This is a genomic window from Microbacterium sp. ARD31 (genome assembly GCF_031844425.1).
Window position 1 is genome coordinate 1 of sequence record NZ_JAUZVE010000038.1, and the last position, 55752, is coordinate 55752.

General features: G+C 72.1%; 59 protein-coding genes and 1 pseudogene (1 of these 60 only partly in view). 25 read left to right on the forward strand and 35 right to left on the reverse strand.

Annotation, left to right across the window (positions count from 1 at the left end; all coding sequences use genetic code 11):
• From Q9S36_RS39870 to Q9S36_RS39890, 5 genes and pseudogenes are all read right to left on the reverse strand, one after another.
• A pseudogene (locus Q9S36_RS39870) lies at window positions 1–355 on the reverse strand (urate oxidase); the annotation flags it as partial.
• Window positions 356–359: 4 nt separating this feature from the next.
• Complete coding sequence (locus tag Q9S36_RS39875; RefSeq protein WP_311290286.1) at window positions 360–1625, reverse strand: DUF6986 family protein; 1266 nt, start codon at window positions 1623–1625, stop codon at window positions 360–362.
• A gap of 20 nt (window positions 1626–1645) precedes the next feature.
• Complete coding sequence (locus Q9S36_RS39880) at window positions 1646–1966, reverse strand: hypothetical protein (RefSeq protein WP_311290287.1); 321 nt, start codon at window positions 1964–1966, stop codon at window positions 1646–1648.
• Between the two features lie 22 nt (window positions 1967–1988).
• Window positions 1989–3701 (reverse strand): sodium:solute symporter family protein, encoded by a 1713-nt coding sequence (locus Q9S36_RS39885; protein ID WP_311290288.1) that lies wholly within the window; start codon window positions 3699–3701, stop codon window positions 1989–1991.
• Window positions 3702–3790: 89 nt separating this feature from the next.
• The gene (locus Q9S36_RS39890) at window positions 3791–4174 is read right to left on the reverse strand and encodes a VOC family protein (RefSeq protein WP_311290289.1); all 384 of its coding nucleotides are present in this window, start codon (window positions 4172–4174) and stop codon (window positions 3791–3793) included.
• A gap of 424 nt (window positions 4175–4598) precedes the next feature.
• On the opposite strand from Q9S36_RS39890, the gene Q9S36_RS39895 reads away from it, so the two are divergent.
• The 4 genes from Q9S36_RS39895 to Q9S36_RS39910 all read left to right on the forward strand — a co-directional run bounded on the left by Q9S36_RS39895 (window position 4599) and on the right by Q9S36_RS39910 (window position 7373).
• Window positions 4599–6002, forward strand: coding sequence for a hypothetical protein (locus Q9S36_RS39895; protein ID WP_311290290.1), 1404 nt, complete (start codon window positions 4599–4601; stop codon window positions 6000–6002).
• Window positions 6003–6106: 104 nt separating this feature from the next.
• Window positions 6107–6454 (forward strand): HIT domain-containing protein, encoded by a 348-nt coding sequence (locus Q9S36_RS39900; protein WP_311290291.1) that lies wholly within the window; start codon window positions 6107–6109, stop codon window positions 6452–6454.
• 34 nt (window positions 6455–6488) lie between these two features.
• On the forward strand, window positions 6489–6860 hold the full coding sequence (locus Q9S36_RS39905; RefSeq protein ID WP_311290292.1) for a nuclear transport factor 2 family protein: 372 nt from the start codon (window positions 6489–6491) through the stop codon (window positions 6858–6860).
• Between the two features lie 9 nt (window positions 6861–6869).
• On the forward strand, window positions 6870–7373 hold the full coding sequence (locus Q9S36_RS39910) for a GNAT family N-acetyltransferase (RefSeq protein ID WP_311290293.1): 504 nt from the start codon (window positions 6870–6872) through the stop codon (window positions 7371–7373).
• A 17-nt stretch (window positions 7374–7390) separates the two neighbouring features.
• On the opposite strand, the gene Q9S36_RS39915 is transcribed toward Q9S36_RS39910, so the two are convergent.
• The 3 genes from Q9S36_RS39915 to Q9S36_RS39925 are packed head-to-tail and all read right to left on the reverse strand — an operon-like array spanning window position 7391 to window position 9011.
• Window positions 7391–8422: an SIS domain-containing protein gene (locus tag Q9S36_RS39915; protein ID WP_311290294.1), complete on the reverse strand. Its 1032-nt coding sequence runs from the start codon at window positions 8420–8422 to the stop codon at window positions 7391–7393.
• Window positions 8423–8442: 20 nt separating this feature from the next.
• Window positions 8443–8607, reverse strand: coding sequence for a Trm112 family protein (locus tag Q9S36_RS39920; protein WP_311290295.1), 165 nt, complete (start codon window positions 8605–8607; stop codon window positions 8443–8445).
• 41 nt (window positions 8608–8648) lie between these two features.
• Complete coding sequence (locus Q9S36_RS39925; protein ID WP_311290296.1) at window positions 8649–9011, reverse strand: DUF3499 domain-containing protein; 363 nt, start codon at window positions 9009–9011, stop codon at window positions 8649–8651.
• Between the two features lie 49 nt (window positions 9012–9060).
• Between Q9S36_RS39925 and Q9S36_RS39930 the strand changes: the two genes are divergently transcribed.
• Window positions 9061–9513, forward strand: a complete 453-nt coding sequence (locus Q9S36_RS39930; RefSeq protein WP_311290297.1) for a metallopeptidase family protein — start codon at window positions 9061–9063, stop codon at window positions 9511–9513.
• 13 nt (window positions 9514–9526) lie between these two features.
• On the opposite strand, the gene Q9S36_RS39935 is transcribed toward Q9S36_RS39930, so the two are convergent.
• The 3 genes from Q9S36_RS39935 to Q9S36_RS39945 all read right to left on the reverse strand — a co-directional run bounded on the left by Q9S36_RS39935 (window position 9527) and on the right by Q9S36_RS39945 (window position 14142).
• On the reverse strand, window positions 9527–10930 hold the full coding sequence (locus Q9S36_RS39935) for a DUF5719 family protein (protein ID WP_311290298.1): 1404 nt from the start codon (window positions 10928–10930) through the stop codon (window positions 9527–9529).
• Window positions 10923–13814, reverse strand: a complete 2892-nt coding sequence (locus Q9S36_RS39940; RefSeq protein WP_311290299.1) for a glycosyltransferase family 2 protein — start codon at window positions 13812–13814, stop codon at window positions 10923–10925. Before Q9S36_RS39940 ends, Q9S36_RS39935 begins: the two co-directional genes overlap by 8 nt.
• Before the next feature lie 70 nt (window positions 13815–13884).
• Window positions 13885–14142 carry a WhiB family transcriptional regulator gene (locus tag Q9S36_RS39945; RefSeq protein ID WP_056605988.1) on the reverse strand — a complete coding sequence of 86 codons (258 nt, stop codon included), beginning with the start codon at window positions 14140–14142 and terminating at the stop codon, window positions 13885–13887.
• 176 nt (window positions 14143–14318) lie between these two features.
• Here Q9S36_RS39945 and cofD point away from each other — a divergent pair, with 176 nt between their 5' ends.
• From cofD to Q9S36_RS39965, 4 genes are all read left to right on the forward strand, one after another.
• Window positions 14319–15371: a 2-phospho-L-lactate transferase gene (gene cofD / locus Q9S36_RS39950; protein ID WP_311290300.1), complete on the forward strand. Its 1053-nt coding sequence runs from the start codon at window positions 14319–14321 to the stop codon at window positions 15369–15371.
• A complete protein-coding gene (gene cofE, locus Q9S36_RS39955; RefSeq protein ID WP_311290301.1) occupies window positions 15368–16372 on the forward strand; it encodes a coenzyme F420-0:L-glutamate ligase in 1005 nt (334 codons plus the stop codon). The genes cofD and cofE overlap by 4 nt, the downstream gene beginning before the upstream one ends.
• A 62-nt stretch (window positions 16373–16434) precedes the next feature.
• Window positions 16435–17172, forward strand: coding sequence for a DUF3105 domain-containing protein (locus tag Q9S36_RS39960; RefSeq protein ID WP_311290302.1), 738 nt, complete (start codon window positions 16435–16437; stop codon window positions 17170–17172).
• Between the two features lie 13 nt (window positions 17173–17185).
• Window positions 17186–17899 carry a TIGR03089 family protein gene (locus tag Q9S36_RS39965; protein WP_311290303.1) on the forward strand — a complete coding sequence of 238 codons (714 nt, stop codon included), beginning with the start codon at window positions 17186–17188 and terminating at the stop codon, window positions 17897–17899.
• A 19-nt stretch (window positions 17900–17918) separates the two neighbouring features.
• On the opposite strand, the gene Q9S36_RS39970 is transcribed toward Q9S36_RS39965, so the two are convergent.
• The 10 genes from Q9S36_RS39970 to Q9S36_RS40015 form a co-directional block, all read right to left on the reverse strand.
• Window positions 17919–20672 carry an FG-GAP-like repeat-containing protein gene (locus tag Q9S36_RS39970; protein WP_311290304.1) on the reverse strand — a complete coding sequence of 918 codons (2754 nt, stop codon included), beginning with the start codon at window positions 20670–20672 and terminating at the stop codon, window positions 17919–17921.
• Between the two features lie 492 nt (window positions 20673–21164).
• The gene (locus tag Q9S36_RS39975; protein WP_311290305.1) at window positions 21165–21983 is read right to left on the reverse strand and encodes an ABC transporter ATP-binding protein; all 819 of its coding nucleotides are present in this window, start codon (window positions 21981–21983) and stop codon (window positions 21165–21167) included.
• Window positions 21983–22954 (reverse strand): ABC transporter permease, encoded by a 972-nt coding sequence (locus tag Q9S36_RS39980; RefSeq protein WP_311290306.1) that lies wholly within the window; start codon window positions 22952–22954, stop codon window positions 21983–21985. The genes Q9S36_RS39975 and Q9S36_RS39980 overlap by 1 nt, the downstream gene beginning before the upstream one ends.
• The gene (locus tag Q9S36_RS39985) at window positions 22951–24954 is read right to left on the reverse strand and encodes a glycosyltransferase (RefSeq protein ID WP_311290307.1); all 2004 of its coding nucleotides are present in this window, start codon (window positions 24952–24954) and stop codon (window positions 22951–22953) included. Before Q9S36_RS39985 ends, Q9S36_RS39980 begins: the two co-directional genes overlap by 4 nt.
• Window positions 24951–26159, reverse strand: coding sequence for a UDP-galactopyranose mutase (gene glf / locus Q9S36_RS39990; protein ID WP_311290308.1), 1209 nt, complete (start codon window positions 26157–26159; stop codon window positions 24951–24953). The genes Q9S36_RS39985 and glf overlap by 4 nt, the downstream gene beginning before the upstream one ends.
• A 64-nt stretch (window positions 26160–26223) precedes the next feature.
• Complete coding sequence (locus Q9S36_RS39995; RefSeq protein WP_311290309.1) at window positions 26224–27129, reverse strand: glycosyltransferase family 2 protein; 906 nt, start codon at window positions 27127–27129, stop codon at window positions 26224–26226.
• Entirely contained in the window at window positions 27126–28055 is a 930-nt protein-coding gene (locus tag Q9S36_RS40000; protein ID WP_311290310.1) for a glycosyltransferase family 2 protein, read from the reverse strand. The genes Q9S36_RS39995 and Q9S36_RS40000 overlap by 4 nt, the downstream gene beginning before the upstream one ends.
• 31 nt (window positions 28056–28086) lie before the next feature.
• Entirely contained in the window at window positions 28087–29631 is a 1545-nt protein-coding gene (locus Q9S36_RS40005; RefSeq protein ID WP_311290311.1) for an LCP family protein, read from the reverse strand.
• Between the two features lie 91 nt (window positions 29632–29722).
• On the reverse strand, window positions 29723–30313 hold the full coding sequence (locus Q9S36_RS40010; protein WP_311290312.1) for a GNAT family N-acetyltransferase: 591 nt from the start codon (window positions 30311–30313) through the stop codon (window positions 29723–29725).
• Window positions 30310–30813 carry an acyl-CoA thioesterase gene (locus tag Q9S36_RS40015; RefSeq protein WP_311290313.1) on the reverse strand — a complete coding sequence of 168 codons (504 nt, stop codon included), beginning with the start codon at window positions 30811–30813 and terminating at the stop codon, window positions 30310–30312. Before Q9S36_RS40015 ends, Q9S36_RS40010 begins: the two co-directional genes overlap by 4 nt.
• A gap of 25 nt (window positions 30814–30838) precedes the next feature.
• Here Q9S36_RS40015 and Q9S36_RS40020 point away from each other — a divergent pair, with 25 nt between their 5' ends.
• Both Q9S36_RS40020 and Q9S36_RS40025 read left to right on the forward strand, forming a co-directional pair.
• Entirely contained in the window at window positions 30839–32050 is a 1212-nt protein-coding gene (locus Q9S36_RS40020; protein ID WP_311290315.1) for an LCP family protein, read from the forward strand.
• Between the two features lie 388 nt (window positions 32051–32438).
• Window positions 32439–32780 (forward strand): hypothetical protein, encoded by a 342-nt coding sequence (locus tag Q9S36_RS40025; protein ID WP_311290316.1) that lies wholly within the window; start codon window positions 32439–32441, stop codon window positions 32778–32780.
• A 181-nt stretch (window positions 32781–32961) separates the two neighbouring features.
• Here Q9S36_RS40025 and Q9S36_RS40030 read toward each other — a convergent pair whose 3' ends face one another.
• Complete coding sequence (locus Q9S36_RS40030) at window positions 32962–33276, reverse strand: hypothetical protein (RefSeq protein ID WP_311290317.1); 315 nt, start codon at window positions 33274–33276, stop codon at window positions 32962–32964.
• Between the two features lie 81 nt (window positions 33277–33357).
• On the reverse strand, window positions 33358–33732 hold the full coding sequence (locus Q9S36_RS40035; RefSeq protein ID WP_311290318.1) for a hypothetical protein: 375 nt from the start codon (window positions 33730–33732) through the stop codon (window positions 33358–33360).
• 125 nt (window positions 33733–33857) lie between these two features.
• On the opposite strand from Q9S36_RS40035, the gene Q9S36_RS40040 reads away from it, so the two are divergent.
• The 6 genes from Q9S36_RS40040 (at window position 33858) to Q9S36_RS40065 (ending at window position 38707) form a co-directional block, all read left to right on the forward strand.
• The gene (locus Q9S36_RS40040; protein WP_311290319.1) at window positions 33858–34382 is read left to right on the forward strand and encodes a hypothetical protein; all 525 of its coding nucleotides are present in this window, start codon (window positions 33858–33860) and stop codon (window positions 34380–34382) included.
• Window positions 34383–34517: 135 nt separating this feature from the next.
• The gene (locus Q9S36_RS40045; RefSeq protein WP_311290320.1) at window positions 34518–35216 is read left to right on the forward strand and encodes a PadR family transcriptional regulator; all 699 of its coding nucleotides are present in this window, start codon (window positions 34518–34520) and stop codon (window positions 35214–35216) included.
• The gene (locus Q9S36_RS40050; protein WP_311290321.1) at window positions 35213–35629 is read left to right on the forward strand and encodes a DUF1707 domain-containing protein; all 417 of its coding nucleotides are present in this window, start codon (window positions 35213–35215) and stop codon (window positions 35627–35629) included. Before Q9S36_RS40045 ends, Q9S36_RS40050 begins: the two co-directional genes overlap by 4 nt.
• Before the next feature lie 51 nt (window positions 35630–35680).
• A complete protein-coding gene (locus Q9S36_RS40055; protein ID WP_311290322.1) occupies window positions 35681–36229 on the forward strand; it encodes a hypothetical protein in 549 nt (182 codons plus the stop codon).
• Window positions 36230–36296: 67 nt separating this feature from the next.
• A complete protein-coding gene (locus tag Q9S36_RS40060; protein WP_311290323.1) occupies window positions 36297–37019 on the forward strand; it encodes a YcnI family protein in 723 nt (240 codons plus the stop codon).
• Window positions 37016–38707 carry a copper resistance protein CopC gene (locus Q9S36_RS40065; RefSeq protein ID WP_311290324.1) on the forward strand — a complete coding sequence of 564 codons (1692 nt, stop codon included), beginning with the start codon at window positions 37016–37018 and terminating at the stop codon, window positions 38705–38707. The genes Q9S36_RS40060 and Q9S36_RS40065 overlap by 4 nt, the downstream gene beginning before the upstream one ends.
• Here Q9S36_RS40065 and Q9S36_RS40070 read toward each other — a convergent pair.
• The 3 genes from Q9S36_RS40070 to Q9S36_RS40080 form a co-directional block, all read right to left on the reverse strand.
• Window positions 38699–39544 (reverse strand): hypothetical protein, encoded by an 846-nt coding sequence (locus Q9S36_RS40070; protein WP_311290325.1) that lies wholly within the window; start codon window positions 39542–39544, stop codon window positions 38699–38701. The genes Q9S36_RS40065 and Q9S36_RS40070 overlap by 9 nt on opposite strands.
• Before the next feature lie 9 nt (window positions 39545–39553).
• Window positions 39554–40432, reverse strand: coding sequence for an HAD family hydrolase (locus tag Q9S36_RS40075; RefSeq protein ID WP_311290326.1), 879 nt, complete (start codon window positions 40430–40432; stop codon window positions 39554–39556).
• A gap of 86 nt (window positions 40433–40518) precedes the next feature.
• Window positions 40519–41691 carry an acyl-CoA dehydrogenase family protein gene (locus Q9S36_RS40080; RefSeq protein ID WP_311290327.1) on the reverse strand — a complete coding sequence of 391 codons (1173 nt, stop codon included), beginning with the start codon at window positions 41689–41691 and terminating at the stop codon, window positions 40519–40521.
• 54 nt (window positions 41692–41745) lie between these two features.
• Between Q9S36_RS40080 and Q9S36_RS40085 the strand changes: the two genes are divergently transcribed.
• Window positions 41746–42186, forward strand: a complete 441-nt coding sequence (locus Q9S36_RS40085) for a CoA-binding protein (RefSeq protein ID WP_311290328.1) — start codon at window positions 41746–41748, stop codon at window positions 42184–42186.
• A gap of 7 nt (window positions 42187–42193) precedes the next feature.
• Here Q9S36_RS40085 and Q9S36_RS40090 read toward each other — a convergent pair whose 3' ends face one another.
• Both Q9S36_RS40090 and lhgO read right to left on the reverse strand, forming a co-directional pair.
• Window positions 42194–43177, reverse strand: a complete 984-nt coding sequence (locus tag Q9S36_RS40090) for a Gfo/Idh/MocA family oxidoreductase (RefSeq protein WP_311290329.1) — start codon at window positions 43175–43177, stop codon at window positions 42194–42196.
• A gap of 32 nt (window positions 43178–43209) precedes the next feature.
• A complete protein-coding gene (gene lhgO / locus Q9S36_RS40095) occupies window positions 43210–44403 on the reverse strand; it encodes an L-2-hydroxyglutarate oxidase (RefSeq protein WP_311290330.1) in 1194 nt (397 codons plus the stop codon).
• 53 nt (window positions 44404–44456) lie between these two features.
• On the opposite strand from lhgO, the gene arfB reads away from it, so the two are divergent.
• Window positions 44457–44885 carry an alternative ribosome rescue aminoacyl-tRNA hydrolase ArfB gene (gene arfB / locus Q9S36_RS40100; RefSeq protein WP_311290331.1) on the forward strand — a complete coding sequence of 143 codons (429 nt, stop codon included), beginning with the start codon at window positions 44457–44459 and terminating at the stop codon, window positions 44883–44885.
• Here the strand turns inward: arfB and purE are convergent.
• The 6 genes from purE to Q9S36_RS40130 form a co-directional block, all read right to left on the reverse strand.
• Entirely contained in the window at window positions 44882–45418 is a 537-nt protein-coding gene (gene purE / locus Q9S36_RS40105; RefSeq protein ID WP_311290332.1) for a 5-(carboxyamino)imidazole ribonucleotide mutase, read from the reverse strand. The two genes, arfB and purE, sit on opposite strands and share 4 nt — an antisense overlap.
• Window positions 45419–45422: 4 nt before the next feature.
• Entirely contained in the window at window positions 45423–46592 is a 1170-nt protein-coding gene (locus Q9S36_RS40110) for a 5-(carboxyamino)imidazole ribonucleotide synthase (protein WP_311290333.1), read from the reverse strand.
• Between the two features lie 42 nt (window positions 46593–46634).
• Window positions 46635–46949: a winged helix-turn-helix domain-containing protein gene (locus Q9S36_RS40115; RefSeq protein ID WP_311290334.1), complete on the reverse strand. Its 315-nt coding sequence runs from the start codon at window positions 46947–46949 to the stop codon at window positions 46635–46637.
• Window positions 46950–47044: 95 nt separating this feature from the next.
• On the reverse strand, window positions 47045–48064 hold the full coding sequence (locus Q9S36_RS40120) for an adenylate/guanylate cyclase domain-containing protein (RefSeq protein WP_311290335.1): 1020 nt from the start codon (window positions 48062–48064) through the stop codon (window positions 47045–47047).
• Window positions 48064–48567 (reverse strand): PH domain-containing protein, encoded by a 504-nt coding sequence (locus Q9S36_RS40125; protein WP_311290336.1) that lies wholly within the window; start codon window positions 48565–48567, stop codon window positions 48064–48066. The genes Q9S36_RS40120 and Q9S36_RS40125 overlap by 1 nt, the downstream gene beginning before the upstream one ends.
• A 15-nt stretch (window positions 48568–48582) precedes the next feature.
• A complete protein-coding gene (locus tag Q9S36_RS40130; protein ID WP_311290337.1) occupies window positions 48583–49383 on the reverse strand; it encodes a biotin--[acetyl-CoA-carboxylase] ligase in 801 nt (266 codons plus the stop codon).
• Window positions 49384–49444: 61 nt separating this feature from the next.
• On the opposite strand from Q9S36_RS40130, the gene Q9S36_RS40135 reads away from it, so the two are divergent.
• The 6 genes from Q9S36_RS40135 to Q9S36_RS40160 all read left to right on the forward strand — a co-directional run bounded on the left by Q9S36_RS40135 (window position 49445) and on the right by Q9S36_RS40160 (window position 54861).
• Entirely contained in the window at window positions 49445–51064 is a 1620-nt protein-coding gene (locus Q9S36_RS40135; protein ID WP_311290338.1) for an acyl-CoA carboxylase subunit beta, read from the forward strand.
• A gap of 117 nt (window positions 51065–51181) precedes the next feature.
• Entirely contained in the window at window positions 51182–51409 is a 228-nt protein-coding gene (locus Q9S36_RS40140; protein ID WP_311290339.1) for an acyl-CoA carboxylase subunit epsilon, read from the forward strand.
• A 33-nt stretch (window positions 51410–51442) separates the two neighbouring features.
• Entirely contained in the window at window positions 51443–53146 is a 1704-nt protein-coding gene (locus Q9S36_RS40145; RefSeq protein WP_311290340.1) for a DUF885 domain-containing protein, read from the forward strand.
• Window positions 53143–53742, forward strand: a complete 600-nt coding sequence (locus Q9S36_RS40150; RefSeq protein ID WP_311290341.1) for a nucleoside triphosphate pyrophosphatase — start codon at window positions 53143–53145, stop codon at window positions 53740–53742. The genes Q9S36_RS40145 and Q9S36_RS40150 overlap by 4 nt, the downstream gene beginning before the upstream one ends.
• A gap of 43 nt (window positions 53743–53785) precedes the next feature.
• Window positions 53786–54400: a CDP-alcohol phosphatidyltransferase family protein gene (locus Q9S36_RS40155; protein WP_311290342.1), complete on the forward strand. Its 615-nt coding sequence runs from the start codon at window positions 53786–53788 to the stop codon at window positions 54398–54400.
• Window positions 54397–54861 (forward strand): VTT domain-containing protein, encoded by a 465-nt coding sequence (locus Q9S36_RS40160; protein ID WP_311290343.1) that lies wholly within the window; start codon window positions 54397–54399, stop codon window positions 54859–54861. Before Q9S36_RS40155 ends, Q9S36_RS40160 begins: the two co-directional genes overlap by 4 nt.
• Before the next feature lie 15 nt (window positions 54862–54876).
• On the opposite strand, the gene Q9S36_RS40165 is transcribed toward Q9S36_RS40160, so the two are convergent.
• A protein-coding gene (locus Q9S36_RS40165; RefSeq protein WP_311290344.1) for an ABC transporter permease crosses the window boundary here: on the reverse strand, window positions 54877–55752 show its 3' portion. 381 nt of this gene lie beyond the right edge of the window; only the last 876 of its 1257 coding nucleotides appear in the window; its start codon lies off the right edge, out of view; its stop codon occupies window positions 54877–54879.

Consider the following 55752-nt stretch of genomic DNA (forward strand, 5'->3'; position numbering starts at 1 on the left):
CGTGGTCGTGGCCCGAGCCGTCGACCTGGATGCGGTCCCAGGCGTGCTCCTCGACCCGGACGTGCGCCCCCTCGGCGGCCGGCGTGGCCTCGAGCAGGCGGCGCCCGAGGGCCATCGCGTAGTCCTCCGGGGAGCTGACGCCGTGCTGCTTGGCGTAGGCGAAGGCGGTGTTCTTCTGGGTGTCGGTCGGCAGCACCTGCGACTGGTCGCCGTCGGTGTGCGCCGCGGCGAAGTCACCGCGGAGCGCGGTCGTGACGTTGAGGTCGCGGATCTCGTGGCGCGGGGTGTCGCGCACGATCCGGACCACGCGCGTCTCCGCCTTGCCGTACTGGTTCGGCCCCAGGACGATCCCCATCGGCTCAGCCTGCCTCTCCCCCGGCGCGGTGCGCCAGTGCCGCCAGGGCCCGCGTGTCGAGCCCGGTCGCCTCGTGGACCTCCGCCACCGCCAGCGCACCGCAGTCGAGGCCGCGCAGCAGGACGTCGGCGAGCGCCCGCGCGGTGGCGGGCTCGTCGAGGACGCCGGAGTCCCGGCGCTCGACGTAGGTGCGCAGCCGCGCGGCGGCGGCCGCCCAGCCCTCGCGGTAGAACGCGAACGTGGCCGCGAAGCGCGTCGGCAGCTGGGCCGGGTGCAGGTCCCAGCCCTGGTAGTAGCCCCGCTCCAGCGAGCGGCGCACGAGCCGGAGGTGGGTGGCCCACGCGGACCTCACCTCGTCGGCGCTGCCGACCGGCAGCACGTTGGTGGAGCCGTCGGAGAGGCGTACGCCGGTGCCCGCTGCGGCCGCCTGCATGACCGCCTTGGCGTGGTCGGCGACCGGGTGCTCGAGGCTCTGCTGCGCAGCGGCGATCCCGCAGTAGGCGCTGTAGTCGTAGGTGCCGTAGTGCAGGCCGGTGCAGCGGCCGTCCGAGGCGTGCACCATCCGCGCGACGAGCGCGGTGCCGTCGGGGCCGAGGATCGACTGCGGGGTCTCCACCTGGATCTCGAACCGCAGCGACCGTTCCGGCAGGCCCAGCGCCGGCTCCAGGCGGCCGGCGGCGTGGACGAGGGCCTCCACCTGCTCGACCGCGGTCACCTTCGGCAGGGTGACCACGAAGCCCCTCGGGAGCGGCCCGTCCTCGGCGAGGCGCTCGAGGACGAGCGCGAGGGTGCGCACCCCGCGGTGCCGGGTCGGCGCCTCGAGGCTTTTGAACCGGATGCCGGTGCCCGCCGGCGCGGTGCCGCTCGCGACCGCGGCCCGCAGCTCGTCGGCGGCCCGGAGGGCGTCGCGGTCCTCCTCGTCGTCGGGGCGGTTGCCGTAGCCGTCCTCGAGGTCGATGCGCAGGTCCTCGACCGGCTCGGTCTCGAGCTTGGCGCGGACCCGGGCGAGGAGGTCGTCCCCCTGCGACGGGCCGAGCAGGTCGAGCAGCGTGCCCTCGTGCTCCTCCGTGGCACGGAGCGCGGTGGCGCCGTGGTCCTCCACGAGGCGGGCGTGGAAGCGGTCCGCCGGGACGTAGACGGTGTGCACCGGCTGGCGGCCCGGGCGGGCGCCCGGGTAGTGGCGGGCGAGGGCGGCGTCGGTCGCGCCGAGCCGCTCGTCGAGCTCGGCGGTGAGCGCGTCGAGGTCGAGGCCGGGCACCGGGCTCTCCATGCGGAGACCCTAGACCCGCGTCAGTGTGCCGGGGGGCGCTTGCGTGTCGGTGCCGGACGCGTCGGGTCGTCGTCGGGCCGGTCCACGTCGGTGGGGACGACGATCGGCCGGAGCCGGGCCCAGCCGATGAAGAGGACCGCGACGACGACGAGGGCGAGGCCGGTCCAGAGGTTGGCGTTCACGTCGCCGGTCTTCTCCAGCTCCGGGTCGCCGAAGACGCCGGCGAGCGCCAGGATCACGCCGTACACGCCCATCAGCGCGCCGATGATGTTGCGGATGTCGAAGGCGCCTGCCTTGTGGGGGGCTGTCGTGCCGGTGCCGGTGTCGGTGTTCTCGGACATGGTTGCTCCTCTCGGGTCAGGCTCAGAAGGCGAAGTTGAGGGCGACGACCAGCGCCAGCGCGATGCCGGCCAGCGGGATCGTGCGCCGGTACCAGGGATAGGACGCCTCGTCCGGGTCGACGAGGTCCTCCTTCGGCGTCTCGGAGTAGACCAGGCCCTTCAGCTCGGACGCCGGCTTGGGCTTCGTCACCAGCGAGACGATGACGCTCAGCACGATGTCGACCACGAACGCCGTCGAGGCGGCCAGGAAGGCAGCCCCCTGACCGGGCAGGTCGATCACGCCCGCCGCCGCGAGCCGGTCGACGGCGATGGCGGACAGCGTGCCGAACACGAGACCCACCCATCCCGCCGTCGGGGTCATCCGCTTCCAGAACATGCCGAGGATGAACGTCGCGAAGAGTGGCGCGTTGAAGAACCCGAACAGCGTCTGGAGGTAGTTCATGACGTTGTCGTAGCCCATGGCGATCTGCGCGGTGAAGATCGCGATCACGGTGGCGGCCACGGTCGCCAGGCGACCGATGCGCAGGTAGTAGTCGTCGGTGTGGTCCTTGCGGATGTAGCGCTGCCAGAGGTCGTAGGAGAAGACGGTGTTGAAGGCCGAGATGTTGGCCGCCATGCCGGCCATGAAGGCGGCCAGCAGGCCGGCGATCGCCAGGCCGAGCAGTCCGTTGGGCAGGACGTCGCGCATCAGCAGGAGCAGGGCGTCGTTGTAGGTGACGTCGCCGGAGGCCCCGCCCGACGGTGTGCCGCCTCCCTTGAGGTCGATCATCTCCTTCACCAGGACGGCCGAGATCATGCCGGGCACGATCACGATGAACGGGATGAACATCTTCGGGAAGGCGCCGATGATCGGCGTCTTGCGCGCCGACGAGATCGAGTTCGACGCCATCGCGCGCTGGACCTCGACGAAGTTGGTCGTCCAGTAGCCGAAAGACAGCACGAAGCCCAGGCCGAACACGATGCCGATCACGGACAGCAGGCCGGAGTCGAAGCCGGCCAGCGCCTGCCCCGGCCAGGAGTTCAGCTGCTGCTCGGCGGACGCGACCTCGGCGCTGGCGGGCGTGCTGCTGGCGGCCTCGGTGATCTTGTCGGTGAGCCCGCCCCAGCCGCCGACCCGGTTGAGCCCGATGAGGGTCAGCGGCGTCAGTGCAGCCACGATGACGAAGAACTGGAGCACCTCGTTGTAGATCGCCGCGCTCAGGCCGCCGAGGGTGATGTAGGACAGCACGATCACGGCGGCGACGATCAGGGCGATCCAGGTCGGCCAGCCGAGGAGTGCGCTCACGATGCCCGCCAGCAGGGCCAGGTTGACCCCCGCGATGAGGAGCTGCGCGACCGCGAAGCTGACCGCGTTGACCAGGTGGGCCCCGGTGCCGAAGCGCCGGAACATGAACTCCGGGACCGAGCGGACCTTGGAGCCGTAGTAGAACGGCATCATCACGACACCGAGGAACAGCATCGCCGGGACCGCGCCCACCCAGAAGTAGTGGACCGTCGGCAGGCCGATCTCCGCACCGTTGGCGGACATGCCCATGATCTCGACCGCGCCGAGGTTGGCGGAGATGAACGCCAGGCCGGTCACCCACGCCGGCAGCGAGCGCCCGGAGAGGAAGAAGTCGATGGAGTCCGAGACCGATCGTCGCGCCATCACACCGATGCCGAGGACGAAGGCGAAGTAGATCGCCACGAGCAGGTAGTCGAGCCAGGATGCGTCGATCAGGGTGTCGGACGACACGCGTACCTCCCGAGAGTCGGGGCGAGATTCAGTTGGGCCACAGTCAACCTAGACCTGCCGGCCGCTCGGCGCGACCACCCCTCCGGGCATCAGTCCCCGACGACGACCTCCACCTCGACGCCCTCGGAGCTCTCCAGGTAGAGCGCGACGTGCTCGTCACCACCGGCGTGCGGGTAGCGGTCGGCGTACATCTCGTGCCAGCCGTGCTCGGTCGACTCGGCACGCATCCGGTCCAGCTCTTCGCGCGTCTCGACGATGATCGCGAGGTGGTTGATGCCCGGCAGCAGCCGGTCGTGCGCGCCGTGCTGGTCGGGCGAGTGCTCCATGAAGAGGTACGTCCCGTCCGGGTGCACCCACGACCGCATCCCCTCCTCGCGCTGCCACCCGCACCGCGCCAGCAACCATCCCCACTCCCCCTCGGCGGTCTCGACGTCGTCGACCCACATGTCGAGGTGGTGCAGCGCTCGGGGCATGGAGTCAACCTAGCCGCGCCGTCGCCGGCCGAGGACTCCTCACCGGTCGCCGAGGAGGGACGGAGTCCCGTCACGAGACCCGTTCGCTCCGCCCCTCTCGGCGGTTGAGGTGCGAGCGAGCCTTCCCTCGGTGGTTGAGGTGCGAGCGCAGCGAGCCTCGAAACCACGCCGTGGCCGGTGGTTGAGGTGCGAGCGCAGCGAGCCTCGAAACCACGCCGTGGCCGGTGGTTGAGGTGCGAGCGCAGCGAGCCTCGGTGGTTGAGGTGCGAGCGACCCGCTCTCGGTGGTTGAGGTGCGAGCGCAGCGAGCCTCGAAACCGCACCCTGGCCGGTGGACGACGAGGGGCGGAGTCGCGTTACCAAGCCCTTTCCACAGCGCGGCCAGATCGCGGCGACTGTCAGTCCCAGCGAATATAATCGAACACATGAGCGAGATGCTGGAACAGGAGATCGGGAGGGTCGCAGACGACCTCTCGGCCCCGGACCTGCTCGCTCTGGCTCGCGATCGCAAGGCCGCCGAGCATCGGGCGGCCGCCGACCTGCTCGTGGTCGCCGCCTCCTGGGCGGACCTGCACCCGCCGGAGTCGATCCACTCGGCGGCGACGTTCGCGGTCGCGGGGTGTGAGCACGAGGAGCCCATTGCGGGAGACGGCGCCCCGTTGGTGGCGGAGTTCTGCGTCGCTGAGCTCGGCGCCGTCCTGGGGATCTCATCGACGGGTGCGAAGAAGCTCATCGGTCACGCCTTGGAGCTGCGGCACCGGCTCCCGCGGCTGTGGGCGCAGGTGCAGGCGGGGGTGGTGCCGGCCTGGCGGGCCCGGTCGGTCGCGGAGGTCACCATCCACACCACACCGGCCCTCACCCCCGAGGCAGCCGCATTCGTGGACGCCCAGGTCGCCGCGGTGGCCGGTCGGGTCGGTCCCGCACAGCTGGACCGGCTGGTCGCGGAGGCGATCAAGCGCTACGACCTCGCCACCGACGACCCGGCCAAGGATCCGGAGAACGGCCACCTGCACGTGGACCCGCAGCACGTGACCATCAACGACGAGGACGTGCACTTCGCCGGCACGATGCGCCTCGAGGCCGAGCTCGACATCGCCGACGCCCTCGACCTGGGAGCCGCGGTCGCTCATGGGGCGGAGGTGCAGAAGGCGCTGGGGTCGACCGAGTCCCTCGATGTCCGCCGGGCCAAGGCCCTCGGCGACCTGGCCCGCACCCAGACCGCCCTCGACCTCGCGACCGACACGACCACCGCCATCGCCACCGAACCGGACACCGCCGACCTGCCGCCGGCGCGCGAGGTCGCGATCCACGCCCACTTCGACGCGTCGACCGTCGGTGAGAGCACGGTGTTCGGACCGACCGGCCGGATCGAGGAAGGCCAGCGCCTCGTGTTGGTGGACCAGGTCAAGGCGTGGTGTGGCGACACCCGCACCCAGGTCACCATCAGACCGGTCATCGACCTCAACACCGAGCTCACCGCGTCGGGCTATGAGATCCCGGACCGGATCCGCGAACAGATCGCTCTGCGCGACCGCACGTGCGTGTTCCCGTGGTGCAGTCGACCCGCCAGACGAGCCGACGTCGACCACATCGTGGAGTACGACCACCACGCCGACGCCGAGGGCCGACCACAAGCAGGGCCAACGGCGACGTCGAATCTGGCCTGCTTGTGCCGGTCCCACCACCGGTTGAAGACCCACACCGCCTGGACCTACCGGGTGGTCGCGGCCGGAGTGTTCGAGTGGACCAGCCCGCACGGCCACCACTACCGGCGCGACCGCACCGGCACCAGCCCGATCGACGAGACCCCGCCACCCGACCGACCATGACCCCGCCCCGCACCCCGCCAGTCCCCACGATGGCGGGGCCACAAGCACGCCCGGCACTCGACGTGACCACCGCCAGACGGGCGCTTGCTGCCATGATCGCGCCCATGAGCGAGGCCTATGCCGGCGACGACTTCTACTGCGACGTCGCGATCCCGCGAGCGCTGCCGCTGGAGGTGGTGCACGAGGACGAGCTGGTGCTGGCCTACCACCACACCCGTCCGTTCTGGGAGGTCCACGTCGTCGCGGTGCCGAAGCGGCACCTCTCCTCGTTCACGACGGTCACTGCCGAGGACGAGGCCGACGTACGAGCGCTGCTGGCGGTCGTCCAGCGCATCGCCCGGCAGGTCGAGCAGCAGCACGGCGCGGCGGCGGTCCTCACGAACCTCGGCCGCTACCAGGACTCCAAGCACCTCCATGTCCACGTGCACTCCGGCCGACAGGTCCAGGGCTGACCCGGCTGTCGGAGGTGGCCGACACACTGGAGTGATGGACGCCGCTGCCCTCCTGACCCGCCTCGCCGAGGTGATCGACGCGCACGAGTGGGACGCCCTGCCCGGGCTCCTGCACCCCGGCTTCGCGTGCCGGCTGGTGCACACCGGTGAGGTGTTCGACCGCGACCAGTGGGTGCGGCTCAACGCCGACTACCCCGGCTTCGAGCGCATGCACGCCGAGGACCTCGTCGCCGACGGCGACCGGGGCGTGCTGCGGGCACGGGTGACCGGCACGGGCGCCGACGGCCGGGCCCTCGAGTTCGCGGTGGCGAGCTTCGCGACCGTGCGCGACGACCTCCTCGCCGAGCTGGTCGAGGTCTGGACCGACGTCGACCAGGTCCCACCGCCGGGCACGCGGCCGGTCTAGCCTGAGCCGGTGCTGCCCGAGCCCACCGCGCGCCTCAGCTTCCGCCGGATGCAGATGTCGGACGTCGACGACATCACCGCGATGCTCGTCGCGTTCGACCCGATGCGCGGCGACCGCCCACCCAGCACCCGCGACGACGCGGTCCGGTGGATCGACTGGCAGGAGCGCAACCACGCCGAGCACGACTTCGGGCTGTGGGTGGTCGAGACGCACGACGGGGACTTCGTCGGCGACTGCGGCCTCACGGTGCAGGACGTCGAGGGCACCCCGCACGTCGAGGTGGGCTACCACCTCCTGCCCGACCAGCGCGGCCACGGCTACGCCACGGAGGCGGCGCGCGCGGTCCGCGACTGCGCTTCGGCCCACGGCGTCGAGCACCTCGTCGCGATCATCCGCCCGGACAACGCGCCGTCCCAGGCAGTGGCCCGGCGGCTCGGCATGGAGGTCGAGCGGACGGCGTACGTCCACGGCACCGACGCGCTGGTGTTCGGGATGCGGTTCGCCCGCTCCTAGGCCCGAGGGGCCACGCGTCAGTCCTCGACGAGCCCGATGCGGAGGTACTCCGCGGCATAGGTGCCGGTGAGCAGCAGCGAGGCGTAGCGCGCCACCTCGGCGTCGGCGTCGGTCTCGACCGTCTCGACGCGCACGCCGTGGCGAGCCGCGGCGGCCTTGAGGTCGCCGGTCTGCTCGCGCACGACGGGGTCGTCGGAGCGGTCGTCGAGGATCAGCAGCAGCGGCCGCAGGTCGCCGCCCTCGTCGGCGAACGGGTCGGCGAACACGTCGTGCTGCTTGGCCGCCTCGATGACCGGCAGCAGGTGCTCGGCGTCGCCGGCGATGGCCGAGCGCCCGGAGGTGCGGCGCAGCGACTCGGCGAGGCGACGTGCAGCCCGGGCGGCGAGCACGGAGCCGCCCCACACGAGGGGGTTGGTGTCGGCCATCGCGATGGCCAGCATCTTGGCGGGGTTCACCGCCAGGTCGCGGTGGGGCGAGCAGTTGGTCGCGACCTCGTCGAGGGAGGCGGCGACGGACTCGGCGTCGGCGTGCGGACCGAGGTGGACGTGGGCGAGGTAGTCGAGCACCACGACCGCGGTGGCGAGCTGGTCACCGGTGACGGTCGGCAGCACGGTGACGTGGCGCCCGGCGGCGTGCTCGGCGACCAGCGACCGCGCGGGGCACGCGACGACGACCTGCGCGCCGCGGCGTACGGCTTCGGCGACCGCGGACGCGGACCCGTGGTCGTTGCCCTCGGGGGCGAGCATCACGACCAGGTCGAGCGAGCCGGCCCAGCCGGGCAGCCCGGGGTTGGGCCACGCCACGAACGGGACCGGGCACCACGGCTCGAGCACGGCGCGCAGCAGGCGCGAGTCCGGTCCCGCGGCGATCACCGCACGCGGCCGGGCCTCGTCACGTCCGCGTGCGATCAGCTCCGCGATCGGCCCCGCGGCCTCGTGCGCCTCGCGGCGCACGCGGGCGCCGCTCTCGGCCAGCGTGCGCAACCGCAGGTCGACGGTCTGCAGCACCCCCGCGTCGTCGAGCCGCGCCTCGTCGAACCAGGTCGCCACGGCGAACTCCCTCCGTCCGGTCAGGCGGGCTTGCGGGCCTCGTCGACCAGCAGCACCGGGATGTCGTCGCGGACGGGGTAGGCGTTGCCGCACCCCTGGCAGACGAGCTCGTCGGCCTGCTCGGCGAGGGTGCCGTGGCAGGCCGGGCAGACGATGATGCTCATGAGCTGCGCGTCGATGTTCACGACCCGAATCCTAGGACAGACCCGACGGACGCGGACGGCGGTCAGTCGGTGGGCGTGAGGACCCGCAGGTGTCCGCGCTTCGCGCCCCGGCTCGGGTCGTCCGTGGAGTGCAGCGGGACCGGCGCCGGTGCCGGGCGGGCCGCCTCGCGCACCGCGTCGGCGAGGGCGAGGAGGTCGTCGCTGCTCGGGCCCTGGGCCTTGGGGTCCTGCGCGAGGCGGAGCACCTCCCAGCCGCGCGGGGCGGACAGGCGCTCGCTGTGCAGCTCGCACAGGTCGTAGGCGTGGGGCTCGGCGTACGTCGCCAGGGGGCCCAGCACGGCGGTCTGGTCGGCGTAGACGTAGGTCAGCGTGTTGACCGCAGGACGGCCACACGCCGTACGCGAACAACGACGGGCAAGGCTCACGGCGCCGACGCTACCCGCCGGACGCACGCCGGGCGCTTAGGCTCGCGGCGTGGATGAAGGCGTGCACCCCGCGACGGGCCAGGAGCCGCGCCGGCGCACCCGCGACCGTCGCGGCCGCGGCATGCGCGGACCCGGCGTGGTGCCGGACTGGCCGGGGACCCCGGCGCTGCGCACGGCGCGGCAGAAGTTCGACCAGCTGGTCCTCGACGTGGTCACCCCGCTCGACGAGAAGTGGCAGCGCCACCTCGGCCTCGTCGAGTACGCCGTCGAGGACGCGCCGATGCTGCCCGACGACTGGGGCGACGAGACCGTGCCCCTGTCCTCGCTGGTGCGCGGCAAGGGGGCGTCGCCGACCCGGCTGGTCATCTTCCGTCGTCCGATCGAGCACCGTGCGACCAACCGCGACGAGCTCGAGGCGATGGTGCACACCGTCGTCGTCGAACAGCTCGCCGAGCTGCTCGGGATCGCGCCGGGACAGGTGGACGAGCGCTACACCGACTGACCCGGCGGGGCGCTCAGCGCTGGGCCGGCCGGACGTCGGCGACCTGGCTGGTCGTCTGCAGCTGCTCGAGCGGCAGGTAGGACAGGCCGTCGTCGCTGGCCTCGACCGACACGACCGCCCCGGTGCGGTCGAGGCGCACGAGCGCGAGCACCGCGTCGTCGGGCAGGTTGACCCGGGCGGCGGTCGCGGGGTCGACCTCGACGCGCCGCTCGCGCACCGCGACCTCGCCGTCCTCGTCCCAGGCCTGCACCGTGACCACGCCGGGCGCCGTCGCGCCGGCGAGCAGGAGGCGCTTGGCACCGGCCGGCAGGGCGACCCCGGTCTCGGAGTCGACGGTGGCGCCCGCGACGGCGAACGCGAGGTCGTTCGAGGTCCGGCTGCGCAGGCTCGCGGTCACCGGTCCCGTCGCCTCGAGCCGCAGGCCCTGGACACCGGCGGCGCGCTTGCCGCGCAGGACGCCGCTCAGGTCGACCTCGCTGACCGAGGCAGGGGTGAGGGTGATCTCCTCGACGCCGGAGGGCGCGAACTCGCTGTCGCCGCTGACGAGCTCGAGCGCGACCCGCACCTCGCTGTCGCCGGGGTTCGCGAGGGTGAGGGTCCGGTCGGCGGGCGCGGCGCCGACCCCGACGACGTACGACGTCGCGGCGGGCGCGGCCTGCGCGGGGAGCCACTCGCGCACGGGCTTCGCGCGCCCGAGCGGGTCGACCAGGTCGACCACGCTCGCAGCCAGGCGGCCCCGCGAGACGGCGACCCGGAGGGCGAGCGCGTCACGGCTGGGGGTCACCTCGGACAGGTCGAAGCTCGCCGAGCCACCGCCGGGCACGCGGACGCCGCGCAGCGCCGGCACGTCGACGACGCCGCTGCCGTCCCACACGGTCACGTCGGCCACGGCCGGTCCCTTGTCCGGGTTGACCAGCGTCAGGGTCGAGGTGTGCTCGGCGGAGGCCCCCACGCCGGTGAACCAGCGCTCCGGGGCGGGCTGGTCGCAGCGCACGGCGGAGCCCGCGCCCGCGCGCGTGACGACCAGGCCGGGCGCCAGGTCGCCGGTGCCGTGGACCACGACCGGGGCGCGCTCGGTGCGGGCCGCGACGCCGGACTCGAGGGCCACGGTGGCGTCCTCGCGCCCGACGCGGAGGGCGAGCTCACCCGAGGCCAGCGCGGTGTTGCCGAGACGGATGTCGTCGGCTCCGGGCAGCCGCGCAGGGCAGACCGCGGTGGTGCGGTCGAGCGGGGCCGCGGTGGGTGGGTGGGTGGTCGCGGCGGGCTCGGCCGGACGAACCAGCGCGAGCGCCGCGACGGTCAGCAGCGGGATGGCGACCGCGAGGAGGCTCAGGGCCGAGGGGCGGCGCCGTGCGTCCTCGGCGACGCGCCGCCGGCCGCCCGGCCGCGGGGTCGAGGTGGGGGTGGGGTCAGCCATCGCGCCTGCTCCTCCCCTGCCGGACCGTCGGTGCCGCGAGCACCAGCGCGACGATGAGTGCCGCTCCCTGCACGACGAGGAGCAGGACCCGCCACCACGAGCCGTCGCCCTCGAGGGCGGAGGCGTCGAGGGGGCGGTCGACGTGCCAGGCGCGGGTGCTGCGGTCCTCTGCACTGGCCTGGTCCAGGCCGGCCGTGGCGTCGAGGAGCGCGGAGATCCGGCCGTCGGCGGGCGAGCTGAGGACGACGTACTCGATCCCGCGCGCGCCGAGCTCGGCCACGACGCCGGGGGTGGGTGCGGAGACGAGCGCCTTGACGTCCGCGGTCAGCTCGCCGTCCTCGTCGGCGAGGGTGAGGATCTCGTCCTCGCCGAGGGTCGTGCCGTCGTCGCGGCGGATCCGGTAGGTGATGCCGTCGTCGACGGAGCCGTCGAGGACGAGCACGCCGTGCTCCTCGCCGAGCAGCGAGCTCTGCTGCATGTAGACCGGGACTGCCTGCTCGGCGTCGCGCGCCATCGCGTTGTCGGGGGTGCCGAGCCACCAGGCGAGGCCGCCGACCGGGACGGCTGCTGCGACGACTGCGAGCCCGATCGCCAGGGCGCGCTGCCACCACGGGTGGTGCACATCGAGGCGGCGGAGGTAGGCGTCGGCGCCCAGCACGACCGCGACGACCGAGGTGCCCTGGAGGATCACCACGAACAGGCCCAGGCTGGGGCGCGTGGTGACGGCGGGCAGGTCGAGGGTGACGTGCGAGAGCGCACCCGACACCAGGGCCGCGGCCAGCGCGACCAACCAGCAGATCACCACCGCGACGCGCGTGCGGCGCGGCACCAGCGCGGCGAACGCCAGCAGGCCCAGCACCACGCCCGGCCACAGGGGCGCGCCGAGGTCGTTGAGCCGGCCGGTGAGCAGGCCGACGAAGGTCACCTGGTCGACGGTGAGCCGCCCCGCCTCCAGCAGCAGGCCCGACGCCGAGCCGGTGGTCAGCAGGGGCAGCAGCCACGGCGCCAGCAGCACCGGTGTCGCCGCCACCGCGACGACCGGCGGGCCCCAGCTGTCGCGCTCCTTCAGCAGGCGCGGGGAGATGATCGCGGCGCCGCCGAGCACCACTGCGGTGGCGAGCAGCGCGAAGAGCCAGAACCCGGGCACGAAGGCGGCGCCGAGCGCCACCAGCAGGGCGGTGCGCCAGGCGGCGCGCCAGCGCCGGTCGCGGTCGGGGTCGACGAAGCCGAGGGCGGCGTGGGCCGCCCAGGGCAGCAGCGCGGCGACCGCGACGGTGCCGAAGCGTCCCTCGCCCCAGGCGCCGGACGTCACCGGGACCAGGGCGTAGGTCAACGCTCCCCACACGACCAGCCAGCGGGGCAGGCCGAGCGGGTCGACGAGGTGGCCCACGACCTTCAGCAGCCGCCACGCGCCCCACGCGGCGACCGGCACGGCCAGCAGCATCAGGCCCGACACCACCGCGCCGGTCTGGCCCAGCAGGACCGACGCCGCGATCGCGAACGGCAGGACGTACGCCGGCGCGGGGACGTCGGTCCCGGTGCCGAGCGGGTGCCACGACGACGTGTGCAGGCGCCACCAGTCGCCCGCGGCCTCCGGTACCGGGGACAGCGCCCCGCCGGTGATGGAGCCGAAGGCCTCCCGGCCGGCGACCAGCGCCAGCACGCCGAACAGGACGAGCACCACGGCGATCGGGTTGGTGAAGAAGCGGGCCACCAGCCCGGTGTCGGTGAGGTAGGCGTCCTCGTCGTCCTCCGCGGCCGCCCGGCGCTGCTCCTGCGCCGGAGCCGCGCCGGGCGCCTTGGCCAGGCGCCGGCGCTCGGCCACGTCCGCCGCCTGGCTCGTGGCGGCCGAGGCCAGGTCGGTGACGAAGTCGAGGCCGTGCCGGTAGGGCAGCCACGCCGGCGCCAGCAGGTGGCGTACGTCGGCGGGCTCGCCCGCGCGTCGCTGCGCCCGCTCGCGGCGAGCGGCGCGCACCTGGCCGGGTCGGCCGTGGACCGACAGGACGGCGGCGAGCTCGTCGAGCGCCTCCCCCACCGATCTCACCGCGAGGTAGCCCACGACCCGCAGCAGCGAGCCGAGGAAGAGCCGGACGTACTGCCACGGCAGCGCCCGCGAGGACACGTTGGCCAGCGAGGTGAAGATCGCCGCGCGACGCTCCTGGTAGTGCGTGTGGCGGCCGGTGATCGGCGTACGACGCACGCCACGGTGCGCCGCCTCGGCGTGGAAGACCACGGCCTGGGGCACCACGAACGTGCGGTGCCCGGCCAGGGCGGCACGCCACCCGAAGTCGATGTCGTTGCCGAAGATCGGCAGCTCCTCGTCCAGACCACCGAGGGCCTCCAGCACCCGGCGTCGGACCAGCATGCCCGCGGTGTTGACCGCGAGCACCTCGCGCACGGCGTCGTGCTGGCCCTGGTCGTACTCGCCGCGCTCCAGACCGGTCTCGCGGTGGCCGGTGCCGGAGATGGTCAGGCCGACCTCGAGCAACCGGCGCAGCGAGGGCCACTCGCGCAGCTTCGGTCCGAGGATCGCGGCCCCGGGGTGCTCGCGGGCTGCCGCGAGGAGCTCGGCGAGCGCGGTCGGTGCGGGGTTGCTGTCGTCGTGCAGCAGCCAGACCCACTCGTCGTCGTCGACGGTGGGGACCAGGTCGAGGCCGTGGCGGACCGCGGCGGGGTAGCTCGTCGAGCCGGGGACCACGTCGACGACCACACGGTCGGACGGTCCGCCCAGCGCCGCGCGCACGAGCTCGACGCTGTCGTCGCGGCTCGTGGTGTCGACGGCCACGACGCGGTCCACCGGGAGGGTCTGCCCGGTCAGACCAGCGAGAACTGCTGGGAGCCAACGCGCCCCGTCATGGCTGACGAGTAGCGCGGTGACAGTCACCGGAGCACCTTAGCGAGGCGCTCCATGCCGCCAAAAACCGCGAAAAACCGCGGTCCTGACGGCGTTGTCGTCAGACGGCGCGCTTCTTCAGCTTGCGGCGCTCGCGCTCGGAGAGGCCGCCCCAGATGCCGAAGCGCTCGTCATTCATCAATGCGTACTCGAGGCAGTCGTCGCGGACCTCGCACGTCAGGCAGACCTTCTTGGCCTCCCTGGTCGAGCCGCCCTTCTCGGGGAAGAACGCCTCGGGGTCCGTCTGCGCGCACAGCGCGCGATCCTGCCAACCGAACTCCTCGCCCTCGGGCTCGAGGAGAAACAGTTCTGCTCTCATGGCTCTACGCCCCTTTTCGACCCTGGGCCCGGTGACCGCGACCCCTTGTTCAGAACTGAACGACACTGTGGGAATTACATGCCTGTCGTACCGTGAAGTCAAGCCCGGATCTGCTATGGGGTGGGATATCGCGATTCTGCTTCAGGCAGGCTGTTCCTATGTCATCATCCGCGGCGATGCCCCCCGCACCTGCCCCCGTCCCGGCCGCCGACCCCACGCCCCTGACCCGCGTCACCGTCTTGTCGGGTGGGGTCGGCGGGGCCCGCTTCCTCCAGGGACTGCTCCACGGCCTGCGGTCCGGCCTGGTGCCCGGGGGCTCGGCCGACACCGAGGTCACCGTCGTCGCGAACACCGCTGACGACTGGTGGATCCACGGGCTCAAGGTGTGCCCCGACCTCGACACCGTCATGTACACCCTCGGGGACGGCATCGACGCCGAGCGCGGGTGGGGGCGGCGCGACGAGACGTGGAGCGCGAAGACCGAGCTCGAGGCGTACGGCGTGGAGCCGACGTGGTTCGGCCTCGGCGACCGCGACATCGCGACCCACCTGGTCCGCACGCAGATGCTGGAGGCCGGCTTCCCCCTCTCCCAGGTGACCGAGGCGCTGTGCCGGCGCTGGCAGCCGGGCGTGCGCCTGCTGCCGATGAGCGACGACCGGGTCGAGACGCACATCGCGATCGCCGACCCGGCGAGCCCGAGCGGCCGGCGCGTGGTGCACTTCCAGGAGTACTGGGTCCGCCTGCGCGCCGAGGTCCCGGCCGAGTCGGTGCTGGTCGTGGGCCAGGAGTCCGCCACCCCCGCGCCCGGCGTGCTCGAGGCGATCACCGAGACCGACCTGGTCGTGCTGCCGCCGTCCAACCCCGTCGTGTCGGTCGGCACGATCCTCGGCGTCCCCGGTGTGCGCGACGCGGTCCGTGCGACGCCCGCACCCGTCGTGGGCCTCTCCCCCATCGTCGGCGGCACCCACGTCCGCGGCATGGCGGCCCAGGTCCTCGCGAGCATCGGCGTGGAGGTCAGCGCTGCCGCGGTCGGCGCCCACTACGGCGCGCGGTCGCGCGGCGGGGTGCTCGACGGCTGGCTGGTGGACGAGCGCGACGCCGACCAGCTCCCCCGGCTCGAGGCGGAGGGCGTGCGCGCGCACGCCGTGCCGCTGATGATGACCGACCACGACGCGACCGCCCGGATGGCGGCCGCCGCCGTGTCGCTGGTCGCGGCCGGCGCGTCGTGAGCGGGAGGATCGAGGTCTGGGCGCCCGACGGCCTGCCCGAGGTCGGCGCCGGCGACGACCTCGCCGGCCTGGTCCTCGCCGCGGTGGGAGCCGACCTCGCGGACGGTGACGTGCTCTGCGTGACGAGCAAGGTCGTGAGCAAGGCGGAGGGACGCACCCGCGCCGGCGACCGCGAGGCGGCCGTCGCGGAGGAGACCGAGCGGGTGGTGGCCCAGCGGGGCGCCACCCGCATCGTGCGCCACCGGCTCGGGCTGACCATGGCGGCGGCCGGCGTGGACGCCTCGAACGTGGCGCCCGGCTCGGTCGTGCTGCTCCCCCTCGACCCCGACCGGAGCGCGCGCGGGCTGCGGCGCGAGGTCGCCGCGCGCGCTGGGACCAACGTGGGGGTGGTCGTCACCGACACCGCCGGCCGCGCCTGGCGGCAGGGGCAGACCGACATCGCGATCGGCGCCGCCGGCCTCGTGGTCGCCGAGGACCACGCGGGGCGAACTGACGCCTACGGCAACCCGCTGGCGGTCACGCTGCCCGCCGTCGCCGACGAGATCGCCGGAGCCGCCGAGCTGGTCCAGGGCAAGCTCACCGGCCGCCCGCTCGCCGTGGTCCGCGGTCGAGCCGACCTGGTGCTGCCGCCCGGCGAGGACGGGACCGGCGCCGTCGCGCTCGTGCGGCCCGAGGGCGGCGACCTGTTCGGGTACGGCGCCCGCGAGGCCGTCGTACGGGCGCTGGGCGGGGACGACGCCGACCGGGCGCCGTTCGGGGAGGCGGTCCCCCTGGCCGAGCTGCAGTCCGCCGTCGGTCGCGTGGTCGGACGCGGACGCGCGATGTCCTCGACCCTGTCGCTCACCTTCGACGGCCAGCCCGACCACGACGAGCTGCGGCTGCCGGAGGGGTCGGACCGCACGGCGGTGGCGGCCGTCTGCTTCGCCCACGGGTGGCGGATCCGCCGCTGGGAGGAGACGGTCGCGGGCGTCGTGTGCGACCTGTCACCCGTGAGTACGTAGACTCTGCCAGCGCAGCCCGCGCAGGGCTCCCTCTGCACACCGACCGAGAGACACCGAGCACCGTGGCCAAGCAGGCAAAGACCGACCGTCAGGCGGTCATCGACTCCATCCGCTCCCAGCAGTCCAGGGCCGAGAACAGGCGCGGCATGGCGATCGTGGTCGTCTGCGTCGTCGTCGCCCTGCTCATCGTGGGTGCAGCGGCCTACAAGCCGCTCAAGGACTGGTGGGACCTGCGCGCCTACGCCTCGGACTCGCTCGGCGAGATCGGCGCCAAGGCCTCCGTGTGCCAGGACGTCACCACGAAGAAGGCCGAGGGCAACCAGGACCACGTCGAGGTGGGCACGCCCATGGAGTACCCCGACGCCCCGCCGGCCTTCGGCTCCCACTGGAACATGTGGGACACCATGGACCGCAAGCTCTACACCACCTCGGACCGCCCCGAGCTCGGCGAGCTCGTGCACAACCTCGAGCACGGCTACACCATCCTCTGGTACGACGAGACGATCGCCGACAGCAGCGAGGCCATGGACGAGCTGCGTGGCATCGCCTCCAAGCTCCAGGGCACGAGCAACCTGCGCGACAAGTTCAAGGCCGTGCCGTGGACCTCCGAGGACGGCAAGGCGTTCCCCAAGGGCCAGCACGTCGCCTTCACCCACTGGTCCGTCGGCGGCGTCGGCGAGACCGACCCGTCCAAGCAGGTCGGCGTGTGGCAGTACTGCTCCGAGCTGAGCGGCAGCGCGCTGGAGACGTTCATGAAGGACTACCCCTACATGGACTCCCCGGAGCCCACGGTCGTCTGACCTGCGGTCGCCGATGACCACGTTCGCCGAGGTCCTGGCCACCCAGCTGCGGCGCGACCCCGGCCGGCCGCTGCTCACCTTCTACGACCACGCGACCGACGAGCGGGTCGAGCTGTCCGTGACGACGTACGCCAACTGGGTCGCGAAGGCGTCCGGGCTGCTGACCGACGTCGCGGACCTCGAGCGCGGGATGTCACTGCGGATCGACCTGCCGCCCCACTGGCTCTCCCCCGTGTTCCTGGGAGCGGCCTGGACCGTCGGCCTGCGGGTCACCGGGTCCGACGAGCCGGACGCCGTGGTCTGCGGCCCCGAGGGCCTCGCCGCGTGGGCACCCCGAGCGGGTGCGATCCCGGTGCTCGCCTGCAGCCTGCGTCCGCTCGGCGTGCGCTTCGCCGACCCGCTGCCCGACGGCGTGCTCGACGTCGGCGTGGAGATCTGGTCGCAGCCCGACGGCTTCACCGCGTGGGACCCGCCGACCGGGATCGACCCCGCGACCGACGACCTGACCCAGGCCGAGCTGTGGCAGAACGACCTGACGGCCGCCGTCGGGAGCTCTCTCACCGACGGCGGCCGTCTTCTGTCGGTGGCCGACCCGGCTTCCCCACCAGGAATGGCCACCTTCACCGAGCCCCTCGGACGAGGCGGCTCGCTGGTCCTTGTCCGCAATCCCGACCCGGCGCGCCTCGACGACGTCTACGACGCCGAGCGGGCGACGGCCCGAGCCTGATCGCGGCTCTCTGCGCGGATCACCCCGCCAGGTCGTAGGCCCCCATCCCCTCGCCCAGCACGCGGGGTGAGGACACGCCCGCCTTGCGCCCGCCGTACACGTAGGCCAGCCCGCTCGTCCGGTCGCGGACGATGAAGTCGCCGTGGCCCTTGAGCGTCATCGGCTGCACCTCCAGCACCCAGTCGAAGCCGGACAGGTCGCTCGGCAGGCCGGCACGGGTCGGCACGCCGCCCTTCACCGGGACGGCCCCGTTGAAGCCCGAGCCGTTGCCCGCCCACACGGACAGGGTGCCGTTGTAGGTGCCGATCAGGTCGGGGTTGCCGTCGCCGGTCACGTCGCCGACCGCGCTGACGTCGGAGACCGCACCCCAGCCGCTGCCGATCGAGGTGGGCGTGGCGAGCGCACCGGTGCCGTTGCCGGCATAGAGCCACATCGTCCCGGCGTCGTCGCGGGCCAGCACGTCGCCGAAGCCGTCCTTGTTCACGTCACCCGCGTTGAGCAGCAGGTTCTTGCCGGCGAAGGACACCCCGGTGTCGATCGGCGAGCCGAGCTCGTAGGTGTCGCGGTTCGCGACGACCACCAGCTGCTTGCCGGAGACGCCGATCAGGTCGGCGCCCGAGCCGCCCACCAGGTTGGTCCCGGTGATCCAGCGCATCGACTTGAGGTTCGTCGCCGGGCCGAGGGCGGCGCCGTACGTCCCGTTCCCACGACCCGGGAGCATCAGCACCTTGCCGGAGCTCGAGCGCGCCACCAGGTCCGGCACGCCGTCGCGGTTGAAGTCGCCGGCGACGAGGCGGTTGAAGCCGCTCCACGAGCCCGCCACCCGGGTGGGCGCGGCGAACGAGCCGGTGCCGTAGCCGGTCTGCAGGAAGACGCGGTTCTTGGTGCGCAGCAGCAGGTCCATGCGGCCGTCGCGGTTGACGTCGCCGGCGCCGACGATCTGCCGGTAGTTGCCGTAGCCCTTGCGCGTGGTCTTGCGGGCGAAGCCGCCCTTGGAGGTCGCGAGGAGGGTGGTGAGGCGTCCCTTGAACCGGGCCACGAGGTCGTTGCGACCGTCGCCGTTGATGTCGCCGACGGCGGTGATCAGCGAGTAGCCCTTGAGGCTGAGCTTCTTCGCCGTGGCGCCGAACTTGCCGTTGCCCTTGCCGGTGCGGATCCGCACGACGCCCGACCGGTCGACCGTCACCAGGTCGGCCCTGCCGTCCCCGGTGAGGTCCGGGGACACCAGCACGTCGGCGCGTTGGTCCCAGCCCGACTTGCCGACCACGATGCGCTGCTGGAAGGACGTCATGCCACCCGTGGGGATGACGAGGCCGCGCCCGTCGGCGGCACGCCGGACGACGAGGTCGGGGTACGGCGACGCGTCGAGGTTGTTCTGCGGGTTCGGCTCGGACACCGCGATCGGCACCACGGTCGGCGTCGTCGGGGTCGGCGGCACGGCCGAGGTGGCGTACTGCCGGATGAGCGGGATCTGGGCGTAGAGGTACCGGCCGGGGCAGGCCGTGGAGCCCGCGTCGCGGTGCCCGTTGATCGCCGCGAACGTCTTGCTGCCGATGCGCTGCGACGTCGAGGCCGGGTTCACGCCGTGGAGCGAGAGCTTCCAGGCGAAGATCTGGCCGTAGGCCCGCAGCATCACGTCGCTGGGCTGCGCGGTGTCGAAGTTGCCGATCGCCGACATCGCGAAGGAGTACTGGTTGTAGTTGAGCGTGTGGGCGCCGACCACGGGCTTGTCGATGCCGCCGTAGCGCCCCTCCCAGATGCGACCGAACCGGTCGACCAGGAAGTTGTAGCCGATGTCGCTCCAGCCGCGGGACTTCACGTGGTAGGCGTAGATGCTGCGGATGATCGCCGGCACCTGGGCCTCGGAGTAGTCGTTGGCGTTGACCGTGTGGTGGACGAACCCGCCGTTGATCGTGCCGTAGCGCAGCGAGCCCTTGTTGCGGATGCTCTCGTCGGCACCCCACTGGGCGCGCGAGTAGATCGTGGGCTGGGCGACGGCGCGCTTCGCCTGCACGTTGGCCTGCAGTGTGAGGCCGTCCTCGGCCCCACCCGACCCTGCACTGGACCCTGCGCCGGACTCCAGGGACCCCATGTCCTCGTAGTCCTGCTCGTACGTCGCCGTGCCCGCGTCGGGCTGCTCCGCCGGGGCCTCGGCCTCGCTGGCCTTCGCCGAGCCCGGGTCCACCAGGGCCAGCGACAGGTCGTCGGGCAGCGCGACGCCGTCGGTCGTGGTGCGGACCTGCACGTCGTCGACCTCGCCGACGAAGGTCGGCTCGGTGCCCGGACGGGCGTTGGCGGCCTCCGCGCTGGCGGGGTCCGGGCCGTGCTCGTCGTGGTACTCCAGGTCCTGCCAGTCGCTCCACGTGTCGCCGGTGCGGGTGCGCACCTGCACCGTGATCTGGTCCTCCTCGAGGTCCTCGCCGTGCTTCCACGTCACGCCGATGGCGGCGAAGCCGGCGACGTCCTGCGGCTTGCTCACCACGCGGGCGTCGGTGGCGCCGGCGACGGTGCGGCCCTGGAGGCCGAACGTCCCGCCGGCCGCGTCCGTCAGCGGCACCTCGGTCACCGTCGGCGTCACCGCGCGGGTCGGCACCGTGGCCGACATCAGCGCCGCGGGCGCCTGCGCACCGGTCGGACCGGCGGGGCGGGCGGGGTGGTCCCCGACGATGTCGAGGGACACCACGCCCGAGGCGGGCGTGAGGACGACGAGCACGACACCCAGCGCCAGCACCTGCTGGCAGAGGGTGACGAGACGAGCCTGGAGAGGACGCATGGAAAAACCCTGTTCCTGTGTGGGGGAAGGTCACACAAGGCAGAAGTTCACACCAGTCACACCAGTCACGGAAGAGTTTCTGAGTAACTACAACGGTGTAATTTCCAGTCGACACGCCGTTACATCGGTGTCATTCTCGCTGATCTTGCAGGATTTCGGGCTTTCGACGCGCCGTGAGGCAGGTTCAGGGCTCGGCCCTCGCCGCGACGCCCGGCCGAGGGTGGCGGCACATCGCACGCCCGAAGGCCCAACACATGTCGTCTGCCGCCACCTTCGGCTGACCCACGACCACCATGGCGGCACACGACACCCCGAAGGCCCGAACACATGTCGTCTGCCGCCACCTCCGGGCGAGGAGCTCCGACTGGTCTCACCTCCCACGAGGGGTTCCGACGCGCTCGTGTCCCTTCGCAGGCTCAGGGACGTCGCTTGCCCAACCTGGCCGAGCCCACGCCGGTCACTCGCTGCGCTCGTGACCGGCTGCTCGTCTCATCAGATGTCGTTGGCGAGCGCGTCGTCGCGCTCGTCCTCCGAGCTCTCCTCGGAGTCCGGCTCCTCGTCGTCGCCGTCGTAGTGGAGGAACTTGATGGCCCCCTCGACGTCGCCGTCGAAGCCGAGGCGGCCCTTCTCCAGCACGATGGCGCGGTCGCACATGCGCTTGACGGAGCCGGCGGAGTGGCTGACGTAGAACATGGTGATCCCGGACTCGCGGATCTCCTTCATGCGCCTGAGGCACTTGCGCTTGAAGGGCCGGTCCCCCACCGCGAGGACCTCGTCGGCGATGAAGATGTCGCAGTCGACGTGGACCGCCACGGAGAAGCCGAGGCGGGCGAACATGCCGGAGGAGTAGTTGCCGACGGGGGTGTCGAGGAAGCGGCCGACGTCGGCGAAGGCGGCGATGTCGTCGAACTTCGCGTCGGTCTCCTCCTTCGTCATGCCGAGCATGGCGGCGTTCATGTAGATGTTGTCGCGCCCGGTGAGCTCGTTGTGGAAGCCGGCGCCGGTGGCGATCAGGCCGGAGATGCGCCCCCGCGTCAGCACCTGGCCCGCGTCGGGGCGCATGACACCGCTGACGAGCTTGAGGAGGGTCGACTTGCCCGAGCCGTTGAGGCCCATCAGGCCGATGGACTCCCCCTGCTGGACCTCGAAGGAGACGCCGTCGAGCGCCTTGAAGGTCTCGCTCGTCTGCTGCCCGCGCAGCTTGCCCTGGATGACCTTCTTGAGCGTCGGGTGGGCCTGGTAGCGGAAGGTCTTGGAGACGTTGTCGACGACGATCGAGGTGGTGGTCGACGTCGTGGCGGGACCAGTCATCAGAGGCGCTCCGGGACGGTCTTCTCCAGGCGGGAGAAGACGAACTGGCCGAGGGCGAGCACCGCGAGGCCGATGGCGAGCATGACGAACCCGCGCGGGAACAGGTCGCTCACGAACTCCGGCAGGGGTGCACCGGTGCCGGGGTCGACGGCGCACGCCGGCTCGCAGGTGGGGTACCAGAAGCCGCGCTGGATGAGCATGACCGCCTCGGCGACCGGGTTCGCGACGTAGAGATCGTGGTACTTGAGCGGGATCCGCTCGCCGTCGGCGATGAGGTGGTAGGGGTACATCATCGGGACGGTGAACGGCAGGACGTTGATGAAGGTCTGCACGATCCGCTGGAAGTCGCGGAAGATCACGTTGACGCAGGAGAACATGAGACCGAACGCCGTGCCCCAGACCATGATGATGAGGAAGCCGAGCAGCGCGGCCCCCATCCCGACCGCGTCGGGCACCCACATCGGACCGTCGCCCCACCAGCCGGAGACCACGCACGCGACGACGAGGATGATCAGCTGCGGGATCGCGTGCCAGAGCGAGACCAGCATCGACGCCACGGGGAACATCTCGCGTGGCATCGCCATCTTGCCGATGACGCCCTTGTTGGACAGCAGCGACCGGGTGCCGGCGGTGACCGACTCGGTGAAGTAGTTGACCAGCACCATGCCGGCGAACAGGTGGATCGCGAAGTTCTCCAGGCCCAGGCCGCGACCGAGCAGCAGCCCGAAGACGAAGTAGAACGTCAGGAACCGCGTGAACGGGTTGATGTAGGACCAGGCGAGCCCGAAGGCGGTGCCGGCGTAGCGGGCCCGGATCTCGCGCCGCACCATCAGGCGCAGGAGGTAGCGACGCCGGAACACCTCGAACACGCCCGAGGTGCGCGACGGCGGGGCGAGCGGGACGTGCGCCAGGTCGTGCCTCAGCTCGACCGAGCCGGGCTCCGGCGCCGCCTCAGGGCTGGACGTGCTCACGCATCGCCGTCCGGGGACTCGTCGCCCATCCAGGGCGCGAAGGTCTTCTCCCACGCCTCCGGCGAGGTGATCTCGCCGAGGGCGGCACGGTACTGCTGGGCGAGCTGCGGCCACTCACGGTGGAAGCGGCGGTGGATCTCGATGGTGCGCTTGAGCAGGTCGCGGTAGTGGGCCGGGTCGCGCTTGTAGAGGGCCACCGACGTGCCGTCGTTCATCGAGACGACTGCCGAGTCGTACTTCACGAGGTTCCACCACTTGGCGTCCATCGCGCTGAGCTCGGCCTCGGGGTACTCGTCCGCCATCTCCCGCACCGGGCGCAGCTGGCGCAGCGGCGCGAGGGCCGCGGCGACGAGGGTCGCCTTGCGGCCGGGGATCTCGATGTCGGACTTGCCCTTCTTCGGCGGCTTCTTGCGCTGGACCGGGGGGAGCTCGTCGCGGTCGAGGTGCAGCTGGGCGTCCGACCACTGCTTGCGGAAGGCGTTGATCTCGGGCAGCTTCGTGGCGAGCTCGCCGTGCAGGGCGTGCGGGCCCCGCAGGACGTCCTCCATCGCGAGGTGGCGCAGCTCCGCGGTGGAGTACTGCAGCGACGCGAGGTGCTTGATCTGGTGGTTGAGGCTCTCGCGCACCATCCGTCCGCCGCGCTCGTAGGGCGAGTGCAGCAGCGCCGCGATGATGCGGTTGCGGTGGTGGAAGTACGACTGCCAGTCGAGGCCGTCGTTCTTGTCGGTCCACGGCACGTGCCACACCGCGGCGCCCGGGAAGGACACCGTGGGGTAGCCGGCCTGCTTGGCGCGCAGGCCGAACTCGGAGTCGTCCCACTTGATGAAGACCGGGAGCGACAGCCCGACCTCCTCGAGGACGACCCGCGGGATCAGGCACATGAACCAGCCGTTGAAGTCCACGTCGGCGCGCTTGTGCAGCCAGCGCGAGGAGCGCAGGTTGCGGGCGCCGAAGTCCCACTGGGAGTAGCCGTCGAGCCGGGTCTGCCACCAGAACCGCCACGGCTGGACGATCTCGCCGAAGGAGTGCAGCTCGGAGCGGCTGTAGAGGTTGAACATGTGGCCGCCGACGATCGTCGGGCGCTTGGCCAGGTCGCCGAAGGTGACCGCGCGGATGATGCCCTCGGGCTCGCAGACGACGTCGTCGTCCATCATCATCGCGTAGGTGGCGGTGCCCTTGCGGACGCTCTCGAGCTGCCCGCGGGCGTAGCCGCCCGAGCCGCCGAGGTTGCCCTGCACGATGACGCGCAGCTTGTCGCCGAGGCCCGCCTTCGCGGCCGGGAAGTGCTCGCTGTCGGTGACCTTGTCCTTGCCCTGGTCCATCACCAGCACAGTGTCGAGGTAGGGCTCGAGCTCCTCCGACGAGCCGAGCTGGCCGAGCAGCTGGGCGCTCATGTCGGGGAGCATCGTGGTGATGCAGACGTCCACGGTGCCGTGCTCGGCACGGTCGGCGGGGACCTCCGCGGTCCACCGGGCGCTCTCGACCGTCGCGCCGTTGTCGCCGGCGACGACGTCGTACCAGTACCAGCCGCCGTCGACGAACGGCTTGAGGGTGAGGTCGAAGGTGAACGAGCCGGACTCGCCCTCGACGGTCGCGGCGTCGACGCGCTGGGAGTGCCCGCGTGCCATCGACTTGTAGACGGTGACCATGGAACCGGCGCCGCTCACGTCGACGGTCAGCCGGACCTGGTCGACGATCGTGTGCCGACGCCAGTACGACGCCGGGAAGGCGTTGAAGTAGGTGCCGAACGACAGCAGCTGCGAGGGCTCGAGCCGCAGCGCGGTGCGCGAGCGGATCTGGTCGGGGTGCAGCTTGCGGCCGGTCGAGGTCGACTGGCGGATCGCCGCGTTGTTGAGGTCCTTGGCCGCCTTGTCGCCACCCACCGCGTCGCGGTCGGTGTCGAGCTTGGCCTCCTCGAGGTCGACGTAGAGCGGGAACACGTCGGTGTCGCGGTCGATCGGGAGGATCTGGCGCTGCAGGAGTCGGGTCACGGTGCTCATGCGTCGATGCCTCCGCTGGTCAGCTCGGCGCCCTCGGTGAAGTGCGGCTTGAGCTTGTTGTCGTACATGGACAGCGCCGAGCCGATCGCCATGTGCATGTCGAGGTACTTGTAGGTGCCCAGGCGACCGCCGAAGAGCACCATCGGCTCGGCCTTGGCGAGCTCGCGGTACTTGAGGAGCTTGGCGCGGTCGTCGGCGGTGTTCACGGGGTAGTAGGGCTCGTCGCCCTCCTCCGCGAAGCGGCTGTACTCGTGCACGATCACGCTCTTGCCGGGCAGGTGGGTCTTCTCCCGCTCCGGGTGGAAGTGCTTGAACTCGATGATGCGGGTGTAGGGGACCTCTTGGTCGTTGTAGTTGATGACGCCGGTGCCCTGGAAGTCGTCGGTGTCCACGACGCTCTCCTCCAGGTCGACGGTGCGCCACGACAGGCGGCCCTCGGAGTTGCCGAAGTACTCGTCGACCGGGCCGGTGTAGACGATGGGCACCTTGCCCTTGTAGTCGTCGGCGACCTCGAAGAAGTCGGTTTCGAGGCGCACCTCGATGTTGGGGTGGTCGGCCATCTTGGTCAGCCACGCGGTGTAGCCCTCGACCGGCAGGCCCTCGTAGGTGTCGCTGAACCAGCCGTTCTGGAAGGTGTAGCGCACCGGCAGGCGGGTGATGATGTCCGCGCTGAGCTCGGTCGGGTCGGTCTGCCACTGCTTGGCGGTGTAGCCCTTGATGAACGCCTCGTAGAGCGGGCGGCCGATCAGGCTGATCGCCTTCTCCTCGAGGTTGGTGGCGTCCTCGGTGGCGATCTCGCTGGACTGCTCGGCGATGAGGGCGCGCGCCTCGTCGGGGGTGTGGGACTTGCCGAAGAACTGGTTGATCAGCGCCAGGTTCATCGGCAGGGAGTAGACCTGCCCCTGGTACTTGCCGAAGACCCGGTGGCGGTAGTCGGTGAACGCCGTGAAGCGGTTGACGTACTCCCAGACCCGCTCGTTGGAGGTGTGGAACAGATGCGCGCCGTACTTGTGCACCTCGACGTTGGTCTCGGGGTCGCGCTCCGAGTACGCGTTGCCGCCGAGGTGGTGGCGGCGCTCGAGGATGAGCACACGCAGGCCCAGCTCCTCGGCGCAGCGCTCGGCGATGGTGAGTCCGAACAGGCCGGCTCCGACGATGACGAGGTCGGGCAGCTGGTCGGTGTCGGCGGGTGAGCCCTGGGACAAGGGAGCAACTCCTGTAGTGGGGACGCGCCTGATGGTGAGGGGTGGTGAGAGGCGCTGACTGAGTCTAACGAGGGGGTCGTGCTGTTGCGGTCAGGCGGCGCATGCCCCGCGCCGAGGCCATGGCGCGGATCACGTTGCGTGCCTCGGCCCGACCACCGCGCAGCGGGCTGAGGACCACCACGGCGAGGGTGATCAGCCAGGGCTTGAGCCGCACGAGCAGGTTCTCCCCGTGGCGCAGGTGCACCACGAAGAGGTTGCGGTACATGTAGAAGCCCTTCCAGCCCGAGAGGTCGTGCTGCTGGTTGAAGTCGAGCTGGCGGACCAGGACGGCGTCGCGGACGCCCATGATCCGGTGGCCGGCGCGGCGGGCGCGCACGGCGTACTCGGCGTCGTCGTAGAAGATGAAGAAGGCCGGGTCGGGGAAGCCGATCTCCTCGACCACCGAGCGGCGCGCCATGAAGCCCTCGAAGGCGACGTTCTGCACCTCGACCAGGGGCGGCATCGACGCCCGGTCGGGGTAGACCGCGTCGACGGTGGCGCGCTTGGGGTGGATCGCCAGCGGGTTGCGGAGGTCGAACTCGACCGCGGCCTTCTCCACCAGCGCGCCCGTGAGGTCCTCGCGCACGGCGATGAGGCAGTCCTCGTCGACGGACATCAGCGCCTCCAGGCAGCCGGGCGCCGGCAGCACGTCGTCGTCCACGAGCCAGACCCGGTCCCACCCGGCGTCGTACGCCGCGCGCACGCCGGCGTGGAAGCCGCCCGCGCCGCCCAGGTTGTCCTGGGTGATCACCTGCAGCGGGAGGTCACTGCGCGAGGCGAGCAGCGCTGCGGTGCCGTCGGTGCTCGCGTTGTCGACCACGACGACGGCGTCCGGGCGGCGCGTCTGCGCCGCCAGCCCGTCGAGCAGGCGGTCGAGCAGCTCGGCGCGGTTGTGGGTCACCACGACGACCGCGACCGTCTCTGCCGTCACGACAGGAACCTCCGGTGCCCGTCGAAGTCACCGGCGATGCCGGCGCGCATCGCGCTGAGGCTCAGCCGCAGCCGCGACAGGCTGGGGCGGGTGAAGGTGTAGAACCACGCGGTCTTCACCACGAAGGCCATCGCGTGCGCCGGCCCGCGGTAGTCGCGGAGGTTGACCAGGTTGTTGCGCGCCATGCAGTAGTGCTTGAGGTCGCTGGGCGAGTCGTTGTAGGTCGTGCGGCCGAACATCATCGGCGTCCCGAGGTTGCCGACGCTCGGGTGGCGCACGGTCGCGGTGACCACGGTGGCGACGCGGGCGCCGGCCTCCTCCGCGCGCAGGCGGTACTCGTGGTCGTCGCCCCAGATGAAGAACTCCTCGCGCGGCAGGCCGATCCGGTCGACGAGCTCCTTGGTCACCAGCACGCCGTTGAAGGGGATGACGATCCCGTCGATGCGGTCGTCCTTCGCCGCACGTCGTACGTCGTCCACGGAGTGCAGGACGCGGGTGCCGCCGGGGAGCCGGATCGGGAACACGAGCCGGTCGGGGTCGGCCTCGTCGACGACGAGCGGGCCCCAGAAGTCGAGGTTCTCGGTCTCCGCCAGCAGGTGGTCGAGGCAGTCGACGTCGGGCAGGCCGTCGTCGTCCATCAGCCAGACCAGGTCCGCGCCGCGGTCGATCGCCCAGGCCAGCCCGTCGTGGAAGCCCCCGGCGCCGCCGCGGTTGGTGGGCAGGGTCCGGCCCAGCAGCCCGATCTCGCCGGTGTGGGAGCGGCCGGCGAGCCACTCCCCCGTGCCGTCGGAGGACGCGTTGTCGACGACCAGGACCTCCGCGAGACCCTCGATCTCGCCGAGCCGCGCGACCAGCTTCTCGAGCAGGCCGAGCCGGTTGAAGGTGACCACGACCGCGACGATGCGAGGCAGGGGTCCGTAGGTCACGGCCTACACCCTAGGGGCCGGGTGGACCCCGTCAGCAAACCGCGCCGAGGTCCTCCGCCTCGTTGGCCGCGTAGCCCTCCGAGAGCGAGCCGAGCGAACCGCCGGTGACCGACGGCGCGGCCGGGGGCGTCGTGGACGGGCTGGTCGGCGCGGGCGTGGAGCCCTTGCCCTTCCCGGTCGTCGCAGCACCGGACGACTCCGTGCCGGCGTCGGTGTCCGTCCCCGCCGCCTCGGCCGTCCCGGTCCCGGGCTCCTGGCCCTCGGCCTTGGCGATCGCGTCGGCGACCTTCTGCTGCACGAGGGCGATGTCGGGGTTCGCGGTGTTGATCATCGGCGGGACCAGGGACAGCGTCGCGATCTTCTGGCTCTTCGCCTTCAGGGCGAGGTCGACGAATCGGTCGACCTCGCTGCGCGGGATGTCGGTGGAGACCATCGCCGAGCTGGCCTTGGCGATCTTCTGGAAGTTCGTCACGGCGGTCTGCGGGCTGACCTGCTCGAGCATCGCGCTCATCACGCACTTCTGACGCGCCATGCGGGAGTAGTCGTCCGAGTCGTGGCGCGCCCGGGCGAACCAGAGCGTGTCCATGCCGTTGAGGGTGCGCTTGCCCGGCTCGATGTAGCGGAAGAAGGAGTCGTGCGGCAGCCCGACCGGGATCCGCTGGCGGACGTTGAGCTCGACGCCGCCCACGGCGTCGACGAGGTCCTTGAAGCCCTCGAGGTTGACCATCGCCCAGTAGTTCATCTTCAGGCCCGTGATCCCCTCGACGCCCTCGATGGTGGCGTCGACGCCGGGGTTCTTCGAGCCCTTGAAGAGGGAGGAGTGGTCGAGCGCCCACGTCGCGAGGCCGTTGAGGTACATCCCCTCCTCGTCGAAGCCGTTCGGGAACTGCTCGTGCATCACCGACCCCTCGGGGAACGGGAAGTTCTGCATGTTGCGCGGCAGCGAGATGAGCACCGTCTTGCCGGTCTCCGCGTCGATGCTCGCGACTGTCATCGAGTCCGGACGCAGGCCCCAGCGGCCCGCTCCGGAGTCGCCGCCCATCAGCAGCACGTTGTAGCGGCCCTGGTGGGCGCCGACGGCCGAGCCGTCACCGAACATCGAGATCATGAAGTCGCGCTGCACGCCGACCACGTGCGCGCCGAACAGCAGCGCGCCGGCGACGCTGAAGCAGAGGAAGCCGTTCACGCCCACGACAGCCAGGCGGTGCTGGCGCTGCAGGGTCAGCGGCTGCCCCAGGCGCCAGGCGTCGATGAAGAGGTACGCCCAGCCCACCGCCAGTGCCATCAGCGCGAGCCGCAGGCCCTGGAGCAGCATGGTGTTCGTGCCCGCCCAGAAGGCGACGCCGTGCCAGAAGTACGAGGCGACCACCGCGACGAGGCCGAGCACCAGCACCGCGAGCCACGTCCGCAGCGCGATGCGCCCGACCCGGCGGTTGCCGTAGACCAGCTGGGCCGACCCTGGCAGCACGAAGGTCATCAGCATCAGGCTCACCGCACGTCGGAACCGGACGCGCTGCGCGCGGTCGAGCGTGGTGAACCTCGTCTGGTGCGACCCGGAGGGCGGGACGGGCGGCATCGGGGAAGCCTCTCTGCTGGGGGAAGTCAGCCCGCCCAGTATCACCAGTCACACCCGTCACATCCGGTCGCGACTCGCCGTGGCGACCGGGTCAGCCGGCCACGAGGTGCCGCGCGGGCATCCCCGCAGCCTCCAGGCTCCGGACGAGCGCGTCGTCGGGCGCCCGGTCGAGGAACACCAGCCGTACGGCGTCGGGGTCGGGGTTCCCCTCGTCGGGCCCCCGCCAGACGAGGCGGAGGCCCAGCTTCTCGGCGGTCCGCCGCGAGCCGTGGTTGTGCTCGAGCAGGTAGGCCAGCACCGGCCGGTCGGGCGCGACGTCGTGGGCGGCCGCGATCGCCGCCTCCCCCATCTCCGTCGCGTAGCCGCGGCCCACCACGCGCTGGTCGAAGCGGTAGTAGAGGTTCCACCACGGGCCGTCGTCGGGTCCCATGCACCCGCCCCGGCCGACGACAGGTCCGCCCTCCTGGTCGCGCACGGACCAGTAGGCCAGCCCGTCGCGCGCGAAGCGGGCCGTGCTGGCCGAGACCATCACCGCGCCGGCAGCCGGGTCGGTCACCCGGCCCGACGGGAAGTGCACCCATGACGCCGGGTCGCTGTGGATCGAGAACAGCGCCTCGGCGTCGCCGTCCGTTGGCTCGTCCAGCCACAGCCGCTCGGTGCGCACGTGCCGCCAGTCGGTCATCCTTCCCGGCCCTGGTCGATCTCGGCCTTGCGCGCCAGCCGGTGCGCGCGGCGGATCTCGGCCTCGCGCTGACGTCGTACGTCACCGGGCGTCTCGGTCTCCAGCGGCGGCACCGGCCGCGGCTTCCCCTCGTCGTCGATGGCCACGAACACGAAATAGGCGCTCGCGACGTGCACCGGCTCGTCGCCGGCATTGCCCCACGGCTGCGCCTCGACCCGCACCCCGATCTCCATCGAGGACGTGCCGGCCCAGTTGACCTGCGCGTAGGTCTTGATGATGTCGCCCACGTGGACCGGCGCCAGGAAGGTCATCTCGTCCATCGCCGCCGTCACGGCGGGCCCACCGCTGTGCCGGTGCGCCACGGCGCCGGCGGTCGAGTCGGCGAGCTTCATGATCTCGCCACCGTGCACGTTGCCGAGCAGGTTGGCCTCGCTCGAGTGCGCCATGATGCCGAGGCTCACGCGGCTGTACGACGTGGGTCGCGCTGCGCTCTCCGTCATGCCCGGCACGGTAGCGTCCCGTCTCATGGCTGATCGTCCGCAGGGCTCCGGGATGCCCGAGAAGGGAACGCCCGAGTACGACTGGCTCTACGGGAGCCAGTCGCAGTCCCCGTCGAGCGACGCCACCCGGCAGGTGCCCGCCCAGGGCGCCGACCGCCCCGACGAGACGCGCGTGATGCCGGTCGCCCGGCGCGAGGCTCGCGGTGCCGGCGGCTCGGGCGGGCAGCCACCGCGCGGCACGCGCCCGGCGGCCACGGCTCCGCCGCCGCGGCCGAAGAAGCGCCGTTGGCGTCCGCGCTTGCGCCTCGGGCTGATCCCGCTGGTGCTCCTGCTGATCGTCGTCTACCTCGCCGGCGTGCCCCTCTGGTTCTGGACGAAGATCGACAAGGTCGACGCCGAGCCCGGCGGCGACCGCCCGGCGGACCAGCCCGGCACCAACTACCTGATCGTCGGCTCCGACAAGGCCGACGACCTCTCCGACGAGCAGCGCAAGGCGCTGCAGACCGGACCCCGCGGCGGCACGAACACCGACACCATCATCGTGCTGCACACCGGCTCGGGCGGGCGCACGATGATGTCGATCCCGCGCGACACCCTCACCGAGGTGCCCGGCCACGGCACCCAGATGATCAACGCGGCCTTCGCCATCGACGGCGCTCCCCTGCTCGTCGCGAGCGTGGAGAAGCTCACCGGCATCCACATCGACCACTACGTCGAGCTCGGCTTCGGCAGCGTGATCAACACCGTGGACGCCTTCGGCGGGGTGGAGATCTGCCCCAAGCAGGACATGGTGGACCCGATGGCCCGCCTCGACATCAAGAAGGGGTGCCAGGAGGTCGACGGGCTCACCGCGCTGGCGTACTCCCGCTCGCGCCACGTGACCGCCCTCAGCGACCTCGACCGCGTCGCCCGCCAGCGGGAGGTCATCAGCGCGCTCGGCAGTGAGGCCAAGACGCCGTGGACCTTCCTCAACCCGGTGCGCTACTGGAAGATCAACGAGGCCGCCTCCGGCGCCATCCGCGTCGACCAGGGCATGAACCCGTTCGACCTCGGCCGGTTCGCGTTGGCGATGACGGGCGAGAGCCAGACCTGCACGATGCCGAACCTGTCGGCGCCCAGCGACCCCAACCGGATCATCGCCGACCCCGACCGGGCCCCCGCCCTCTTCGAGGCGATCATCGCCGACGAGACCGTGCCCAAGGCCGCCTGCACGCCGACGGGGCGCGCGCGCAGCTGATCGGTGCCGCGCTGCGCGGCGCTGTGCCCAGCCGAACCGCGAGTTTGCTATTGAAGCCAATCGCGACAATCGCCACCGCGATCTGAAGGATCGGGCTCTCCCGTTCGCAAGTGATCTCGAGCGTTCCCATCAGCAGGCCCCAGACGGCAAGTGGAGATAGCCAACCGCCGGGGCACCTCGATATGATTTTGGGGCAACGGGACCCTCACGCAAAGACCTCGTCTTCAACCCCCAGAGCCCGAGAGCGCGACAGTGAACGTCGATCTCCAGACGTAAACCATTCAGGCTCAGGAGAAGGCGACACACCACTTCGACGCGACGTGATCAGATTGCGTCAGACAGGGGGTCAGAAATGCCGGACGCTGGAATTGATTTTTACGTTGCGTGCATGTCAGTGGATGCCGTGCTGCTTCTTGTCTTCGCGTTCGATCAATCGATCAAAGCGGCGCCCGTTGCAACCAAGGACCGGACCACACGTCCCACTCTGTTTGTACTGTCACAAGCATCACTCTTCTCCATCATGGCGGCTCTGCTTGCCCTTGCAGTCGGCCACAGTGCAGTCACCTTCTGGGTTACGGCGGTCGGCACGGGACTGGCCGCGCAGGGATTGAGTCTCATATTGTCCGACCTCGCGTTCAGCGAGTGGGCTCCTCCTGAGTGGTTGGGTTTTTGGATCCCACTGGTGTGTACAGCGATCTTGATAGGCACCGCGGTCTCGCTTGCGCCCTGACGCTCTTGGATGTGGATTGCATCTCGGTGGTACGCGTTGACCAATTGCGTCCCAGACGATTCAGGAGCGCTTCACGCAGTGCCGGTCATAGCGCGACTGTTTGCGGCCTGCGCGTTCATCCGCCGCGATTCCGTCCTCACCACCGAGGTCGCTTGTCCGATCGAACACTTGTTCGATAGGATCAGGCATGCCAATCGCCCACACGCTCCTCCAGTCGCCACCAGCGGCTGACGAGCCGACGGCGAGCGAGATCCTGACCCGCGCCACCGACGCTCTCCGCGCGCGGCGGCTGGCGGAGGTCGCGGAGCTCCGGCTGGCGATCCAGTGGGCTGTCGTGCAGGGCCATCCGCGTGACGAGCGTGACCCGATGCTCACCCCGGGCGGCGACGGCACGCCCGAAATTCGCGAGCACGCGATCCCCGAGCTGGCCATGGCACGCGAGACCCATCCCGCCACCACGCGTGCGCTCATCGCGGACGGGCTCGACCTGGTCCACCGTCTGCCGCTGACCTGGGCGGTCGTCGAGGCCGGCGACTGCGAGCCCTGGGTGGCCCGCAAGATCGCCGTCCTCACCCGCTCACTGCTCGCCGATCAGGTCGAGCGGGTCGACCGGGCGGTCGGCCAGGCCATCGCCGGGCACGCACCCTCCACGGTCCTCGAGATCGCTCGCGCGAAGGTGATCGAGGCCGATCCCGAGACCCACCGCGCCGAGCGCGAGCGCTCGCGCCACCAGCGCTACGTGTCGCTCTCGCGCTCCGACGAGTTCGGCTACCGTCACCTCATCGCCCGTGTCACCGCGGGTGACGCCGCCTGGCTCGACGCCATGGTCGACCGGGTCGCCGACATCCTTGCCACGACGATGGGCCACGACCACAACCGTGACGAGCTCCGCTCCCTCGCCCTGGGCTGGCTCGCCCGACCCGCCGACCTGTTGAAACTCCTTCTGGACCACACGGAAGACGGCGACACCGGGGAGCAGCCGGCCTGGGCTCCGGACCACCTCGCCGACACCTCGACAAACTCACCGCGATACCCGACAAGCGCCTGGCCGCGCTGCGCGGCCGCGGACGCCTCTTCGTGCACCTCACCGACGAGGCCCTCCGCACCCGCACCGGCGTCGCCCGCATCGAAGGCGTCGGCCCCATCGACGTACGCCAGCTCCACGAGGTCCTCGGCCACGCCGACGTCACCGTCACCCCGGTCCTCGACCTGCGCATGCGCCGCCGCGTCGACGCCTACGAGCACCCCGAGATCATCAAGGACCACACCTGGACCCAGACCGGAGGCGACTGCTTCCCCTACACACCGCGCACCGCCACCCGCGACACCGTCGACTACGACCACGCCATCCCCTACGACGACACCGGCCCACCCGGCCAGACCGGCCCCCACAACTCCGGCCCCCTACGCCGACGCCACCACCGCACCAAGACCCACGGCGGCTACACCACCCGCGTCGTCGGACCCGGCCGCCACCTCTGGCGCACCCCACACGGCCAGACCCTCCTCGTCGACCACACCGGCACCCACCGAATCAGCCCACACGAAGCATCCGCCATGGCAGACGCCATCAACGACGGCGCCGAGCTCTACTTCACCTGACCCAGGACCCCAGACGCGCAGCCCCTTGTCCCGCCGCCCAGCGGGGCGTACGCTCGCGATATATCGTGATAGGTCTCCGATACATCAGCGACTGTCACGTACCGCGGGACGACCGACGACACGAGGGAGCACGACATGGGACACCACTGGCCCGGCGCCGACTGGCCCGGCGACGAACGAGACGACCACCGCTCCGGCCACCGCTCGAGCGGCAGCGCCTGGAGCGGCTGGGGGCCGGGCCCCGGGCGGCGCCCAGGAGGTCCGCCCCCGTGGCTCGGCGAGCTCCTCGGTTTCGCGACCGCGCCGGCGCGACCGCAGCAGCGCGGTCCGCGCGTGCGCCGCGGTGACGTGCGCACCGCGATCATCGACGTGCTGCACCGGGCGCGCCGCGCCGACGAGCCGATCAACGGCTACCAGGTCATCCAGGAGATCGCGGAGCTGAGCCACGGCGAGTGGCGCCCCTCCCCCGGCTCGGTCTACCCGACCATCCAGCAGCTGCAGGACGAGGGGCTCGTCGAGTCCGACGACGAGCGCGGCCGCCGCACCATCAGGCTCACCGACCAGGGCGTCTCCTGGGCCGAGGAGCACACCGACGAGCTGGCCGCGGTGTGGGCGCCCTTCGCGCCCACCGAGCAGCAGCCGGTCGACCAGCCCTCCGGACAGGCCGACATCAAGAGCGAGATCGGCCAGGTCGTGAGCGCGGTGTGGCAGCTCGCCACCCAGGGGTCGGAGCAGCAGCGCCGTGCGGCTCTCGACGTGCTGGTCGACACCCGTCGCCGGCTCTACGGCATCCTCGCCGACGGCCGGGACGGGGACGGACGGGACGAGCGATGAGCGCCCCCGACCCGCGGCTGCGCATCTCCGACAGCGACCGCGAGCGGGCCATGGCCGACCTGGCCATGCACTACGCCGACGGCCGCCTCGACCACGAGGAGTACGACGAGCGGCTCGACGCGATCTGGACCGCGCGCACCCGTGCCGACCTCGCCGTGCTGTTCAGCGACCTGCCCCGACCGCAGGTGTCGTACCCGCCCGCGAAGCCGGCGGCGAAGCGCGGCCGGCAAGGCTTCCGGCTGCCGCTGCTGCCGGTGCTCGCCCTGCTGGTCGCGTTCAGCGTGCTGACGGAGGCGCCGCTGTGGGTGCTGATCTTCCCGCTGATGTTCTTCATGCGTGGACGCCGCGGCGGCTGCGCACCGGCGTACGGGCACGGTGACTACCGGCGGCCACGGAGGCACCACGGCTGGTAGGTGCACCGGCCCTTGACGGGCCGCCGCGGTCCCTCTGACACGATGTGCCGCATGAGGGCCGAGCCGCGGGTGGAGCACGTGCGTGCTCCCCACGCCCTGGCCCGCGCGCTCGCCGCGACCGTGGTGGTCCTCGCCGGCGCCGTCCCTGCCCACACCTGGGCCGGCGGCACGGCCCCGACGGCCCCCGGCCTGGTGCTCATCGCCTCGGTGGTGCTGGGCGGCGGACTCCTCCTCTTCTCGCGCGACGTGTCGCCCCGGCTGCTGCTGCCGATCGTCGCCGCGGCGCAGCTCGGCCTGCACGAGTCCTTCGGGCTGGTCGCCGAGCACGTCCACGCCGCCCACGGCGCCGCGCCCGCCGCGGATCCCGGCTGGACCTGGCAGATGGTCGCCGCCCACCTCTTCGTCACGCTGCTGACCGCGGTGTTGTGGTGGGCCGGGCGGCGCGCCGCCTCCGCGGTCGTGTCCTTCTCCTCGCGCCCCACCCCCCTCGTCGCAGGCCGCCTCCGGTCGCAGCGCACGCGGGTCCGGACGCGTGTCTCGCTGGTGGACCTGCTGGTCTCGCCGAGGCGTGGGCCACCCCTGGCGGTCCGTCACACCTGAGTCCGAGGCGGGCTCGGGTGTGCCCACGCGCGCCCCCAGACCCAGCAAGGACCAGTCCAGGAGAACCATGTCCATCCGTACCCTCGCGCGCCTCGGCGCGCTCCCGGCCGCCACCGCGGCCCTCACCCTCGCGGTCGTCGCCCCCGCCGGCGCCCACGTCGGCGCGACCGTGACCGACGCGTCGGCCGGCGCCTTCACCGTGGCGACGTTCAGCGTCCCCCACGGCTGCGAGGACTCGCCCACCACGAAGATCGAGATCCAGGTGCCGGAGTCCGTGCTCTCGGTGACGCCGACCCGGAACCCGTACTACGACCTCGAGGCCACCATCACCCAGCTCGACGAGCCCACGACCGACGCCCACGGCAACGAGGTCACCGAGCGCACGTCGTCGATCACCTACACCGCGACCACCCCGCTCCCGGACGGCCAGCGCGACACCTTCGAGCTGTCCTTCCAGGTGCCCGACGCCGAAGGCGAGGTGCTCGCCTTCCCGACGATCCAGACCTGCGAGAAGGGCCGCACGGACTGGGTCGAGGTCGCCGCCGAAGGCCAGGACGCCGAGGCGCTCGAGCACCCGGCCCCGTCCTTCGAGATCCTGCCCGCGAGCGGTGACGGCCACGGCGGCCAGGCCGCCGCGGCGGAGCCCGCGGGCGTGGCGGACGACAGCCAGGACGACAGCCAGGAGGACGACGACGGCTCGGCCGCCCTCGGCTGGGCGGGCCTGGCGGCCGGCCTGCTGGGCCTGGTCGCCGGCGGGCTCGCCCTGGCCCGGACGCGCACGGCCTCGTGACGCCCGCGACGCGACCGGCGCGACGGCACCGGCCCCTGGGTCGGCTCGCCGCCGCGCTGGTCGCGCTCGCGCTCGCGCTCCTCGCCGTGGTGGGTGCCGGCTCCCCCGCGTCCGCCCATGCCGAGCTGGTCGGCTCGGACCCGGCCGAGGGCGCCGTCGTCGACACCGCCCCGGAGACGGTGACGCTGACCTTCAACGAGCCCGTCCGGCTCACCTCGCAGGAGATCGCGGTCTACGACGCCGGCGGCGAGGTGGTGCCCTCCAGCGCCGGCGCCAGCGGCGAGGAGGTCCGGGTGACGCTCACCGACGCGGCAGGGCTCGCCGACGGCACGTACGTCGTGTCGTGGAACGTGCTGTCCGGGGACGGCCACCCCATCTCGGGGGCGCTGACCTTCTCCGTCGGGGCGCCCAGCGCCTCGGTGGTCGCGCCACCCGAGGCGGAGACCTCCTCTGCTGCGGTGACCGTGCTCCGCGACGCCCTCACCGCCCTCACCTACATCGGCCTGCTGCTCGCCGCCGGGCTCTCGCTGTTCGTCGTCCTCGTGCTGCCCCGCACCTGGTCCGGGAGCGCGTCCCGCGCGCGGCTGCGCCGGCTGACGACGTACGCCGCCGGGGCGGGTGCGGCCGGCGCGGTGCTTCAGGTCCCCGTGGCCTCGGTCTACGCACAGGGGCTCGAGCTGGGCGACGTGGTCACCGGCTTCGACGCCGGCGTCGTGGTGAACGAGCTCGTCAGCGCGGCGCTGGTCGTGGTGGGCCTCGGTGCCGTCGTCCGCACGCTCACCGACGCCCCACCCGGGCTGCTCGCCGGCCGGGTGGCCGGCACGGGCGCGGTCGTCGCGCTCGCCGGCCCGTCCTTCGCGGGCCACACCCGCGCCTACCCGCCCGCCCCGGTGATGATCCTCTGGGACGTCCTGCACGTGACGGCGGGAGCGATGTGGCTCGGCGGCCTGGTCGGGCTCGTCCTCACCCTGCGCGCGCTGTCGAGCCGCGAGCTCGTCGCAGCCCGGACCCTCGCCCGGTTCTCGACGATCGCGTCCGGCCTGCTGCTGGTGGTGGCCGGCGCCGGAGCGTTCCTCGCCTGGCGGATCGTCGGGTCGTGGTCGCTCCTGGTGGGGACGACGTACGGCTGGTTGCTGCTCGCCAAGGTCGCCATCGCAGCACTGGTCGCCGCCATGGGCGGCTGGAACCGCTGGCGCACCCTGCCCGCCGTGCGCTCGGCCTCCGGGTTCGGCGACCGGGAGCGGGCCGCGCGCCTGGTCGTGCGGACCGTGCGTGTCGAGGCGGCGCTGCTCGTCGTGCTGCTCGGCGTCACCGGCGTGCTGGTGGACACCTCGCCCCGTCCGGCCCCGGTGACCGCGGTCTCCGGCACGACCGGGACGGGCGCCGCCACCGCAGGCGACCTGCGCGTGCTGGCGGTGATGGACCCGCAGCGCGTCGGCAGCAACACGCTGCTCGTGCAGGTCCAGGACGCCGCCGGCGATCCGTACGACCCTCCCGCCAACCCCGTCGTCTCGCTGCGGACCGAGGGCCTCGACGTCGGCGAGGTGACCGTGACCCCGATCGCCGCCGGCACCTACCGCGGTGAGGTCGTGGTGCCCCGGTCCGGCGAGTGGGAGGTGCAGGTGAGCGTCGTGCTCAGCCGCTTCGAGAACCCGGTGACGACCGTCCGGCTCCGCGTCTCAGGCTGACTCGTCGGCAGGACCCACCGTCAGCTCCACCGGCACCGTGTGGAGGAACCCGTCGACTCGGACCTGCACGAACAGCCGGTAGTCACCCGGCTCCTCAATGTCGGCGTGGAAGGTCAGCTCGGAGCCGTCCTCGGTGACGTCCGGCGCCGCGAGCGGGTGGAGGTGCACCATCGCTCCCGTCGTGGTGTCGAAGCCGGTGACGTGCCCGTAGGTGCCGAGGTAGGTGCCGAGCTCCACCGGCTGCTGCTGGGCGTCGCGCACCACGAGCCGGAGCAGCCCGTTCGGGCCGGCGTCCGGCGCCTGCGAGACCGTCACGTCCACGACGCGGTCGCCGGCGACCGTGTCACCGGGGTCGCCCGGCGGCATGGCGAGGGGGCGGCCGAGGACCACGTGGTCGCCGTTGCCGCCCTCGTCCCTGGCGACGAACTCCGCCACGACCCGGTAGCCGCCGGCATCGGGTACGTCGAAGGGTGCCGACCACGTGCCGTCGTCCGCGCGCGTGGGGTGCAGGTGGCGGAAGACGGTCAGCGCGTCGTTGACGAGGTAGAGGTGGAGCTCCTTGGTCTGCTCCTCGACGTAGTCGGTCACCGGCTCGCCGTCATGGCCCTCGATGCGGAAGCGCACCTCACCGGTGCCGCGCGGCTTCTCGCGGACCTGCAGGTCGCTGAGCGTGTAGCCGACCTCCGAGACCCTCGTGCCGTCGCCCACCGCCAGCGAGACGATGCCGCCGCCGCTGTGGGAGTGACCCGCCGCGACCTGGTCCGGGTCGTCGGCCGTGCAGCCGGTCACCGCGAGGACCGCAACGGCCGTCACAGCAGTCAGGCGGCGCAGGGTCACGCGCGAAGCCTACGAGGCGGGCGAGCGGGTGACGTCGGCGAGGATCCGCCGGAGGGCGACCTGCACCGGATCGACCACGTCGGGCAGCCGGTAGCGGGCCGCGTCGAGGATCTCCGGCTGGGCGTGGGCGACCGCGAAGGAGTGGCCGGCCTCGCCGAACATCTCGAGGTCGTTGAGGTGGTCGCCGAACACGACCGTGTCGTCAGGGCCGACGCCGAGGTGAGCCTGGAGGTCGCGGAGCGCCTGGCCCTTGGTGACCCCGAGCGCGGTGGCATCGGCCCAGTGCGCCCCCGACCGCGTCACCTGCGCCCGCGTCGCGAAGGACCGGAGCACGTCGCGATCGACGGCCTCGGTGCTCTCGAGGTCGAGGATGGCGACCTTGATGACCGGGTCCGTCACGTCCTCGAGCCGAGCGACGCGGGTCAGCGTCGGGTGGTAGTTCAGGGCCTCCACCCACAGCTCCCCGTCCACCTCGGCCCAGGCCTGGCCCACGCCGCACACGACGGCGGTCGCCCGCCGCCCGCCGGCGCGGGCGTGCTCGCGGACGCTGGTCACCAGCTCGTGGACGAGCTCCGGGGCAAGGGTGCCGGTGGCCCGCGACTCACCCCGGTGCACCACGACGGCGCCGTTGTCGGCGATGAACGTCTCGATGAACGGCACGTCGACGAACAGCTCGGCCTGCGAGGCGTGCGCCCGACCGCTGGCAGGAACGAACGTGATGCCCGCGTCACGAAGCTCCTCCACGAGCTTCCCCGTGCCGGCCGGGAGGGTCCGATCGGGTGCCAGGAGGGTGCCGTCGAGGTCGGAGACCACCAGTCGGACGCCGGCGAGCGCGCCGGGCACGAGATCGTCGAGGAGGGAGGCGGCCGGGGCAGGTGGCTGGGGCACGGTCACGACCGTACGCAGCGACGGTCGTCACCCCGGCACCGGGCGCGGCGACGTCGTCGTGGACGAGGCGTGGGTCTCACCCCGGGTCAGAGCTCGGACTGGACTCCCGCCAGCAGCTGGCGGGCCATCACGATGCGCTGGACCTGGTTGGTGCCCTCGTAGATCTGGGTGATCTTCGCGTCGCGCATCATCCGCTCGACCGGGTAGTCGCGGGTGTAGCCGTAGCCGCCCAACACCTGCACGGCGTTGACGGTCACCTCCATCGCGACGTCGGACGCGAAGCACTTCGCGGCGGCGCCGAAGAAGGTCAGGTCGTCGTCGCCGCGCTCGGACCGGCCGGCGGCGGCGTACGTCATCTGGCGCGCGGCCTCGACCTTCATGCCCATGTCGGCGAGCAGGAACTGCAGGCCCTGGAAGTCGGCGATCGACCGGCCGAACTGCTGGCGCTCCTTGGCGTACTCGAGCGCGTAGTCGAGCGCGCCCTGCGCGACGCCGACCGCCTGCGCGGCGATCGTGACGCGGGTGTGGTCGAGGGTCTTCATGGCCGTCGCGAACCCGCTGCCCTCCTCGCCGATCATCCGGTCGGCGGGGATGCGCACCTCGTCGAGGTAGACCTCGCGGGTGGGCGAGCCCTTGATGCCGAGCTTCTTCTCGGGCGCGCCGAAGGAGACGCCCTCGTCGGTCTTCTCGACCACGAAGGCCGAGATGCCGCCACGGGTCTTCTTCTCGGGGTCGGTCACGGCCATCACCGTGTAGAACTCCGACTCGCCGGCATTGGTGATCCAGCGCTTGACGCCGTCGAGGACCCACTCGTCCCCGTCGCGCACCGCACGGGTCTTCATGCCACCGGCGTCCGAGCCGGCGTCGGGCTCGGAGAGGCAGTAGGAGAAGCCGCCCTCGCCGCGGGCGAGCGCGCCGAGGTACTTCTGCTTGAGCTCCTCGGAGCCGGAGATCTGGACCGGGAGCGAGCCGAGCTTGTTGACGGCGGGGATGAGCGAGGACGAGACGCACGCGCGGGCGACCTCCTCGATGACCAGCACGGTCGCCAGCGCGTCGGCGCCGGCGCCGCCGTACTGCTCGGGCACGTGCGGGGCGTGGAAGTCCGAGGCGAGCAGCGCGGCCGCGGCCTCGTGGGGGTAGCGAGCCTCCTCGTCCACCGCGGCGGCGAAGGGGGCGATCTTCGCGTCGGCGACCGCTCGTACGGCCTCCCGGACCGCCTGGTGCTCCTCGGACAGGGCGTAGAGGGGGAACTCGCTCATGGCCGGAATTCTAGGACGTCCATGCTTTTTCGAGGAGGCGTCTACGGTGTGGTCATGACCACGTCGCCGCGGGACTGGCAGGACCAGCAGACCATCGACCGGATGCTCGACGAGGCCGGGACCTGGGCGGTCGTCGGGCTCTCGGGCGACCCGGGGCGCACGGCGTACTCGATCGCCGCGCTGCTCCTGGAGCGGGGCAAGCGGATCGTGCCGGTCCACCCGGTGTTCGGCGAGCCCGGGGCCTCGCCCGTGCTCGGCGAGGAGGGGTACGCCACCCTGGCCGACATCCCCTTCCCCGTCGACGTGGTCGACGTCTTCCGCCGTTCGGAGGCTGCCGGCCAGTTCGCCGACGAGGCGGTGGCGATCGGCGCGCGCGGTGTCTGGTTCCAGCTCGGTGTCATCGACGAGGCGGCCTTCGAGCGGACCGTCGCCGCCGGCGTGCCGATGGTGATGGACACCTGCCCGGCCATCGAGTGGCGCAGGCGCGGCCGCTGAGCCGGGCTCACATCTCGAGCGAGCCCTCACCCACCTCGATGCCGAGCTGGGCGAGGCACTCCCCGAGGACCCACTGCACGTCGAGGGTGTCCGCGAGGGGCATGGTCGGGCTCTCGGTGAGGCCCTCGGCCAAGCAGCGCTGGACCTCGACGGCCTGGTGGTAGTAGCCGGTGCCGGTGGCGGGGAGGTCGACCTGCTCGGGCTCGCGCCCGGTGCGTCGTACGACGAACCCCTGCGCGTTGTGGAACGGCGGGACCAGCTCGATCGAGCCCTCGGAGCCCACGACCACCGCCCGGCCCGGCGTCTGCGCGGCGAGCGTGCAGGTGAGCGCCGCTGCCCGCCCGTCGTCGTGGGCGAGGTGGATCGCCGCGGACCGGTCGGCGCCGTTGGGGTAGGTCGTCCCGGTCACGGTGACCCGGTCGGGCCGACCGAGGACGTGCTGGGCCAGGGAGATCGGGTACACCCCGAGGTCGAGGACCGACCCGCCACCGAGGGCGAGGTCGAACAGGCGGCTCGACGGGTCGTAGACGCGCTCGGCACCGAAGTCGCCCTGCACGAGCAGCGGCTCGCCGATCTCGCCCGCGTCGACCAGCTGCTTGGCACGCACCACGGCCGGCAGGAAGCGGGTCCACATCGCCTCCATGCAGAACAGGTGCGCAGCGCGCGCCGCGTCGACCACATCCTGGGCGCCGGCGAGCGTCGCGGTGAACGCCTTCTCGACCAGGACGGGGATGCCGGCCTCGATCGCGGCGAGGGCGACCGGGTGGTGCTGCGGGTGCGGGGTGGCGACGTAGAGCACGTCGAGGTCGGCGGCGAGCAGGTCGCGGTAGGTGCCCGAGCCGGCGGCCGAGAACCGGCCGGCGAACTCCGCGGCCCGCTCGGGCGAGCGGCTGCCGACGAAGGCGAGCTCGGCGTCGGGGACGAGGGCGAGGTCGGTGGCGAAGGCGGCGGCCATGCCGCCCGTGGCGGCGATGCCCCATCGTGTGGTCATGCCCACACCCTAGGGATCCGCGACGGTCGTCATCACCACGTCTCGTCCGCGACGTGCGCCGCGATCGCCAGACTCGACGTCGCCGCCGGGGACGGGGCGTTGCGGACGAGCGTGACCCCGTCGGCCTGGGTGATGCGGAAGTCGTCGACGAGGCTGCCGTCGCGGTCCACCGCCTGGGCCCGCACGCCGCTGCCCGCACGCACCACGTCGCCGGCGTCGATCGCGGGCACGTAGCGCGAGGCCTTGCGCATGAACGCGCGCGTGGACGCCGAGCCGACGACCTCGTCGATGCCCGTGCGCCAGTGGGCCCGTGCGAGGTGCCAGAAGCCGGGGTAGGTCAGCACGTCGCGCAGGTCGGCCGCCGAGACGTCGCGGCGCCGGTAGCCCTCGCGACGGGTGGCGAGCACCGCGTTGGGGCCGACCTCGAGCTCACCGCTGACGCGGCGGGTGAAGTGGACGCCGAGGAAGGGGTAGCGGGGGTCGGGGACGGGGTAGACCATGCCGCGCACGAGGTCCTGCTTGGCGCGGCTCACCGCGAGGTACTCGCCGCGGAACGGCAGGATGGCCGGGCTCGGCTCCTCCCCGGCCATGCCCGCCAGGCGGTCGGAGTGCAGGCCGGCGGCGACCACGAGGTGGTCCACGACGACGGGTGCTCCGCCGGCGACGTCGACGGCGACCCGTCCGCCACTGCGCCGGATGCCGACGACCGGCGAGGAGAGCCGCACCTCGCCGCCAGCGGCCACGACCTCGTCGGCGATCGCGCGCGTGACGGCGACGTAGTCGGTGATCGCGGTGGCCGGCGAGTGCAGCGCGGCGAGGCCGGCGGCGTGCGGCTCCACCTCGGTGATGTCGGCGGCGGTGAGCCGCCGCAGCCCCGGCACCCCGTTCGCCGTGGCCGTGCGCTCGAGGGCGTCGAAGCGGCCCATCTCGGCCTGGTCGACGGCGACGACGAGCTTGCCGCACTCGTCGTACGGGATCGCGTGCTCGGCGCAGAACTCCCGCAGCAGCAGGCGGCCGCGGGTGCACAGCTCCGCCTTGAGGGTGCCCGGCCGGTAGTAGATGCCGGCGTGCACGACCCCGGAGTTGTGGCCGGTCTGGTGCGCGGCGAGGCGGTCCTCCTTCTCCAGCACCACCACCTCGGTCCCGGGACGGCGCCGCACGACCTCGCGCGCGATCGCCACCCCGAGGATGCCGCCGCCGACGACTCCCACGGTCTGCTCCCCCATGCCGTCAGACGGTGATGGGTCGCGACGGGGGGCGTCAACCCCAGAATGGGGGCATGCGCGACCTCCACGTCCCCGCCGGGCCCGGCCTGCCCGACGGACTGGTCGTGCCCGCCGTCGAGCTGGTGGAGCGCTTCTCCCGGTCGCCGGGGCCGGGCGGGCAGTCGGTCAACACCAGCGACTCGCGCGTCGAGCTGGAGTACGACGTCGCCTCCTCGACGGCGCTCAGCGACGCCCAGCGGCGCCGCGCGCTGCGCCGCTGGCCCTCGGGCCGGGTGACGATCGCGGCGTCCGAGCACCGCTCCCAGCACCGCAACCGGGTCGCCGCCCGCGGGCGACTGGCCGGGCAGCTGCGCGAGGCGCTGGCGCCGCCTCCCCCGCCCCGGCGGCCCACGAAGCCGACGAGGGGCTCGAAGGAGCGGCGGCTGCAGGCGAAGAAGGAGCGCGCCCGCACCAAGGCGCTGCGGGGGCGGGTGCGGGACTAGAAGCCGACGCGGCGGGTGTCGCCCGCCGCCGCACGGCGTACGACGTCGCCCTTGGCGTGGGCGGTCTCGGCGAGCGAGGCCTGGTAGTCGACGAGGCGCTGCTGCAGCTCGGGGTCGCTCGTGCCGAGGATCCGCGCGGCGAGGATGCCGGCGTTCTTGGCGTTGCCGATGGCGACGGTCGCGACCGGGATGCCGCCGGGCATCTGCACGATGGAGAGCAGCGAGTCCATCCCGTCGAGGTACTTCAGCGGGACCGGCACGCCGATCACCGGCAGCGGCGTCAGGCTCGCCAGCATGCCCGGCAGGTGGGCCGCTCCCCCGGCTCCAGCGATGACCACCGACAGGCCACGGGTGTGCGCCTCCTGGCCCCACGCGACCATCTCGGTGGGCATGCGGTGCGCGGAGACGACGTCGGCCTCCCACGGCACGCCGAGCTCCGTCAGGACCTCGCCGGCGGCCTGCATGACCGGCCAGTCGGAGTCCGAGCCCATCACGATGCCGACCCGGGGGGCGGCCTGCTGGTCGTCGCTCATCTCGTCACTCACTCTCGTTGCCCAGGTCGCCGCGGAACCACGCGGCGGCGTGCCTCGCCCGTTCGAGGCAGTCCTCGAGGTCGTCGCCGTAGGCGTTGACGTGCCCGACCTTGCGGCCCGGGCGCAGGTCCTTGCCGTAGAAGTGCACCCGCAGCCGCGGGTCGCGTGCCATCGCGTGCGGCAGGCCGTCGTACAGGTGCCCGGCGTCGCTGGGACCGCCGAGGATGTTGACCATCACCGTCCAGCGCTCGCGCGGGGCCGGCGAGCCCAGCGGGAGGTCCATGACGGCGCGGAGGTGGTTCTCGAACTGCGACGTCACGGCGCCGTCCTGGCTCCAGTGGCCGGTGTTGTGCGGGCGCATGGCCAGCTCGTTGACCAGGATCCTGCCGTCGGTCGTCTCGAAGAGCTCGACGGCGAGGATGCCGGTGACGTCGAGCGCGCCGGCGATGCGCAGCGCGATCTCCTGGGCCTCCCCCGCCAGGGCGGGCGCGAGGTCCGGCGCCGGGGCGATCACCTCGTGACAGATGCCGTCGAGCTGGGTGGAGGCCACGACCGGGTACGCCGCGGCCTGCCCGCTCGGAGAGCGTGCGACCAGCGCCGACAGCTCGCGGCGGAAGTCCACCAGCTCCTCGGCGAGCACCTCCACGCCGGCGGCCGCGGCGGCGTCGAAGGCGGCCTGCGCCTCCTCGGCGGCGCGCACCACCCACACGCCCTTGCCGTCGTAGCCGCCGCGGGTGGTCTTGAGGACGCACGGCAGCCCGAAGGCCTCGACGTCGGACGTCGAGGTGACCACCGCGTTGCGCGGGCAGGGCACGTCGAGCTCGGCAAGCCGGCGCCGCATGACCGCCTTGTCCTGGGCGTGCACGAGCGCGTCGGGGCCGGGGCGGACGGCGACCCCCTCGGCCTCCAGGGCGTGCAGGTGGTCGGTGGGGACGTGCTCGTGGTCGAAGGTGACGACCGTGGTCCCCTCGGTCACCCGGCGCAGGGTCGGCAGGTCGGTGTAGTCACCGACGAGGTGGTCGGGGATGACCTGGGCCGCGGAGACGCCCTCGGCCTCGGCGAGCAGCCGCAGGGGAAGCCCCAGGGCGATCGCCGGCTGGGCCATCATCCGGGCCAGCTGGCCTCCGCCGATGACGGCGAGCGTGGGGGCACGGTGCGATCCGGTCGAGGACACGCCCGGAGCCTATAGAAGGCCCCTGCGTCGCCCGGGCCCGGCTCAGCCGGCGACCGGAGCCGCGGCCTCGAAGCGCAGGCCGCGACCGCGGTGGGTCGTGATCAGCGTGGGGTTGCGCGGGTCGTCGTGGAGCTTGCGGCGCAGCCAGCCGAGGTGCACGTCGATGGTCTTGGAGTTGGTGTAGAACGACGTCTGCCACACGTCCGCCATCAGCTCGGTGCGCGTGACGATGTCACCCGGGCGCGCCATCAACGCATGCAGGAGCTGGAACTCCTTGCGCGACAGCCGGATCTCGCGCTCTCCCCTCCACACCTGACGCGTCGTGGGGTCCAGTCGTACGTCTTGCACAGCCAACACGGGGTGAAGGTAGGGGAGCAGGCGCGTCCCAGGTGACCCTTATGGGTGAATTGTGGAGAACTGGTCTGGTCCACCCGGGCGGCGGCGAGGCGTGGTCAGCGGCGGCGTACGGCGACGGGCTCGACGAGGCCGAACCCGCGCACCGGGCGGGCCGGCAGACGGCGGCTCTCCCACTCCGACTGCGGCAGCAGGTCGGCTGTGTTCTGGTCGACGATGAGCCGGTTGCGGCGCGCCACCTGGGTGAGCCGAGCGGCCATGTTGACCGGTGGTCCGAAGATGTCACCGAGGCGCTGGACGACGGGTCCGCTGGCCAGCCCGAGGCGTACGTCGGGCATCTTGGCGTCGCGACCGATGACGTTGATGATCCCCTCGGCCACCGCGACGGCGTCCTCGGCGGTATTGGTGACGAACAGCACCGAGTCGCCGAGGCTCTTGATGATCCGTCCGCCGTAGCGGGCCACCACGTCCTGGCAGCGGCTCTCGAAGACCTCGACCAGGTCGCCGATCTCGTCGCGGTCCAGCGTGTTGGAGAGGGCGGTGAACGACACCAGGTCGGCGAAGCCGACCGACACGTCGATGGTGTGGAGGTCCTCGTCCTTGGCGCCCATCGCCTCGATCCGGCCGACCGCGGCCGCGAGGTGGCGGCGCCAGGCGTAGACCAGCAGCCGCTCGAAGGGCGGGTTGACCTCGTCGATCAGCCGCAGCGCGGACCCGATGCGCGAGCCGGTGGCGTGCTCGCCGCGCTCCATCTCCTCCACCCGGCTGACCAGGGTCGAGACCTCCCAGTCGGCGAGCCGGGCCATGGTCTGGCCCACGCCACGGGTGAGGTTGACGGCCATGTCGAAGTCCACCGCACCCGCGTCCACGAAGCTCATCAAGGTGGCCACGGCCTCGACGTCGGCGGCGGTGTACGCCTTCTCGCCGACGAACTCGGGGAAGCCCAGGGCACGCCACAGCCGGCGGGTCTGCTCGATGGTCAGGCCCGTGCGCTCGGCCACCTCCAGCGCATTGAGCTCGGGGGCGCTGCGGAGGATCGCGTCGTCGAGCTGCTCCCCCGGCGGCCGGGCCGGGGTCTCGTGGCGTGGACGACGGCCGGAGCCGCGGTCAGGTGACATCAGGTGCCGTCGTCGCGGCGGTCACCGCCGGCGAGGCGGTGCAGCTCGTGGGACACCTGGAGCTGGACCTGCTCGACGTGCGGGATGTCGTTGAGCGCGACGCTGCCGTCGGTGCTGGCATCGGAGACGACGAGGGTCCCGCACCCGAAGATCCGGTCGATCACGCCGATCTCGAAGTCGACGCCGCTGATCCGGTTGAGCGGGATGGTGCGACCTTCCTTGGCGATGAAGCCGGAGCGCTTGATGAAGCGGCGGTTGGTGAAGGTGTAGGTCGTCGTCAGCCACCGCAGGAACGGACCCACGAGGAACCACACGAGCACGGCCAGCACGAGCACCCACACCACCAGGCGCGCCACCCCGTTGTCGACGACGCCGGTCAGCAGGAGCGCCGCGACGAGCGCGACCACGACGACCAGCCCGGGCAGGATCAGCGCCTTGACGTGCGTCCGGGTGGAGACGACGACGTGTTCGCCCTCGTTGAGGAGCTTGGTCGGGAAAGCCACGCGCCGATCATGACATCAGGCGGGCCGCACGTGCACCACGTCGCCGGCCGCGACGGTGAAGGCGCCGTCGTCGGTCCCGACCACCAGCGCCCCGGTCGCGTCGATGTCGAGGGCCTCCCCGCGGCGTACGGTCCCGTCGGGCAGGTGGACGTCGACGGTGCGACCGAGCGTCACGCACACGTCGGCGTACGCCCGGCGCAGCGACTCGGTGTCGTCGAGCAGGCCCTGCAGGCCGTGCAGCGAGCCGAGCACCTGCCCCAGCAGGCCGGTCCGCTCGACCGGCTCCCCGGTCTCGAGCGAGACCGACGTGGCCAGCGCGATCGGCAGCTCGTCGAGGGTCTGGTCGACGTTGATGCCGATGCCGATGACGGCCACCGGCCCGCCGTCGGTCTCGACCCGTTCGACGAGGATCCCGGCGACCTTGCGCCCGGCACCGGACTCACCGCCGTCGACGAGCACGTCGTTGGGCCACTTCAGCGCGATGTCGGGGAGGCGGTCGGCGAGCGCCGCCTGGACGGCGTACCCGGTGAGCAGCGGGATCCACGACCACGCCTGTGGCGCCACGTCGGGTCGCAGCAGGACCGAGAACGTCAGCGAGGACCGCGCCGGCGTCTCCCAGACGCGGTCGAGGCGGCCCCGCCCTGCGGTCTGGTGCTCGGTGACCAGGACGAGCCCGGGCTGCTCGCCCGCCCGGGCCCGCGCGGCGACGGCGGCGTTGGTGGACGCGGTGGCGTCCTCCACCTCGACCCGCCACCCCGTGGGCGCGACCAGCCGGTCGAGGTCGATGGGTGGGCGAGGTGCAGGAGCGTCCGTCATGGGCACTAGATTGCCCCAGAGCGACCAGTCACGGACCAGTCACACTCCAGGAGGAGAGCGCGTGAGTGCACAGCCGGGCGAGGGAACCGAGGTTCCCGACGACATCGATCTCCACACGACCGCCGGCAAGCTCGCCGACCTCGAGCGCCGCCTCGACGAGGCTGTCCACGCGGGGTCGAACAAGGCGATCGAGAAGCAGCACGCCAAGGGCCGTCGCACGGCTCGCGAGCGCATCGAGATGCTCTTCGACGAGGGCACCTTCGTCGAGCTCGACGAGCTGGCCCGCCACCGCTCGACCGCGTTCGGGCTGGAGAAGAACCGCCCCTACGGCGACGGCGTCGTGACCGGCTACGGCGAGGTCAACGGCCGCATGGTCTGCGTGTTCAGCCAAGACTTCACCGTCTTCGGCGGCTCGCTGGGCGAGGTCTACGGCGAGAAGATCACCAAGGTCATGGACCTCGCGATCAAGACCGGCTGCCCGATCATCGGGATCAACGAGGGCGCCGGCGCCCGCATCCAGGAGGGCGTGGTCTCCCTCGGGCTCTACGGCGAGATCTTCCGCCGCAACGTCCACGCCTCCGGCGTGATCCCGCAGATCAGCCTGATCATGGGCAACTGCGCCGGCGGCCACGTCTACTCCCCCGCCGTCACCGACTTCACCGTCATGGTCGACCAGACGTCGGCGATGTTCATCACCGGGCCCGACGTCATCAAGACCGTCACCGGCGAGGACGTCACGATGGAGGACCTCGGCGGCGCCCGGACCCACAACACCAAGTCCGGCAACGCCCACTACATGGCCTCCGACGAGGAGGACGCCATCGAGTACGTCAAGGCGATGCTGTCCTACCTCCCGCAGAACAACCTCGATCCCGCGCCCACCTTCGACGAGGCGCCCGACATGGAGGTCACCGACCTCGACCGGGCGCTCGACACGATCATCCCCGACGGGGCGAACCAGCCCTACGACATGCACGACGTGATCACCGCCGTGCTCGACGACGAGGAGTTCCTCGAGGTCCAGGAGCTCTTCGCGCCCAACATCCTCATCGGCTTCGGCCGCGTGGAGGGCCAGTCGGTCGGCGTCGTGGCCAACCAGCCGATGCAGTTCGCCGGCACCCTCGACATCGACGCCTCGGAGAAGGCCGCCCGCTTCGTGCGGTTCTGCGACGCCTTCAACATCCCGGTCCTGACCTTCGTCGACGTCCCCGGCTTCCTGCCCGGCACCGACCAGGAGTGGGACGGCATCATCCGCCGTGGCGCGAAGCTGATCTACGCCTACGCCGAGGCCACCGTGCCGCTCATCACCGTGATCACCCGCAAGGCCTACGGCGGCGCCTACGACGTCATGGGCTCCAAGCACCTCGGCGCCGACATCAACGTCGCCTGGCCCACCGCGCAGATCGCGGTCATGGGTGCCCAAGGTGCGGCGAACATCCTCCACCGCAAGACCCTCAAGAAGGTCGGCGAGGAGGGCGGCGACGTCGAGGCGCGGCGCGCCGAGCTCATCGAGGAGTACGAGACCACGCTCGCCAACCCCTACATCGCCGCCGAGCGGGGCTACGTCGACGCGGTCATCGCCCCCCACGAGACCCGCATCGAGGTGGTCCGGGCGCTGCGCCTGCTCCGCACCAAGCGCGAGACCCTGCCCCCCAAGAAGCACGGGAACATCCCGCTGTGATCAAGCGACTCGGGTACCGCGACGAAGGAGCGGGCCCCGAACGGAGACGAGGTTGAGCAAGCGTCCCCGGCTGAGCTTGCGAAGCCGGGCACGCGCGTCGAAACCCACGAGGTGAGCATGAGATCAGACACGGAGAACGCCGAGCAACCACTACTGCGCGTCATCAACCCCGACGCCACGCCCGAGGAGGTCGCCGCCCTGGTGGCGGTCTTCTCGGCGCTCGGCTCCGCGGGCGGCGAGCCTCCGCGCAAGCCGCGCCCGTCCTGGAACCTCCCGGCGCGCGGCGTACGCACCACCCACCGGCACGGCGAGGGCGCCTGGCGCGCGAGCGGCCTGCCCCGCTGACCGGTGTCGCCGGACGGGTCTAGGGTCGCCCCCGTGACCGAGACCCACGCAGCGACCCGCACCATCGACGCCCTCTGCGACGCCTACGTCGAGGACTTCTGCGCCCTCGACCCGCTGACCGCCACCTCGATCGGGGTCGCGGGCCACGAGCACGAGATGACCGACTTCTCCCCCGCCGGGTTCGACGCCCGCGAGGCGCTCAACCGGGCCGTCGTCGCGGCCGTGGAGGCCGCCACCCCGGTCGACGACCGGGAGGCCGCGGCCCGCGACGCGTTCCTCGAGCGCACCCGGCTGGAGATCGAGCTCGAGGACGCCGGCGTCAACCGCTCCCGCATGTCGGTCCTGTGGAGCCCGCTCCACGAGATCCGCGGCGTCTTCGACCTCATGCCGACCGAGGGCGAGGAGGCGGTCGCCGCCATCGCGTCCCGGCTCGCCGCCGTGCCGGCCGCCCTCGACGGCCTGCGCGTGACGCTGTCCGACGAGGCGCGCAAGGGCAACGTCGTGGCCGCGCGCCAGTACGCCGAGGTGGCCGAGCAGGTGCGTCGCTGGACCGGCCGGACCGGTGACGCGGGCGACTTCTACCTCGGCCTGGTCGAGCGGCTCGAGGGCGGCGACCCGGCCGAGCTGCGCCGGCTGGCGGAGGCGGCGAGCGCGGCCACCGCGTCGTTCGGGCTGTTCCTGAGTGACGAGCTCGAGCCGCAGGGGACAGAGAAGGAAGGGGTCGGCCGCGAGGTGTACGCCCTGGCCTCGCGCTACTTCCTCGGCGCCGAGGTCGACCTCGACGAGACCTACGCGTGGGGGTGGGCCGAGCTGCAGCGGCTGTCCGACCTGATGGCCGCCACCGCCGACCGGATCCTCCCCGGCGCCGACGTCGACGCCGCCGTGGCCCACCTCGACGCCGACCCCGACCGGGTGGTGCACGGGCGCGAGGCCTTCCGCGACTGGATGCAGGCGCTGGCCGACCGCACCATCGCGGAGATGGCCGACGTGCACTTCGACATCCCCGAGCCGATCCGGCGCATCGAGTGCATGCTCGCCCCGACCAACGACGGCGGCATCTACTACACCGGCCCGTCGGAGGACTTCGCGCGACCGGGCCGGATGTGGTGGTCGGTGCCCGACGGGATCGACGACTTCCACCCGTGGCGCGAGGTCACCACGGTCTTCCACGAGGGCGTGCCCGGCCACCACCTGCAGGTCGCCCAGACGGCCTACCGCAGCGACACCCTCAACCGGTGGCAGCGCCTGATGTGCTGGTGCAGCGGGCACGGCGAGGGCTGGGCCCTCTACGCCGAGCGGCTGATGGAGGAGCTCGGATTCCTCGACGACCCCGCCGACCTCCTCGGGATGCTCGACGGCCAGTCGCTGCGGGCGACGCGGGTGATCGTCGACATCGGCATGCACCTCGAGCTGACCATCCCCGAGGACAACCGCCTCGGCCCCGGCGGCACCGCCTTCCACCCGGGCGAGACCTGGACGCCGGAGCTCGGCCTGGAGTTCATGCGGCTGCACTGCCGGATGGACGACGAGTTCATCCAGTTCGAGGTCAAGCGCTACCTCGGCCTCCCCGGCCAGGCGCCGTCCTACAAGGTCGGCGAGCGGATCTGGCTGGAGGCGCGGGCGCAGGTCGCCGAGCGCCAGGGCGACGCCTTCGACCTCAAGGCCTTCCACCGTGCCGCGCTCGACCTCGGCTCGCTCGGCCTCGACCCGTTGCGTACGGCGCTGGAGCGGCTGTGACGACACCTCTCGTCCTCGCCTCCGCGTCGCCCGCCCGGCTCGCCACGCTCCGCACCGCGGGGATCGAGCCGCTCGTCATCGTGAGCGGCGTCGACGAGTCCCGGCTCGACGGCCTGCCCCCGGCCGAGCTGGCGCTCCAGCTCGCCGAGCTCAAGTGCGCTGCCGTCGCCGACCGCGACGACGTACCTCCCCAGGGGCTCGTGCTGGGCTGCGACTCGGTCCTCGAGCTCGACGGCCAGGCGCTCGGCAAGCCCCACGAGCCCGACGAGGCCCGCACGCGGTGGCGCGCGATGCGCGGCCGGTCCGCCGTGCTGCACAGCGGCCACTGCCTGCGCGACGTGGCGAGCGGTCGCGTCGCGGCGGCCACCGGTTCCACGACCGTCCACTTCGCCGACGTCACCGACGAGGAGGTCGACGCCTACGTCGCCACGGGCGAGCCGCTGCACGTGGCCGGCGCCTTCACCATCGACGGCTTCGGCGGCGCCTTCGTCAGCGGGATCGAGGGCGACCACCACAACGTCGTCGGGGTGAGCCTGCCGCTGCTGCGCGAGCTCGTCATCGAGCTCGGCCACGCGTGGCCCGACCTGTGGTCGTGACCCGCTACGATTCCCCACCGTGGGGAGCGGGGTGCTTGGCACGGTGAAGGCTGAGCCTGTCGCCGACCCCGACGACCGCTACGGCGTCCGCGACGAGCGGCTGCTCACCGGCGCGACCGTGATCACCGCGGTGCGCACGATCGCCTCGGTCGTGCTGGCCGCACTCGCGGCCCACCAGGAAAGCCTGACGCTGCTGGTCGCCGCGCTCGCCGTCTACTGGGTGGGCGACATGCTCGACGGCTTCTACGCCCGGGTGCGCGGCTGCGAGACCCGCATCGGCGCCGTCCTCGACATCATGTGCGACCGGCTCAACGCCGCTGCCTTCTACATCGGCCTGGCCTGGCTGCAGCCCGACCTGTCACCGGCAGTGTTCGTCTACCTCGCCGAGTTCATGGTCGTCGACTGCTTCCTGTCCATCGCCTTCCTCGCGTGGCCGGTGCGCAGCCCCAACTACTTCTTCGTCGTCGACCGGCCGATCTGGCTGTGGAACTGGTCCAAGCCGGCCAAGGCGGTCAACAGCGCGCTCTTCGCGGTGCTGCTGCTGGTGACCGGGTGGATGTGGGTCGGCCTCGCCATCGCGACCGCGCTGCTGGTGCTCAAGTGCGTGTCGCTGCACCGGCTGGTGCGGATCGGGATCCCGGTCCCCGGAGCCGCATGATCTGGGTCTACGCCAGCATCTTCGGGGCCTCCATCGCCTCCGCGCTGCTGCCGTTGATCAACATCGAGGCGATCCTCGCCGTCACCATCTCCCAGCAGCACGACCACGCGATCGCGCTCGTCGTCGCCGCGACCATCGGGCAGATGGTCGGCAAGATCCTCTGGTACTGGGGTGCGGTGGAGGTCGAGCGGGCACCGTGGGTGCGGCGCCAGCTCGAGAAGCCCAAGGCCAAGGCCTCCCTCGAGCGCTGGCACGCCCGCGCCGAGGGACGGCCGTGGTTCACCGCCGGGCTGCTCTTCATCTCCGCGTGCACCGGCTTCCCGCCGTACGCCGTCACCGCCGTGCTCGCCGGGACCCTGCGCGTGAACTTCTGGATCTTCCTCGTCACCGGCCTGGTCGGCCGGGGGCTGCGGTTCTGGGTCGTCGTGGCCGGCGCCAGCACCTTCCTCGGCTGGATCTGACGCCGACCCGGCTCGTCACTCGGCGGCCGACCACGCCTGCCGCAGGCTCACCCGTCCGCCGGTCTGCAGCAGCGCCCGGCGGTAGAGCCGCTCCCCCACCCACACCGTGATCGCGGCGAACACCGCGAGCAGGCCGAGGGCCACGAGCGGCTCCCACCAAGCCACGCCCCCGGCGAGGATGCGCTTGGGCATCACCACTGCCGAGACGGGCGGGACGAACGAGGCGATCACCTGGCCGCGGCCGTCGAGCGAGAGGCCGCCGAAGAACATCACCAGCATCAGCATCGTCAGCGGGGTCGAGGTCGCCTGAAGGTCCTCGGTGCGCGAGGCCAGCGAGCCGGCCACCGCCCAGAGGCAGGCCAGCGCGATGAAGCCGGCGAGGAAGAACCCGATGAACCACGCCGTCGGCCCCGAGAGCGCGGGGACGTAGGACTTGAACGACGTGAACGACAGGCCCACGAGCCCGACCCCGAGGTAGACCAGCAGCTGGATGACCGCCAGCGCGGTGTTGCCGAGGACCTTGCCGGCGAGCAGGTGCCGCAGCGGGATCGCCGCCGCGATGATCTCCACGATCCGGCTCTGCTTCTCCTCGATCACCGACGACGCGAGCTGCATGCCGAAGACCAGGGCGGCGAAGTAGAACAGGAAGACGAACACGAACCCGACGGCCTCGGCCACCCCCGCCTTCTCGGCGTCACCGCGCAGGAAGGCGGTCGACACGGTGCTGCCCGCCTCCAGGTCGTCGACCGACGTGCCGAGCTCGGCGGCGTTGTCGGCGAGCACCTGCTGGCGTACGACGACACGCGCCACGTCGGTGAGCGAGTCCTCCTCGCTCGACTCGGTCGTCAGCTCCCAGCCGCCGTCGACCGGGTGCAGCCACGCGTCGACGTC

Coding starts and splice junctions, on each gene's coding strand:
- purE (WP_311290332.1), bottom strand. CDS start 45,418: ATGAGCGACGACCAGCAGGCCGCCCCCCGGGTCGGCATCGTGATGGGC.
- Q9S36_RS40060 (WP_311290323.1), top strand. CDS start 36,297: ATGTCCATCCGTACCCTCGCGCGCCTCGGCGCGCTCCCGGCCGCCACC.
- Q9S36_RS40055 (WP_311290322.1), top strand. CDS start 35,681: ATGAGGGCCGAGCCGCGGGTGGAGCACGTGCGTGCTCCCCACGCCCTG.
- Q9S36_RS39890 (WP_311290289.1), bottom strand. CDS start 4,174: ATGCCCCGAGCGCTGCACCACCTCGACATGTGGGTCGACGACGTCGAG.
- Q9S36_RS39900 (WP_311290291.1), top strand. CDS start 6,107: ATGAGCGAGGCCTATGCCGGCGACGACTTCTACTGCGACGTCGCGATC.
- Q9S36_RS40090 (WP_311290329.1), bottom strand. CDS start 43,177: ATGACCACACGATGGGGCATCGCCGCCACGGGCGGCATGGCCGCCGCC.
- Q9S36_RS40085 (WP_311290328.1), top strand. CDS start 41,746: ATGACCACGTCGCCGCGGGACTGGCAGGACCAGCAGACCATCGACCGG.
- arfB (WP_311290331.1), top strand. CDS start 44,457: ATGCGCGACCTCCACGTCCCCGCCGGGCCCGGCCTGCCCGACGGACTG.
- Q9S36_RS39945 (WP_056605988.1), bottom strand. CDS start 14,142: ATGAGAGCAGAACTGTTTCTCCTCGAGCCCGAGGGCGAGGAGTTCGGT.
- Q9S36_RS40120 (WP_311290335.1), bottom strand. CDS start 48,064: ATGTCACCTGACCGCGGCTCCGGCCGTCGTCCACGCCACGAGACCCCG.
- Q9S36_RS40050 (WP_311290321.1), top strand. CDS start 35,213: ATGAGCGCCCCCGACCCGCGGCTGCGCATCTCCGACAGCGACCGCGAG.
- Q9S36_RS40130 (WP_311290337.1), bottom strand. CDS start 49,383: ATGACGGACGCTCCTGCACCTCGCCCACCCATCGACCTCGACCGGCTG.
- Q9S36_RS39935 (WP_311290298.1), bottom strand. CDS start 10,930: ATGGCTGACCCCACCCCCACCTCGACCCCGCGGCCGGGCGGCCGGCGG.
- Q9S36_RS39985 (WP_311290307.1), bottom strand. CDS start 24,954: ATGAGCACCGTGACCCGACTCCTGCAGCGCCAGATCCTCCCGATCGAC.
- Q9S36_RS39970 (WP_311290304.1), bottom strand. CDS start 20,672: ATGCGTCCTCTCCAGGCTCGTCTCGTCACCCTCTGCCAGCAGGTGCTG.
- Q9S36_RS40080 (WP_311290327.1), bottom strand. CDS start 41,691: ATGAGCGAGTTCCCCCTCTACGCCCTGTCCGAGGAGCACCAGGCGGTC.
- Q9S36_RS40025 (WP_311290316.1), top strand. CDS start 32,439: ATGTCAGTGGATGCCGTGCTGCTTCTTGTCTTCGCGTTCGATCAATCG.
- Q9S36_RS40005 (WP_311290311.1), bottom strand. CDS start 29,631: ATGCCGCCCGTCCCGCCCTCCGGGTCGCACCAGACGAGGTTCACCACG.
- lhgO (WP_311290330.1), bottom strand. CDS start 44,403: ATGGGGGAGCAGACCGTGGGAGTCGTCGGCGGCGGCATCCTCGGGGTG.
- Q9S36_RS39965 (WP_311290303.1), top strand. CDS start 17,186: ATGACCACGTTCGCCGAGGTCCTGGCCACCCAGCTGCGGCGCGACCCC.
- Q9S36_RS40020 (WP_311290315.1), top strand. CDS start 30,839: ATGGCTGATCGTCCGCAGGGCTCCGGGATGCCCGAGAAGGGAACGCCC.
- Q9S36_RS40160 (WP_311290343.1), top strand. CDS start 54,397: ATGATCTGGGTCTACGCCAGCATCTTCGGGGCCTCCATCGCCTCCGCG.
- Q9S36_RS39895 (WP_311290290.1), top strand. CDS start 4,599: ATGAGCGAGATGCTGGAACAGGAGATCGGGAGGGTCGCAGACGACCTC.
- Q9S36_RS40045 (WP_311290320.1), top strand. CDS start 34,518: ATGGGACACCACTGGCCCGGCGCCGACTGGCCCGGCGACGAACGAGAC.
- Q9S36_RS39875 (WP_311290286.1), bottom strand. CDS start 1,625: ATGGAGAGCCCGGTGCCCGGCCTCGACCTCGACGCGCTCACCGCCGAG.
- Q9S36_RS40010 (WP_311290312.1), bottom strand. CDS start 30,313: ATGACCGACTGGCGGCACGTGCGCACCGAGCGGCTGTGGCTGGACGAG.
- Q9S36_RS39975 (WP_311290305.1), bottom strand. CDS start 21,983: ATGACTGGTCCCGCCACGACGTCGACCACCACCTCGATCGTCGTCGAC.
- Q9S36_RS40015 (WP_311290313.1), bottom strand. CDS start 30,813: ATGACGGAGAGCGCAGCGCGACCCACGTCGTACAGCCGCGTGAGCCTC.
- Q9S36_RS39880 (WP_311290287.1), bottom strand. CDS start 1,966: ATGTCCGAGAACACCGACACCGGCACCGGCACGACAGCCCCCCACAAG.
- Q9S36_RS39905 (WP_311290292.1), top strand. CDS start 6,489: ATGGACGCCGCTGCCCTCCTGACCCGCCTCGCCGAGGTGATCGACGCG.
- Q9S36_RS40140 (WP_311290339.1), top strand. CDS start 51,182: ATGAGATCAGACACGGAGAACGCCGAGCAACCACTACTGCGCGTCATC.
- cofD (WP_311290300.1), top strand. CDS start 14,319: ATGCCCCCCGCACCTGCCCCCGTCCCGGCCGCCGACCCCACGCCCCTG.